Here is a 57,671-nt window from a genome sequence, read left to right as displayed (position 1 = left end):
GCTCAATCTCAAGCACAAAGTCACCATCGAAGAGCTGGAAGAATGGCAAACCCTGCTCTACGATTCGTGCACCATGTGTGGTCGTTGTAGCCTGATCTGCCCCATGGGAATCGACATCGCCACCCTCGTCGGCCAAGCCAGGCACGGCATGTTTGCGGCCGGACTGGTGCCCCATGAGCTATGGGCCGTAGCCGAACGTGCAGAACGCGAAGGCAGCCCGCTGGGCGCCACCGCCAAGGTGCTGAAGGAACGTATCGACTGGCTCGCAGATGAAAATGAGATAGAAATCCCTATGGATAAAAGTCAGGCCGATGTGCTCATCGCCCTCTCCTCCATCGAGATCATGAAATACCCGCAATCCATCGTCTCCACGGCCAAGGTGCTCAATCATCTGGGCCTCTCCTGGACGCTGCGCAGCGACGGTTATGAAGCCACTAATTTCGGGCTGCTCTCCGGCAACAGCGAATGGCAAAAAGACTTGAGCATGAAGCTGATCCAAGCCGCCATCGACTGCAGCGCCAAGCTGGTAATCATGCCCGAGTGTGGCCACGCGTACGGCGCATTACGCTGGCAGGGTGCCAACATGTATGGCAAGCCGCTGCCATTTCAGGTACTGCATATATCGGAGTTTCTTGCCGAAAAAGTGCAGAGCGGCGAAATAAAACTTAAAGCACTGGGCAAATCGATCACCTTTCACGACCCCTGCCAGATCTCTCGACGCGGCGGCGCTACTCAGGCACCGCGCGATGTCATCCATGCACTCGGAGCCGACCTGAAAGAAACCCAGGATACTGGCGACCTAAACTGGTGCTGTGGCGGCGGAGGCGGCGTCGTTACCATCCATCGCGCTGACCCTCTGCGTCATAAAGCGTTTGAGATTAAAATGCAGCAGATCGATGCCGCGGGCGCAGACATTGCGGTCACCAGTTGCTCCAATTGCCGCCAGACTTTTGACGATGGGCAGGCGCATTTTCAGTGGGACAAAACCATGCACAGTTTGCTGGAACTGGTAGCTGACAATCTGATTGAATAGGCCCGCAGTGTAAAATTCTTCTCATATTAAACTCTAAAGTTGAGCTTTATGCCAATGATGTTAATGGCACTGCATCCGAGCAAGTAAAAATGACGCGAGTGCGGCAACTGATAGGTGCATCAAATGGCTATGCCTATCGGGCAGAGGTGCCTGCAGCACTCCCGGCATCGGATTATACAGCGCGACTTATTCCGCATCACGACAGCGTCTCTGCGCCACTCGAAATCAATCGAAATCAATCGAAATCAATCGAATTCAATCGAATTCTGTAGCAGAAATGAGGGAATAATACATCCGATGTGTTTGCTCAAATGTGCGTATTGGTACGCCACCGCACAGAACTAGCTAGCGATGTCGCCTAATTTGGAGTACTGCCAGAAAAATATGAGGAGCAATGCATATGAATCATGTCTGAATGCAATCAGTGCCGAGCACACACCTTGGTATGTGGTTCCTGCTGATGACAAGAAAAACGCGCGCCTGATTATTTCCGAAATTATTCTGGATACATTCAAGTCATTCAACATGAGTTATCCGGAAGTAGGCTCTGCACGGCTGCAGGAATTGGCGTCAATAAGCCAGCAACTGCTGCTGGCAGCGCCATACCCCAAACCTTAAGCAACAACAACTCAAAGGAGAATTAAAATGAAAGATTTACTGCCACCACGTGATCCCATTGAAGGTATGGGTGAAGCTTATGAATTGCTACTGGAAAATGCGATAAAGAAAACCCATCAAGGTGGTGCCGTCGCGCGTGAAATATACAACGAGATTCGCAACGAGATTGTGGCTTTAAACAAATTTAGCGGCGATGAAGTCGACAAGCTGGAAGCCTATGTGAAACGCGACCTGATCGATGCTGCGCAACATATGAATGAGAATGGTAAAGATCTGTCGGCATGGATAGGGTTTGATATGGCATTGGTCAAGCGTGACTTTCTGGAACGCTTTACCAACGCAGCCGATCAGACCACAGTAGCGCTGGCGCGCCTGAAACTGAGAGCGGAAGCAGCTGGTTATCACACCGGTGAGCTGACTGGGCTGGGCACGCTGACATGTGATCAATGTGGTGAAAAACTGCATTTCCATAAGCCTGGGCATATCCCTCCTTGCCCAAAGTGTAATGGTACCCACTTCCATCGACACATAGCCGAATTGTAAAACTGTAGTCGAAGGGGTCGAAATGAACAATACCCATAGCCGCACGATCCCTGCCGACGCGCTGGTGATTTTTGGCGTCACTGGCGACCTTGCGCACAAGATGATCTTTCCCGCGCTGTATGAAATGGTCAAACGTGGCGTACTCACTGTGCCGGTGGTAGGTGTTGCCGCATCGCAACTGAGTCTGGCGCAATTGCATCAACGGGTAGAGGACAGTGTTGCTCAGGCCGGCAAGGTCGATGATCGCGATGCACTCAATCGCCTGCTGTCATTGCTCTGTTATGTGGGCGGCGATTACAACGATCCGGGCACGTTCATTGCGCTCAAACAGGCACTGGGTACGGCCTGTCGTCCGGCACATTATCTGGCTATACCGCCTGCGCTGTTCGCTACTGTGATCAAGGGGCTGGGCACTGCAGGTCTGGCCGAGCAGGCTCGCGTCATCGTCGAGAAACCATTCGGGCGCGACCTCGCTTCCGCCCAGGCGCTGAATCGCATCGCACTGTCGGTGTTTGCGGAAGATGCCATTTTCCGCATCGACCACTATCTCGGGAAGGAGGCGATCATGAATATTCTCTATTTCCGCTTCGCCAATTCCTTCCTCGAGCCGATCTGGAATCGCAACTATGTGTCCAGCGTGCAGATTACGCAGTCCGAAGATTTCGGCATCAAAGGGCGCGGCGCATTTTACGAAAGCGCTGGTTGCCTGCGCGATGTTATCCAGAACCATCTGTTCCAGATTGTCGCGTTGCTGGCCATGGAACCGCCGTCCTATCAAGGCTTCGGCGCCGTGCACAGTGAGAAAGCCAAGGTGTTTCAGGCCATGCGCCCACTGCAGCCAGACGACGTAGTGCGCGGCCAGTACAGCGGTTATCGTCAGGAAGCAGGTGTCGCGCCGGACTCGGATGTCGAGACCTTTTGCGCGTTGCGGGTATTTATCGATTCGTGGCGCTGGCAAGGCGTACCATGGTATTTGCGTTCCGGCAAATGCCTGGAAGCATCAGCAGCCGAAGTGCTGGTCGAGCTGAAACCGCCACCGCAAAAACTGTTTGACGATGCGGCAGCAGTGAACGAGCGTGCCAATTATTTACGCTTCCGGATTTCTCCTAACTCAGCCGTCGCGCTTGCTGCACGTGTCAAACGGGCAGGCAAAGAATTCACCGGCGACCAGCACGAGCTTTACCTGCTGGATGAACAAACTGGCGCTGAATCACCCTATGAACGTTTGCTGGAAGATGCCCTCGCCGGTGATGGTGCGTTATTCATTCGTGAAGATGCAGTCGAAGCTGCCTGGGCGGTGGTCGATCCGGTATTAAACTCCCGCCATCAGGCGCATCTCTATCAGCCCGGCAGCTGGGGACCGAAAGAGGCTGATGCGCTGATTGCTGCAGACAGTCGCTGGCACAACCCGGTGCCAGAAAAAGATATGAAATGAGGTCAGCGCTGTACTCATACCCGGTACGCACTTTCCATTAGTGTCATATAGCACGATACATAGAAAAAAAGCATTACTGGCAACTCAGAAGCACTATCTTTTGTTAACAGTCGATGAATGGGCACTTTGGATTGCGGATTCATACTTCTCGCAAACAGCTTTTTGTAAATAACGGAATATTATAAGAATCAATAGCAGTATTTGCATGTATCTAAGCAGCGACTTTCAAGTAGAATTATTGGCAAACTTAGGTGGATTAGTCCCTCATCCTATTCCACTATAAATCGAACAAACCGCAGCCAATAAACTACTTAACCAGGGTGATTTTCAATCAATGATTATCGGCACTGCAGGTCATATCGATCATGGCAAAACCTCCTTAGTTAAAGCCCTTACCGGTGTCGATGCTGATCGCCTGAAAGAAGAAAAAGCACGCGGCATTACCATTGATCTGGGCTATGCCTATACTCCCCTGCCCAACGGCGATGTGCTGGGTTTTGTAGATGTGCCGGGACATGAGAAGTTGGTGCACAACATGCTGGCCGGGGCGACGGGTATTGATTACGTGCTGTTGGTCATCGCCGCTGATGATGGCTCAATGCCGCAGACGCGCGAGCACTTGGCCATACTGGATTTGCTGGGATTGAATTGCGGCGCAGTCGCGCTTACTAAAATAGATCGGGTTGCGCCGGAACGCATTGCCGCGGTCATGCATGAAATCCACGGCCTGCTGGCAGGCACCGGTCTGGATAACAGTCCGATATTCCCGCTTTCCGCGATTACCGGTCAGGGCGTAGCAGAGTTACGTGCCCATCTGGATATAACTGCGCTTGAATTGCCAAAGCGTTCCCGCGCCGGGCATTTCCGGCTGGCAGTTGATCGTGCGTTTACGATTGCAGGCACGGGTACGGTCGTCACCGGCACGGTGTTTTCCGGCGCTGTCCACATCGGCGACAAACTGATCGTTTCCCCTACTGGCATTGAAGTGCGGGTACGTGGCATTCATGCACAGAACCAGGTGGCGGAATCTGGTCATGCGGGCCAACGTTGCGCACTTAATCTTGCCGGTATCCAATTCGAGAAAAATGATGTGCACCGCGGCGACTGGTTGCTGGAAGTCCCTGTTCACGCGCCATCACAACGCTTCGATGCACAGTTCCACTTGCTCGCTACGGAGCAAAAAGCGCTAAAACACTGGACGCCCGTGCATCTGCATATCGGTGCATCCGATGTCATGGCGCGGCTGGCGATACTGGAAGGCGACAGCATCGAGCCCGGCGGTACGGCGCTGGTTCAGCTTATCACCGATAAGCCGATATGCCCGCTCAATGGCGACCGCTTCATCCTGCGCGACCAGTCGGCTAACCGCACTCTGGGCGGCGGTAAAGTGCTGGACCCGTTTCCACCCGCCCGTAACCGGCGTACCCCGGCTCGCATCGCCGCGCTGCAAGCCATGCACGCCACACAACATGACGAGGCACTAGCGCTTGCCATGGCAGTGGCTACGACTGGACTGGATTTAACGCGCTTTGCACAGAGCAGGAATATCCGCAGTGAAGAAGCGCAACAATTGTGGCGCAGCCTGCCCATGCAGGTTGTAACTACGCCATCGGCTGAGTTCGGTTTTACACCCGCATACTGGTTAGTATTAAAACAAACTGTATTAGCTCGCTTAAGTCAGGAACATGCAGAAAACCCCGACTTTATCGGGCCGGACCGTACCCGCTTGCAGCGCATGGCGCTACCCGCCCTGCCCCGACCGGTGTTCGCTGCATTGCTGGATGAGTTACTGGGTAGCCGACAGATAACCCAGAGCGGCCCCTGGCTGCATCTGCCGGATCACAAAGTGACACTCTCGGCTGCTGAGGAGAAGCAATGGCAAATGATATTGCCGCTGTTGCAGGCTGAGCCTTATCAGCCGCCACGGGTTCGCGATATCGCCAACACATTGTCACTGGACGAAGACAACGTGCGCATGCTGTTACGTCGTGTCGCCAGGGTGGGTGATGTGTATCTGGTTGCCCACGATCATTACTTCACTAAGCAGGCAGTGGCGCAATTATCGAACATCATCAAAGAGATAGCTGTCACCCGCGACGGCATCAGCGCTGCTGAATTTCGCGACCAGATCAACACGGGCCGCAAACTGGCGATACAGATCCTGGAGTTTTTTAACCGGATAGTCTATACCCGCCGCACCGGCGACAAACATCGTCTGCGTCAGGAATCCGCTTCTATGGATACAGGGTTTTGAGTTAATGAGATGGCGGAAGGGAGTGGGAGTCGAACCCACCCAAGCACGCTGGCGTGCTTAACCGAATTTGAAGTCCGGCCGCCCCACCGGGGAGCGAATCCCTTCCATTTGAATGCTGTCTATTCTACCTGAATGTGCCCTATGGCATAGCCACTGAATCAGCAGTCGCCACAAGAAAACCACCCATCAAGATGCGCGGATACAAACCCGATTCAATGGTACGGGCAAAGCGATTGCCACCCGGCAGATAAATTGCCGAGCGCAGCTGCAGATTGCTGACCGGTAAATCAAGAAACAGCCGGCGCACTTCTGCGGGGGTATGCCAGTGGGCACCACGATAAGCCCCGCTGCCACCATGGCGGCCTTTCTGCCAGTACAGCAAACTGTTCCGGTTGAGAAAGCCGATGGCAATGCGCTTGCGCGTCACCCGCACCATCTCGGCAAGGGCTGATGTCTGCTCCTGGATAAAGCACAAGGAAGCCACAGCAATACAATAATCAAAACTTTGCGCCGGGAATGGCAATGCACGCGCATCGCCGCGCAGGTAGCGTTCATCTGCCATGCACTGTGATTGGGCGTAAGCGAGCATGTTCGCATCTGGATCGACACCGGTCACTTGCGCACCGTCAGCAGCGAAGCGGCGCGTGAAATAGCCGGTGCCGCAACCGACATCGACCATGCTTAGTCCTGTTGCGGGGCGCAGCATGGTACGCAGCAGTTGGTATTCCTGCTCACCTATCCAGCGGCCCCGCGGCGTTTGGTACCAGGCGTCGTATTCCTTGGCTTGCATGCACTCTCCCTGGTGAGCACTGGGGCAAATCAGAAACTGATGATTTGCCCGGCTGCAGTCATTAAACCGCTCAAGGCTTTCATCGAGCTGCGTTGTACATCTGCAGGCAGATGTTCTTGCTCCCAGCCCAATTTGCGCATGCTGGCACCGCAGACATAAACCTGCATACCCACTTCCAGCAGTTCATAAAACAGGCTGTGACACGGATTAGCCGCGTCCAGCGCCGGATCGGCAAGCTTGGCGCCTGCTTCTACCAGAAACAAGGCGACATCCTTGTTATCCGCCATCAGGGCACCGGCCAGCCGCAGTGCAGTCAATGCGCGATTGTCCGGTGCATCCGCTGCGGCATGCAAAACGATAAGTGCTTGTGTCATGCTGATGCTTTCCTTTATTTAGCCGGATTTAGTCGGGCGTGAGTTTCTTCGCTCCAGATCAGCACAATCAGACCGGAGACAAACATGGCGATAGTGACAAACCAGAAACCGCTGCTGATGCTGTCATTAAGCTTGGCTACCAGCCCTAATGCCAGTGCGCCAATACCATAACCAAGATCGCGCCAGAAGCGGTAGATGCCGATAGCAGAGCCGCGCCAGTTGGGATGAGCGATATCCGCTACTGCCGCACTCAGATTCGGATACAGCAAAGCCATGCCGAATCCGGTTACCGCTGCGGAAAACGACCACCACAGCGCGGTTTCGCCCAGCATCATCATGCCCACCCCTGCCCCGCATATCCACATACCGGCGACGATAGGCTTATGCCGCCCTATATGATCGGAAAGCTTGCCGGTAAATAGCTGGGTACCGCCCCAGACAAAACCATACACGCCAATCACCCAGCCGATTTGCGACAGATTCAAGCCATGTTGATAGAGGAAGACGGGATAAAATACCCAGATCAGCGCATCGACGAATTTCTCTACCAGGCCAGCCTGGCTGATCGCAGCCATGCGTTTATCGCGCCATGACATCAGGGTGAATACTTCCCATGTCGTCGGGCTACTGGATATGTTCTGCGGGAAACGGGCGATGGGGCCGGTGGATAGCCCTGCCGCATGCCGCACGCCTTCCTGCTTTGCCCACGGCAGCGTGTCTTTGACCCAAACAAAGGTCAGGACTATCGCTAATACGATGACAGTCAGACCGAAGATGAGCAAACCCTGACGCGCGCCGAATGCCGTTGCCATATAGCCGGTAGCAATACCGGCAATCGCTACGCCGACATAACCGGCAAACTCGTTCAAGCCTATGGTCAGGCCACGCTGATCAGGGCGGGTAATGTCCAGCTTGGCAGTTTGCGTCATGGACCAGGTCAGACCCTGGTTGATACCCAGCAATACCGTGGCAGCAACGATCCAGTTCCAGCTGGGTGCATACATGATCATGAATGGTATAGGCAGCGCCGAGAACCAGCCCCACAGCAAGACCTTTTTGCGCCCTACCCGCTCCGACAAACGCCCGGCCACAAAATTAAGCGAGCCTTTCACAAAGCCGAATGCCACCACAAATGCCATCAACAGCACGAATGAGCCTTTGGGCACACCGAACTCGGATTCCGCCAGGGCAGGCACCACCGTACGCATCATGCCCAGCGTGAGTCCAACCAGCAGCACCTGAAACAACTGGTGCAGAAACTGCGTCTGATTCAGGCGTATGCCATACAGATAAGCTGGTTTGTTCATAATGCGATATTCGCCGCGACCATGGCATCCATATCCGCCGGACGGGGTGGTATCTCGCTGGTGAGATAGGCAACGAATGCGTCCTTATCAGCAAAGCTCAGTCCGGTATTAAAGCGCCGCTCAAAACCGATCGTGGAAGACGGCTTGCCGGAGATACCCGCGCCACACGCACTGCCAGCCTGATGACCCGGGTAGATTTCAGTGGTGTCCGGCAGGCTCAGCAGCCTGTTATGCAGGCTATCAAACAGCATGGCGGCCATTTTCGCTTCCTGACCAGCAAGATCCGGCCGGCCAATACTGCCGACAAACAGCGTATCGCCGGTGATAACGAACCAGGGTTCAGCGCTGCGACGTTTATCGGTCACCGTCAGGCAAATACTGTCCATGGTATGCCCCGGGGTATGGATTACCTGAACCACGACGTTACCCACTTCGATTTCATCGTTATCATGCAAAGGATGAAACGGGAATTTGACCAGACCCTTGTCACTTTCATGCAAGCAATATTGCGCACCGGTCATTTCGGCCAGCTTGCGCCCACCCGAATAATGATCGGCATGGATATGTGTGTCGATTACGTGGGTGATGGTTACGCCGGCTTTTTGAGCCTCTTCGACAAACCAGGCTTCGTCACCAGCAACTACGTCAACGGCGATGGATTTTCCCAGAGTGCCACAGCCGAAAAAATAGGATAAGGATGCTGCTTTAGTCGCTAATTGTTTGAAAAACATGAATATCTCCTAATAACTTGTAAAATTTACTGCTGACTCAATCCTGCCGTTATTGGCAATCCGTTTAAGCGCCATTCGGCAATTCCCGCTTCCATTCGTGATGCATTAATGCCTTGCTGGCGAAGCATGTCCACTGCATCTTTCGCCATTAAACAAAATGGTCCTCGGCAGTAAGCAACAATTTTCTTGTTTGCCGGTAGCTCATTGAGCCGTTGTTTTAATTCTGATAAAGGAATAGAGCGGGCAAATGGCAGATGCGCTGCTGCGTATTCGGCTTCAGGCCTGACATCGATCACCACCAGTTCACCGAGCTGAGCTTGTGATAACAGCTCGGCACCGCCGATAGGTGATAACTCATCCGACCGAGTAATCAAATCCTGCATTGCACCTTGAAGCTCCAGTAGCCGTTCTTCAGCCAGTTCGCGCAACTTGACCCACAGGTCGGCAACACGCGTATCTGCCAGTCTGTAATAGATATTTTTGCCTTCACGACGACTCTCTACCAAACGTGCAGCCTTGAGTTCCTTCAAGTGCGCGCTGGTCAGCTTGACTGACAGATCAGTGTCAGTGGCCAACTGATCCACACATTTTTCGCCCTGGCACAACACCTCTATTAATTCCAGACGTTTCGGACTGGACGTGGCCTTGCTGATACGGGCAACTTGTTCATACAGCAGGTTTTTTATTTCACGGGTGTTATGCATAATGCAACATTCCAATAATCGTTAGATTGTACGATACATTTTATAGACAGTATTTGTCAAGCAGGAAATTCAATTATTCTTGAGGTTTAAACTTCAGCCAGCCGGGTGGCCTGTTCGATATCGACCGAAACGGTACGGGAGACGCCGGATTCCTGCATGGTGACACCTATCAGCTGATCGGCAGCTTCCATGGTGATGCGATTGTGGGTGATGTAGAGGAATTGCACCTGAGATGACATCTGCTTGACCAGTCGGGCGTAGCGTTCGGTATTGGTATCATCCAGCGGTGCATCAACTTCGTCCAGCAGGCAGAATGGTGCCGGGGTGAGCCTGAACAAGGCGAACACCAGTGACAATGCAGTCAGTGCTTTTTCACCACCGGAAAGCAAGTGAATCGAGCTGTTTTTCTTGCCAGGCGGTTGCGCAAAAACCTGGACGCCAGCATCGAGCAACTCATCGCCGGATAAAATCAACTCCGCCCTGCCACCGCCGAACAGCGTGGTGAACAATTCCGACATGGACTGATTGACCGTGTTGAAGGTGGTTTTCAGCAAATCACGGGTTTCGCCGTCGATAGTAGTAATCACTTCGGTGAGAGTTGCCATCGCCTGTTCCAGATCGTTAGCCTGGTCCAGCAGATAAGTCTCGCGTTCCACGGCGTGATCCAGCTCCTGCATCGCTGCCAGGTTGACTGCACCCAGCGCTTCGATGGCTACAGTTAACCGGTTGATATCATTAGTCAGGCCAGTTGATTTGACGCCACGTGCCACTTTCTCGGCCAGTTCGGTCTGATCAGCCTGCAACATCTGCAACTGCTCTTCGCACTGCTGTTCGGAGAGCTCCGCCTCCTGATGTTTAAGCCGCAAACTTTCCAGTTGCGTGCGTAATGGTGCGAGCGAGTGTTCCAGCTGCATACGCGTTTCTTCCTGCTGGCGTAACTGATCACCGATGAATTCGAGCTGTTCGCGAGCAAAGGCAAGATCCTGTTCGGCCTGTTGCCGCAGGCTGATCGCATCCTGTAATGCGCTGGTTTGCATGGACTCATCCAATGCCATGGCTTCACTGAGCACGTCTTCACGCTGCGCTATCAGCTGTTGTTTCTGATCATCATTTACTTTAATTGCACTGTTCAAGTCATTGATTTTAGAGTGTGCAGACTGCACTGAAAAGCGAATTTCCTGCAGTTGGCGTTCCAGTTGGCGTTGATGCTCGCGTTTCTGGCTGAACAGGCTTTCTGCATCCTGGCGTGCACGCCGGGCGTCTTCCAGATGTTCGCGTAATTGGTTGGCCAGCTCGCGATGCTGTTGCAACTGTGACTCGGTGTTGATCTGTTCGCCCTGCTCCATTTCAACCAAGGCCTCAATTTCAGCAAGCTCTGTGGTAATTTGGGCGCGGCGTTGCTGCATGCGCTCCTGCGCCTGTTGCAGTTTCACGCTATCCAGCTGACGCTGATGGAACTGCTGCTGAGTCTGGTGCAACTGACTGCGCAATGCACTCAAATCATGCTGATTGCTGCTGATTTCAGCTTCAACACTGCTCAGTTGCGCTGCCGCTATGGATTTCTGTTCGTGGATAATCTCGACGCTGGCGGATAGCCGTTCAATTTCCTTTTGTCTGGCCAGCACACCTTGATTATTGGAAGTTTTGGCGAAATAGCGCACGCTATGCCGGGTAAAGATGTGACCTGCAGCACTCACAATTTGCGCGCCTAACGGTAATTGCGCCTGCGATGCGACGGCCTGTTCTGCTGTATCCGCAACAAACACATGGCTCAACCAGTCCTGCAATGCACCCCCCGCTCCGGTTTTGATCGTGACTTTATCCAGTAAGCGAGGCAATGCCACAGACTCCAGGGCAACAGTCGGTGCCATATCATCAAACACGCTGACGCTAGCTGCCGGAATATCACTAAAATCCAGTGTACTGGTATCCGCAGCAATAGCCTGAATGCGCGTATCCAATACCGCCTCGAATGCGGTTTCCCAGCCATTGGCAACATCGATCTGCTGCCATAATCGTGGCAAATTATGCAGATGATGACGTGCCAGCCAGGCATCGGTACTCACATTTTCAGTCAGGTGCTGCTGCACCTTGGCCAGACCGGCAAGCTCGCCTTCAACCTGATGCAGGCTGCGGGTATGCTGCTCCAGTTGCGTACGCAGTGGCTGACGCTGACCTTCCAGGGTTGCCAGCGTGTGCTGGACCACCTCGAACTGCTCTGCCAGTTCGTCACGCAAGGCTGCCATATCATTCAGCTCCTGCTCTACCCTATCAATAGCAGCCTGATCAGCGCTCGGCAAGCCGCCTTGTTCCTGCTGCAACCGGGTTTGCCTGATGGTTAGTTGCTGCAGGGTTTTGGCCGCGTGTTGCAGGTGGGTTTCATTGACCTGTCGTGCCTGCTCAGCCTGAGCCAGTTCGCGTTGCAGCTCTGTAGCACGTTGCTGCGTGGTGTGCAGGATGGCTTCAATTTCCGGCAATACATCCGTTGCGGCTTCCAGCGCCAGCGCGGCTTCTTCTATATTTAATTCGGTGTCTTCCACTCGTTGCAGCCACTCGGCCAGGTTGGATTCCAGATCCTGCTGCTGACGTGCCAGGCTAAGCTGTTGCCCGCTCAACTGTTCAGCTTGCGCATGCAGACGGGTACGCGTATCGGCCAGATGACGTACGGCCTGCTCCAGCTTGGATACCTCGGCAACTGCAGCATAGAACGCACCTTGCGCATCATTGAGCGCGGTATTGGCTTGCTGGTGGGCATGACGACTGGCTTCAAGCTGATGTTCGATACCGCGTAATGTGTCAACCTGATCAGTCAGTTGCTGCTGAGTTTGCTGGATCTGGCTGTGAAAACGCAGGCGATTGGCCTCGGCATCGCGCTTCTTCACATACCAGAGCAGTTGCTGGGTGGTTTTCAGCTCGGCTTGCAGCGTCTGATATTCGCGTGCCACCTCGGCCTGTCCGCGCAGGCGCTCGATTTGCTCACCGAGCTCACGGCGTATATCTTCCAGTCGCACCAAATTCTCACGGGTATCATTAAGACGAGCTTCAGTTTCGCGACGGCGTTCCTTATATTTGGAAATACCGGCAGCTTCTTCGAGAAAACCACGCAATTCTTCCGGTTTGGCTTCAATGATGCGCGAGATCATGCCTTGCTCGATAATCGCGTAAGAGGTCTTGGTGCCTAAGCCGGTACCGAGGAAAATATCCACCAGATCACGGCGGCGCACGTGCATGTTATTGATGTAATAACTGGATTCGCCATTACGCGTCAGGATGCGCTTGACCGAAATTTCAGCATATTGCGCCCACTGTCCGGGTGCTTTACCGTCGGTATTGTCGAAGGTCAGCTCTACCGAAGCGCGCGATACCGGCTTGCGCGTCGTCGAGCCATTAAAAATCACATCTGCCATACTGGCGCCGCGCAATTGCTTGGCCTGGGATTCACCCAGAACCCAGCGCACAGCATCTATCACATTCGACTTGCCACAACCGTTAGGCCCTACTACGCCCACCATCTGACCGACGATAGGGATAGTGGTAGGATCAACAAACGATTTGAATCCGGCAAGTTTGATGGCAGTGAGACGCAATTGGGCAATATTCAAGGTAAACTGATGACACAATATTTTACCTGAAAACCTCTGCTTACCATGTATTACTTAGGCTTGGACTTTGGCACATCCGGTGCGCGCGGCGTGATTATCGACGATCACACAGCGGAAATCTGGTCGGCCCATATCAGCTACACGGCACCGCAGCATCAGGATGCCTCGATCTGGCGCGATGCGTTGTTTACGCTGCTGGCACAAATCCCGCTGGCGTTACGCGCAGCACTGCAGACCATAGCGATTGACGGCACTTCCGGCACGGTATTGCTGGTCGACGATGCGCTCAATCCGGTTACGCCAGTATTGATGTACAACCATACCCTTGCCAGCGATCCGGCAGCCAAGCTGGCATGGCTGCGGCAGCACCAGCAAAATCAATCAGCACGTTATCTGATGCACCAAGTGGATTACCTTAATGCACAATTAACCGGTGTCGCCGGCATCAGTGATTATCACAACGCGCTGAAAAGCGGTCTGGACATACAGACACTCGCCTGGCGGAATGGCGTCTACGCAACTGAAGACACAACACTGCTACCACGCATCATTGCACCGGGTACTCCCATCGGCAAACTGCAACGCCGGATTGCACGCCACTTCAATCTTAATCCCGGCTGCGTGGTACGAGCTGGCACCACGGACAGCATCGCTGCATTTATCGCGGCCGGCGTCCACTCCCCTGGCACCGCAGTTACTTCACTCGGCAGCACGCTGGTATTGAAACTGCTCTCCACCAGCTATGTGGCAGCACCAGCATACGGCGTATACAGCCACAAATTTGGCGATTTATGGCTGGTAAGTGGCGCTTCCAATAGCGGTGGTGCCGTGTTGCGGCAGTTCTTCAATGATGAAGAATTAGCACGTTACAGCGCACAGATACAGCCGGAAATCCCCAGCGCATTGGATTATTATCCGCTGCCCCGCCCTGGGGAGCGTTTTCCTGTTAACGATCCGACACTGACGCCACGGCTTACGCCTCGTCCTGATGACAAGGTGGCATTTTTGCATGGCCTGCTGGAAGGCATCGCCAGTATTGAGCAACAAGGCTATGCCAAATTTTCCGAACTTGGCGCAACTCCGCTGCAACACGTTATCAGCGCAGGTGGCGGCAGTCACAATCCACAGTGGCAATTGATACGACAGCGTCGATTAGGCGTGCCAGTGACTGTAGCCCAGCATGTTGATGCAGCATTTGGTAGCGCAATCCTGGCGAAAGGATTAGACTTGATATCAAAATAAAAACATATGCGTGTGGACTATAATTTCTTTATATATTAATAAACTAAACGAAGATAATCATGGGATATTTGACCTTTTTACGCTCATTTTTCAGTAAGCCGCCAAGCGTTGATACGTCAGCCGATTTAGAAGCGGATGTTAAACCTGCGGTACCCTCGCAACGACAAATTGAACGGCGCAACAGAAAAAGAATTGATGCGCGCAAGGGAACGCGAGCGCTGATCATCGACGATTCGCCAACGATCGTGTTTGCACTCAAAAAAATGCTGCAGTCCGCTAATTACGTGACGCTTGAAGCATTGGATGCAGAACAGGGTGTGGAACTGGCGCGTTCGGAACTGCCCGACATTATCTTTCTGGATATCGTGCTGCCGGGCATGAATGGATTTGCCGCGTTACGCCTGTTACGGCGCGACCCGGCCACACAGCAAATCCCCATCATCATGATCAGCAGTAATGAACAGGCTACTGAGCAGTTTTTCGGCAGCCGCATAGGCGCTGATGATTTCATGAAAAAACCATTTTCACGCATGGAGGTATTTGCCAGAATTGAGCGGCTGTTAGGCGCTGATGCTGTTCCGCACCGTATTGAGACCGCGGCTCCTGCATCCAAGCCACAAGACGATTGAAATGATACGCATCACACGCACTTTAAGTATTCCTGAATCAGAACTGAATGAGCTGTTTGTCCGGGCTTCCGGCCCCGGAGGCCAAAACGTCAATAAAGTAAGCACTGCCGTGCAATTGCGTTTTGACGTGGCGGCATCCCCTTCCCTGCCTGAAACTGTCCGGGCACGCCTGATCAAACTGGCTGGCAACCGCATTACGCAGGATGGCATCCTGATTATTGAGGCCCAGCGTTTTCGCACCCAGGGCCGTAATCGTGACGATGCCCGTGCCAGACTGGCTGAGTTAATCCGCGCGGCAACCATAGAACCCAAATCTCGCCATGCTACCAAACCGACTTTCGCCTCCAAACAGCGGCGTTTAGCGGGTAAACAGCAGCGTGGCGAAACCAAGCAGCAACGTTCAAAAGTCAAATCCGAATTGCAATAAATGGCGGTTCACGAACATATTCAAGCACTGTATATGGATGCCTTGCACAAGCATCTTGAAGGTGACCTGAGCTCAGCTGAAAGGCTTTATCGGGAGATCATCAGCCAAGCGCCAGATGCCGCGCAAGCCAAACACTATCTTGGTTTTTTATTGCAGCAAACTGACCGGTTGACTGAGTCTGTTGCGCTATTAACTGCGGCCATTGCACTGGAGAACAATCATGCCGAATGGCATTTTAATCTTGGCATAACCCTAGCTAGACAAGACCTGAAGCGCTCCGCTATAAATGCATACACCAAAGCGATTGCCATTGACCCTGACAAATATTTTTACTGGACCAATCTTGGTAGTGCATTCGAATCATGCGGAGAATTAGATCGTGCCGAGCAATGTTACAGCACAGCGACCAAAATCGACGCGAACTGCCCGGATGCATTTTATCTGTTATCCGCTTTATATCTTAAACAGGAACGCTACACAGAAGCCAGGCACAGCAATTACTGCGGCATCATTGCGGCACCGGCAACCATCACCTCCAGAATCATGCTTGCTCAGGCCTATTACGAGCTGGGCAGGATAGAAGACGCTGTTGCCGTGCTTGAAAACTGGTTGCTTGCGGAACCAGACAATCCTGTCGCCAGGCATTTAATAACCGCCTATCGTGGGCTCCCTGCGCCAGAAAAATGCGCTGTTCAATATGTCGAGCAGACTTTTGATGCTTTCGCTAACAGCTTCGACACCATTCTTGGCAGACTGAAATATTGCGGCCCGCAACTGGTGCACGAATATGTAGCGGGGTTAACGCCCGCTGCGGCTAATCTGGATGTGCTGGATCTGGGCTGTGGTACCGGCCTGGTGGGTGAGATGCTATCGCCCTATGCCGGCAAGCTGGTGGGTGTCGACCTTAGCCAGGCCATGCTGGATCAAGCCGCGATCAAACAGATTTACCATCAGCTGCATAAAGCCGACATCTGCGATTATTTATCCGCGTCGAATGGCAAGTATGACTTAATCACCTGCATGGACACTTTCATTTATCTAGGGCAACTGGATGAGTTGCTTGCGCAGATTTATCGGCAACTTAAGCCCGCGGGCATTTTGATTTTTAGTACTGAAACACTTATTGAAGCCAACGCTCTGGGTTATCAACTGAATATCAGTGGCCGATACAGCCATCATCCAGAATATCTGACTAAATTATTGTGTAATACCGGTTTCCTGATAAATAACATACACGACGTGCCAATCAGAACCGAATCCGGCTGTCCGACTCCAGGACAATTTGTTTGTGTTATCAAGCCAGACTGAGCATTAAGATTATCGTTTAAAATCATCATGAATCATGTCGGCATGAGGTTGAGAACATTTCTCCGTGACGCCTGATAAACCAGCGTGATTATGTCCTTGCTTCCACCAAATCAACGCGATAGTATCAACTTCAGCAGGATACAAACATTATTATAGCCACCAAATAACATGAGACCTTTGCACGATGTAGCGAGCGCAGTTCAGATGAGGCGGAAATCAGCGAAAAAGCGGAGTGTACAACTAGTACATGAGCATTTTGAGCTGATTTTCAACGAAATATGAACAAGCACAGCAATCGTGCAAAGGTCTCAACATACTGATATTTATAAAAATATATGAATGCACGCCTATCCTCCATCAGAACCTATCTCCTGCTATTGGTTCTGGCTATGACAATCCCGCTGCTGGCGATTGTTGGGTACGGCATTTATTCCGACATGCAACAGACCATCCATAACGCTAAACAATCGCTGCGCACCCTGATATATACGATGGTGAGAAACACGGGTGGGAATATTGAAAATGCCCGTCAGATTCTTGAAAGTCTTGCGGTTCGGCCACTGGTTACACAGCTTAATCCCGACAACTGCGATGAAGTGCTGCACAGCTTACATAATATGAACCCACGCTATGCGAATGTCACTTATGCAAATATCGATGGCCTGGTAGTTTGCTCAGCCGTTCCCCAACCCGGCGGGAAGATGGTCAATATTGGTAAAGCACCATGGTTCACAGCCCTACTAAATGAACGAAAATTCTCAATTGGACAACCGTTCCTCGGCCCTATCACCGGCAAGCAAGTTTCTGTCATGTCAGCCCCTATTCGGAATGCAAAAAAAGAAATGATCGGCGGGGTATTGCTCCCTGTGAGTCTCGATTTTTATGATCCTGACATTCCAACGCAATTCATATCGAAAAACAGCCGCTATGGCTTCATCAGTGATGATAATGTCTTGATCTGGCGAAACACTGATCCGGATGGGATGATAGGTAAGCGCGGGGATTCATCAGCAGCAAAACAGATAGTCAAAATTCGTGATGGTGAATTTGAAGCGATTGGGCAGGATGGTATAAAACGCTATTATTCTGTACTGCCGCTGCCCGGCACCAAATGGATTGCATTCGTAGGCGTTCCATCATCAGAGATATACGCAGCGGCTGAACGCAGGGCAATCAACTATGCAGCAGTTACACTGTTTGCAATTGTTACTTTACTCCTGCTGGTTCTGTTCATCGCCAAGCGCATTACGAAGCCCATTGTTGATTTGGAAAATGTGGCAAAATCGATCCATAACGGCAATACGTCGGTTCGCGCTTCGGAAAACGGCCCTTTAGAAATAGCATCGGTGGCCATGGCAATCAACACCATGATTGCAACTCAGCGTAATAATTTGGCAAGGCTGAACGAAGCTCAGAAAATATCGCATGTGGGTAGCTATGAATGGAATCCGGTAACGGGTGATTTGCAGTGGTCTGATGAGCATTTTCGATTATGGGGCCTGCAGCCTCGGGACGTCGTTCCCAGTTATGCGCTTTTCCGTGACGCTATCCATCCTGACGACATTGCATTTGTGGAAGATAAATTTCAACAATTTCTACGCGGTGAGCATGACTTCAATTGTGAGTTCAGGGTAATTTGGCCTGATGGCAGCGAGCACTATATCAACAGTCACGGTAATGTAACGTTTGATACCAGTGGCAAGCCTGTACGCATGTTAGGCACCGTGCAAGATTTAACGGAACGCAAGCAGGCTGAAATAGTACAAAGGGATAACGAACAACGCTTCCGGTATATGCTGGAAACGTGTCCCACGGCAGCTCGCATTGCCATGAAAGGCGGTCACCAAGTAATTTTTTTCAATTCACGATACTCAGCATTGATCAATGCTGCACCAGATCAAGTAGCTGGCGTGGATCCGTCCAGTTACTATACCAATCAGCAAGATTATGCTGACATTTTGAATAAAATTGAAAATGGCGAGCAAATTTTTGAACGACTGGTAGAGTTAAGAATCCCCGGAGCTGGCACTAAATGGGCGCTAGCTTCCTATCTCCAAATTCAATATCAGGGTGAATCGGCGGTATTGGGCTGGTTTCATGACATCACGGAAACCATCCGTGTAGAACGCATGAAAAGCGAGTTTGTCTCTACAGTCAGCCATGAGTTGCGAACACCACTTACCGCTATTTCCGGCTCACTGGGTCTGATTTCGGGTGGAGTTCTGGGTGAAATACCCGAACGGGCAAAGCTGATGATTGATATCGCATACAGAAATAGTCAACGGCTCACATACCTGATCAATGATCTCCTGGATATGGAAAAACTTGTGGCTGGTAAAATGCATTTCGATATGCAGCAACACCCATTGATGCCGTTGCTTTTGGAAGCCATAGAAAACCACCATGCATACAGCACCGATCGCCATATCAAGCTGGAACTTGATATGGCAATACCCGACATAACGGTAAACATCGATAAGCAACGGCTGTTGCAAGTGCTGTCCAATCTGTTATCTAACGCTATCAAATACTCACCCGATGATGGTGCCGTGCAGATTGCCGTTTATATGCATAATGAGCTAGTACGTATCATGGTAATTGACCATGGCCCCGGTATTCCAGATGAATTTCGCAACCGGATATTCCAGAAATTTTCCCAGGCTGACTCATCGGATACACGCCAGAAAGGCGGGACTGGATTAGGATTAGCCATTACCCGCGAACTGGTAGAGCGCATGGGGGGAAGAATCGGATTTGAGTCAGAGGAAGGTAAAGGAGCCCGCTTCCACGTCGATTTACCCGTTCCACCCCAAAAAATTTGATTTAGAACATAAAACAGGCCAGAATGCGCCATGAAAACAGGCTTTTCGCTGCGTTCAACATAACTTAATTCACATACATCGCACAGCATCAAAGGGACAGATGGGCCTGGATATACGCACAATCATGGTGATGATCGCCATGCTGGCCCTGCTACTGGCAGGGTTGCTGGAGCTCGCAAGACTGAATGCCGGTAATGACCGCGGCATACGCCAATGGGTTTATGCAAATTTGTGCATCGGCCTAGGACTAGGTCTCGCTTTTTTCTTCCATACTCCTACCCCCGGCTATGGCTGGGCAGTCGTCGCCGGCTCTACACTCATCTCGGCAGCAATCGGTTTGCAATATCACGGCTTACAGGAATTTAAAGGGGTGCGTAGCGATTGGCGGATAGCTGCACTCATTGTTAGCGCTGTGTTCGCCCTTAATTTCTGGCTTGCCGTATTGCAACCCGATGTCACCATCCGTTCCATAGCAAACTCATTGATCTATGCCGTGGGCTACGCAGCGTGTGCCCGCTTGCTGCTAGTACGGACTGAACCTTCCATGAAGAGTGCCTGCTGGTTTACCGGATTATCTTTCGCTTTGCTTGCACTGGTGCTGTTCGTGCGAGGACTGTTTATCTGGCATTCGCACGCAGGCATCTATCAAGGTGTCTATACACAGCTACCGGTCAACACCCTGTTGTTTTTTATCGCCACGGTAGTGCAATTATTTGTGACGTTTGGCTTTGTGCTGATGTTGAATAACCGGCTGGTTGCTGAAGTGCAAAAATTGGCATTACGCGACATGCTGACTGGCGCCTTCAATCGCCGCGACCTGGAAGCAGAGGCTGCCGTGCAGTGGGCTCGCCACCTTCGTACCGGGGATACGCTGGCAATCATGATGCTGGATATTGACTTGTTTAAATCAGTCAACGATCAATATGGACACCAGACAGGTGACGAAGTATTACGCCACCTGGCCAGGATTGCACAATCAGTCATCCGTGGCGATGATTACTTTGCCCGCTATGGCGGGGAAGAGTTTTGCATATTGATGCCTTCCACTACCGAGCAGGAGGCGCTGGTACTGGCAGAGCGACTGCGCACCACTTATGCAGCAGCGACCATAGAGTTTTCTGGAAAACCCATGAACAGCACCATCAGCGTTGGCATTGCCGACTCAATGCAAACTGATTCATCATTCTCATCACTAATCGCGGCGGCTGACCAGGCGCTATATCGTGCCAAACAAGAAGGCCGTAATCGGGTAATAGCATATGCAAATATGACAACCACATCCGAGGCCAACCTAATGCATCTGAAGATTGTTTAACATCAATCAGTTCCCAAGGAACGCAGTCTGTAAACCTTTTTAATTATCATCCACCAAATCTTTCCATGATCTTCAACATCGCTAAACTTAAACAATACAAGCTGGTATGTTTTTGTAGACCCCCTGGAATTCAAACCTTTGCATGGCTTAGCAGAAATCACATCGACCAGTAGGTTCTGTCAACCGCTTTAAAACACATAAATTGGAGATGCAAAAAGATGGATAATCTAAAAAAACCTTCAGTATTAGTGGTCGATGATGACTGCATGATGCGTGAACTGCTAAAAATAATTCTGCAAAGTGAGAAGTATGTGATTATCGGCGAAGCAACCAATGGTGAGCAGGCTGTCAAAATGTGCGCAAGATTAAAGCCCGACCTTGTGTTGCTAGATATTGCCATGCCCAAAATGGATGGTTTGCAAGCACTGGAAGAAATTCACTGGGCGAGTCCAACATCAAAAGTATTGATGGTAAGCGCGGATTCAACGATGGGTAAAGTCAGCGAAGCGTTGGAAAAGGGAGCCGCTGGTTTTATAGTTAAACCCCTTAATCCAGCAAGTGTATTGAACAGAGTAGAGCAATGTCTTAAAAAATAAAATCCGGAATGCTCACGCCATTCCGGACTGTATGCTCATTTTAATTCACCGTACAAGCTAATTGACTATAATACTGTCACTCACTTTACGTAATACAAGAAATTCTGATACGGTGCTTCTGCCACCTTAAACCATTGAATTTCGCTATCGCGGAATTTCTTCCACTCGGTGTAGATAGTTTTAAAGGCCGGATTCTTCGCGGCCTCCTCATCAAAAATCTCAAATGCGGCACGCCGCGCGGCGAGCATCACGTCCTTAGGGAAGGCGTGCAGCTTTACTCCTTGTTGTACCAGACGCATCATCGCTGGGGGATTCTTGGCATCATATTGCGCCAGCATCAGCATATTGGCTTCGGTAGTGGCAACTTCAAATGCCTGCCGATAAGCTTCCGGCAAGGCAGCCCATTTCTGCATGTTCACCATGAATGACAGCTGCGGACCACCTTCCCACCAGCCAGGATAATAATAATGCTTGGCAATTTTGTAGAAACCCAGCTTTTCATCATCATACGGCCCTACCCACTCCGCCGCATCCAGTGCACCACGCTCCAGCGCCGGGTAGATATCACCACCAGGCAGGGTTTGCGGCACAGCGCCAAGCTTGGCCATGATCTTACCGCCCAGCCCGGGAATACGCATTTTCAAACCTTTGAGATCAGCCAGCGATTTGATCTCATGACGGAACCAGCCACCCATTTGCGTGCCGGTATTGCCACCGGGAAATTGCACGATATTGTAGCTCTTGAAGAAATCGCGCATCAGTTGCATGCCACCACCAGCATACATCCATGAATTCTGCTGGCGTGCGGTCAAGCCAAATGGCACGGCGCAATCAAATGCAAACGCCATGTTTTTGCCGACATAATAATAGCTGGCTGTATGCCCGCATTCGACTGTGCCGTTCTGCACAGCATCCAGCACCTGCAAGCCCGGAACCAGCTCGCCACCGGCGAAAACGCGGATTTGAAATTTACCATTGGTGAGCGCAGCAACGCGCCTGGATAATGTCTCCGCAGCGCCATAAATCGTATCCAGGCTCTTGGGGAAGCTCGATGCCAGACGCCAGTTGATAACCGGTGCATCTGCCGCAATAGCTAATGATGGCGCGACTGCGGCTACACTCGCCAGGCCGGCACCTGCCGCACCTTTAATAAAATCTCGTCGTTGCATTTATATCCCCATTGCTTAATTAAGGTAAAATTATACGGCTAAAGATTACTCTCATACACAAAATGACTGACGCTACAGAAAAACCTGCTATTTCCAATTTTATCCGCAGCATTATTGATGACGATATTGCCAGCAATAAATGGGGTGGACGTATGGCAACGCGCTTCCCGCCGGAGCCTAACGGTTATCTGCACTATGGTCACGCCAAATCGATTTGCCTGAATTTCGGGCTGGCCCGTGATTATGGTGGTGTCTGCCATTTGCGCTTTGATGATACCAACCCGGAAAAAGAAGAACAGGAATACGTCGATTCGATTATCGATGCAGTGCGCTGGTTAGGTTTTGACTGGGGCAGCAATCAATATTTTGCTTCTGATTACTTTGACAAGCTGTATGCCTTTGCCGAATTCCTGATTGAGCGCGGCCTGGCTTATGTAGACAGCCAGAGCGCTGAAGAAATGCGTGAGCGTCGTGGCACGCATATCATCCCGGGCCAGAACAGCCCCTACCGCGACCGCAGCGCAGCAGAAAATCTGGATATGTTCCGGCGCATGAAAGCCGGTGAATTTGCCGATGGCGCCCATGTATTACGCGCTAAAATCGATATGGCCTCACCTAATTTCAACCTGCGCGACCCGGTGATTTACCGTATTCGCCACGCCGAGCATCACCGTACCGGCAACACATGGTGCATCTATCCACTGTATGACTACACGCATTGCATTTCCGATGCGCTGGAACGCATCAGTCATTCCATCTGCACGCTGGAATTCGAAGACCATCGCCCCTTGTACGACTGGGTGCTGGACCAACTGCAACCGCTACTCGGCTGGCATCCACAACAGATCGAATTTGCCCGGTTGAATCTGACCTACGTCGTGTTGTCCAAACGCAAGCTCATCACCCTGGTTGAAGGCGGCCATGTGGATGGCTGGGACGATCCACGCTTACCCACGCTGGTGGGCGCGCGGCGCCGCGGCTTTACTGCCGCCGGGTTCCGCATGTTTACCGACCGCATCGGTGTATCAAAAGCCGATTCATGGATCGATATGAGCGTGCTGGAAGACTGCATGCGCGAAGACCTGAATCTTGCTGCTGAACGGCGTATCGCGGTATTAAATCCGATCAAACTGATTATCGACAACTACCCCGAAGCGCAAAGCGAGGACTGCTTTGCACCCAATCATCCGCTCAAACCAGAGCTGGAAAAGCGCGTCGTACCCCTGTCTCGCGAATTATGGATAGAGCGCGAAGATTATATGGAAACGCCGAGCAAAGGTTATTTCCGCTTGTTCCCGGGCAATAAAGTACGACTGCGTTATGGTTATGTGATCGAATGCACCGGCGCAGATTACAACGAACAGGGTGAATTGCTGGCTGTGCATTGCAACTACCTGGCTGACACCAAATCCGGCACGCCGGGCTCGGATAGTGTTAAGGTCAAAGGCAATATTCACTGGCTATCCGCTGCGCATGCGCTGGAAACGGAAGTGCGATTGTACGATCGTCTGTTTGCTGTTGCGCACCCGGGTGCTGATGACAGGGATTATCTGCTGGACATCAATCCTAATGCAAAACAAGTGATTACTGCGTATGTTGAACCTGCTTTGGCAAGTGCGGTGGCCGAAGAAAGTTTCCAGTTTGAACGTCACGGCTATTTTGTTGCTGACCTCAAGGACAGCCTGCCTGGCAAACCAGTGTTTAATCGCACCGTCACCCTAAAGGACTCATGGGTTAAATAAGCGGCTGCGACACAAACAAAAACGGCTATCTTCGCAGATAGCCGTTTTTTTACATACAAACTGTGCGATTACAGTTTGTCAGCATTTTCCGCCAGGTATTTAGCCACACCTTCAGTGGAAGCACCCATACCTGCATCGCCTTTTTTCCAGCCGGCAGGGCAAACTTCACCATGCTCTTCAGTGAACTGCAATGCGTCGATAACGCGTAGCATTTCATCGATGTCACGACCTAACGGCAGGTCATTCACGACTTGATGGCGCACGATGCCATCACGGTCAATCAGGAATGAACCACGCAAGGCAACGCTACCATCTAGCTCCACATCGTAGGCTTTCGCGATTTCGTGCTTGATATCAGCGAGCATAGTGTATTTAACCTGGCCGATACCACCATTGTTGATCGGGGTGTTTTTCCAGGCGAGGTGGGTAAATTGCGAATCGATGGACACACTCAATACTTCCACGCCGCGCTTGGTAAATTCATCAAGACGATGATCGAAAGCAATTAATTCGGATGGGCATACAAACGTGAAATCAAGTGGATAGAAAAATATCACCACATACTTGCCTTTGGTAAATTCAGAAAAGGTGATGTCCTTGATTTCATTGTTGCCCATTACTGCGGTTGCGGTAAAGTCCGGGGCCGGTTTGCATACTAAAACTGCCATGTAAATCTCCTTAGTTAAAATTACGTTAAAAATACCGAAATCCGCTCACAAGCGATTTCATCTCTGTATAAATACCCAGCAAAATGCGTGATAAATTACGAAAAAAACGGATTCACAACTGTTAGAATCTATCTATTGCCGCAGTGCTTGTCAATTATTAGATGAAAATCATTTAAGAAAATTTATATATGCTAATAACATCAGATACACGCCCTACCGCTTCCGAAATTTCAGCCTGGATAATCGCTGCTGCTGTGCTGATTTTTGTGCTTCTGTTTCATTTGCTGCCGGCGCTACTGGCAGGGTTATTGGTATTTGAATTAGTCCATATTATTTCACCCTGGTTTGCTCGCCATTTGCCTGGTCAACGCTCCAAATTTATTGCTGTTGGGCTGTTATCATTTACCGTAATCACCTTGCTCACCTTGGCGAGTGTCGGCCTGATTGCATTTTTCCGTTCAGATGCAGGCAGCCTGACTTTGCTGTTTGATAAAATGGCAGAAATCCTGGAAAGCTCCCGTCAGATTTTCCCTGCCTGGTTGCTTACTTCCCTGCCCCCTGACGCAGAGGCATTCCGCTTAGCCATTACCACATGGCTGCGTGCCCATGCTGCAGAGTTGCAGTTGGCCGGCAAGGAGGCCGGGCGCCTGGCGGCTCATGTATTGATAGGCATGATCATTGGCGGCATGCTGGCATTGCGTGAGGTCGTCCCCATGGATCACTACAAGCCACTGGCCCGCGCCATGGCTGAACGGGCCCAGCGCATAGGTCTGGCATTTCGCCGGATTGTTTTCGCGCAAGTGCGTATTGCATCGATCAACGCCTTGTTTACTGCGATTTATCTGGTTGTTATTCTGCCTTTGGCCGGTGTGCACCTGCCGCTGACCAAAACCATGATCGCAATTACGTTCCTGGCAGGTCTGATTCCGGTGATTGGCAATCTGATGTCGAATAGTGTCATTGTGATCGTAAGCCTTAGCCAGTCGCTTAATATTGCGATCGGTTCGCTGGTTTTTTTAATTCTCATCCACAAACTGGAATATTTCCTGAATGCCCGCATTGTCGGTAGCCAGATCCATGCGCGGGCATGGGAATTACTGATAGCCATGTTGTTGATGGAATCGATATTCGGCCTTACCGGGGTAGTTGCCGCGCCGATTTATTACGCTTATATCAAGGATGAATTGGTTGGGCGCGGCTGGGTGTAAGCGTTTTATCTTTGTTATAATCCTTACTTTCGCGCACTGCTTAGCCACAGGTCACCTATTGCTTTGAACTCAAATCGCTCTGCTACCCCGCAAATTCTGCTCTGGTTAATGTTTGCACTGACGGCCATCCTCTGGTTTGCCACACTCGATCACAATGCGCTGGTTCGGCCGGATGAAGGTCGCTATGCGGAAATTCCACGTGAAATGGTTCAGTCCGGCGACTGGGTCACTCCACGGCTAAACGACCTCAAATATTTTGAAAAACCAGCTTTGCAATATTGGGCGACTGCTGTTGCCTACAGCATGTTTGGTGAGCACAACTGGACAGCCCGACTATGGGCAGCATTGACCGGCTTCATGGGCATATTGCTGGTCTATCTGACCGGATCACGCCTGTATAACCAGCGTGCGGGCATCATGGCTGCTTTGGTGCTGGCGAGCAGTTTCCTGTATTTTGCAATCGGCCACATCAATATCCTCGACATGGGTGTGAGCTTTTTCATGAGTCTGAGTCTGGCAGCGCTGGTACTGGCGCAACGCCCGACGGCTACCGAATCTGAAACCCGCTGGTGGATGTATGTCTGCTGGGCCGGTATGGGGCTATCCATGCTGAGCAAAGGCTTGATCGGCGTCGCCATCCCGGGCGCAGTATTGATACTGTATACGCTGATCCAGCGTGACTGGGGATTATGGAAGCGGCTGCATTTGACCATCGGCTTGCTGATATTTGCTGCAATCACCGTACCCTGGTTTGTTATGGTGTCGCATGCCAACCCGGAATTTCTATGGTTTTTCTTTATCCATGAGCATGTACTGCGCTACCTGACGCCGATCAGCGGGCGTGTTCATCCATGGTATACCTTTATTCCCGTGGTGCTGCTGGGCATCCTGCCCTGGTTAGCACCAATGTTGCACGCGCTATGGCGTGGCTGGGAGCGTCGGCCAACGACACTGGATAATTTCCAGGTTAATCGCATGCTGATGGTATGGATAGCGTTTATCTTTGTGTTTTTTTCCGTCTCGCATTCCAAGCTGGTGCCGTATATTTTGCCGATTTTCCCGGCATTGGCGTTGCTGATTGGTGAGCGGCTCAGCAAAATTTCCGGCAAGACCCTGGCCTGGCAAATCAGCATCATGGTGCCGATTGCGCTGGCTGCCTGGTGGTTTGCACCATTAGCCAGCAAAGGCGCCAGTGCAGAAGTCCCTGCTGCTTTATATGACAACTTCATCCCATGGATACAAGCCGCCGCACTGTGCTGGCTGGTTGGTGCGGTGATGGCGATGTGGCTGGCACGCCGCGAACAGATCATCGCTGCTGTTTCAGTCATGGCGGTGGCCGGCCTGCTGATGGGGCAATCTGTTTATATCGGCTACAACGCACTGTCGCCGGCAAGCTCTGCTTACCTCATTGCGCAACAAATCAAGCCTTACCTCAAACCGGGTGTGCCGTTCTACAGTGTTGCGATGTACGAGCAAACTCTGCCACCCTATCTGCAACGCACAATGACGTTGGTTGCGCACCCTGACGAGATGTATTTCGGTATTGAGCAAGAGCCGCACAAATGGATACCGGATGTCGCCACCTTCTTGCAATTATGGCGCCAGCAACCTTATGCTCTGGCTGTGATGTCGCCAGTTTATTATCAACAATTTGCAGAACAAGGACTCCCTATGCGTGTGATAGCCCGTGATACCCGTCGTGTCGTGGTGGAGACACCATGAGCGCAGTCAGTTGGATCCTGATTTTATCGGGCGTGATGCTGAATGCAGTGGCGCAACTGCTCCTCAAGGCCGGCACCAACAGCATAGGCACTTTCGCCTTTAATGCTAATAACATCGTGCCCATCGGCTTCAAGCTGGCTACTGAACCACATATTATTGGCGGCCTGGCCTGCTATGTGATCAGCGTAGTGGTCTGGATCATGGCGTTATCCCGCGTCGAAGTCAGCGTTGCTTATCCCATGCTGTCATTTGGCTACGTGGTCAATGCGCTGGCAGCGTGGTGGCTGTTTGGCGAAGCCGTCAGCATAGAGCGCATGATAGGCATAGGCGTGATTATTTTTGGCGTATTTTTAATAACGAGAAGTTAATGGAATTCTTACCGTTTACCCGTCCCACCATAGACGAAGCAACCATACAGGCGGTCAGCGATGTGCTGCGCTCCGGCTGGCTCACCAGCGGCCCCAAAGTACAGGCGTTTGAAGCGCAATTATCAGCATTGATGGGCGGTCGCGACGTTCGCAGCCTGAATTCCGGCACGGCCGCTCTGGAAATTGCACTGGATCTGATTGATATCCAGCCGGGCGACGAAGTCATCACCACGCCGCTATCCTGGGTCGCTACGGCCAATGTCATTGTACTGGCGGGCGCGAAGCCGGTATTTGTCGACATTGACCCTCATACCCGCAACATCGATCTGAATCTGATAGCAGCCGCGATCACCCCGCGCACACGTGCCATCATTGCCGTTGACTTGGCAGGGCTGCCAGTTGATCGTGATGTGCTCTATGGCATTGCCAATAAGCATCAATTACGTGTGATTGAAGACGCTGCGCAATCATTCGGTGCCAGCTGGGGTGGCCGTTCTATCGGCAGCTTTGGCGATCTGGTGGCATTCAGCTTCCATGCTAATAAAAACCTCACCACTGGCGAGGGTGGCTGTCTGGTACTGCCAGATTCTGCCATGGTGCCTATGTGTGAAAAACTGCGTTTGCAAGGCGTGGTGCGCGCAGCTGATGGGACGATGGAAGTAGATGTCGCCGGCGGCAAATTCAACCTTACCGATATTGCTGCCGCGATAGGTCTGGGACAATTACCGCATCTGACTGAGTTTACCCAGCGCCGCCGCGAATTGGCTCAGCATTATTTCACCAAATTCGACACTAGTCTGGGTTGTGAATTACCCATCGCCAATTTCACTGATAGTAACTGGCACATGTTCCAGATAGTGTTGCCACTGGCGCACATGAGCATCAGCCGCGGCGAATTTATCGCGCGCATGAAAGCCCGTGATATTGCAGTTGGCGTGCATTACCCGCCTATCCACCTATTCAAGCTGTACCGTGCTCTGGGCTATACCGAAGGGCAGTTTCCTCATGCCGAGCACGTCGGTGCGGGTATCGTCACCCTCCCCCTATTCCCAACCATGACGCAGAGCGATGTTGAACGCGTCTGCTCAGCATGTGCTGAAATACTCACCGAGGTCAAGTTATGAGCAGTCCGCAATTATCTGTTGTCATTCCGGTTTATAACGAAGAACAAGGCTTGCAGGTGCTGTTTAACCGGCTCTACCCAGCGCTGGATGCACTCAAACTGAGTTACGAAATCATTTTCATCAATGACGGTAGTCGTGACCGTTCTGCAGCGATGTTGCGTGAGCAATTCAATATCCGGCCGGATGTTACTCGCGTGGTGTTGCTGGCAGGTAACTTTGGCCAGCACATGGCTATCATGTCCGGTTTTGAACATTGCCGTGGTGAACGGATTGTCACGCTGGACGCCGATTTGCAAAATCCGCCAGAAGAAATCCAAAAACTGCTGGCGAAAATGGACGAAGGCTATGACTACGTTGGCGGTGTGCGCCAGCAGCGACAAGATTCATCCTGGCGACGTCATGCATCATGGGCCATGAATAAATTACGTGAACGCATCACCCATGTGGTAATGACCGATCAGGGTTGCATGTTGCGTGCCTATAGCCGTGAAATTATTTTCGCGATCAATCACAGCAAGGAAGTCAACACCTTCATCCCTGCACTGGCTTATACCTATGCCCGCCATCCTGGCGAAGTTCAAGTTGCGCATGAGGAACGCGCAGCAGGCGAATCGAAATATTCGCTGTATCAGTTGATCCGCCTGAATTTCGATCTGGTTACCGGCTTCTCGCTGGTGCCGTTGCAAATGTTCTCACTGGTGGGTGTCGGCTTATCAATCTTATCGGCTTTTTTTGTCGCCTATCTGGCCTATCGACGCATTTTTTACGGTCCGGAAGTTGATGGTGTATTCACCCTGTTCGGCATCATGTTCTTTTTGATGGGCGTGATCTTATTTGGTATTGGTTTGCTCGGAGAATACATCGGCCGTATCTACCAGCAAGTACGTCAACGTCCGCGCTATCTGATTGAAACTGTATTAGAGCAAGAAAAACCATGACCCGCGCGGTTGTCTTTGCCTACCATGATGTCGGCGTACGCTGTTTATCGGTATTGATCGATGCTGGCGTCGAGATTGCGCTTGTCGTCACACATCAGGATGCGCCTGGCGATCTGATCTGGTTTGATAGTGTTGCCGAGCTCGCCGCACGCTACGCCATCCCGACCATCACACCGGATGATCCCAACACACCGGAAATCGTTGCGCAGATTACAGCGCTGGCTCCCGACTTCATCTTCTCGTTCTACTACAAGCTGATGATCAAGACACCGCTATTGGCAATACCGAAACAAGGCGCATTGAATCTGCATGGATCGTTATTGCCAGCTTATCGCGGACGCGTGCCGGTAAACTGGGCCATCATCCACGGTGAAACCGAAACCGGTGCCACCCTGCATTACATGACAGAAAAACCCGATGCCGGCGCCATTGTCGAACAGACCGCTGTACCCATATTAGGCGACGACACTGCTGGCGATGTATTCCGCAAAGTCACCTGTGCGGCCGAGATCACGCTGCATCGGGCCTTGCCTGCACTGATCGCTGGAACCGCAGCAGCAAAACCGCAAGATTTGACGCAAGGCGGTTACTTTGGCGGTCGCCGTCCCGAGCATGGCAAAATCGACTGGTCACTGTCCGCCAATGCAATTCACAATCTCATTCGTGCCGTAGCGCCCCCTTATCCCGGCGCTTATACTACTTTGTCAGGCAAGCCATTACGTGTATTGCGCAGCCGCATGATTGATCAAAAAGCAAACAACGATGCCAAGTCGGTGTTTTTTTGCGATAATCATGGCTGTTACGTTCATTGCAGCGGTGGTGGCACCTTACAACTGCTTGCGCTGGAGTGGGATGGGAAGCATATCAACCCCGCTGAATACCTTGCGGTATTTGGTAATGAAGCATTATATTTAGCTTAACTTCAACAACTTAATCAAGAGACTTTCATGAAAAAAATCCTCATTTTGGGTGTTAACGGTTTTATCGGTCACCACTTGTCCAAGCGTATTCTGGAAACCACAGACTGGGAAGTCTACGGCATGGACATGATGCAGGATAAAGTTGCTGAATTTGCCGGTAATCCCCGCTTCCATTTCTTTGAAGGTGATATCACCATCAATAAGGAATGGATTGAATATCATGTTAAAAAATGCGATGTGATACTGCCACTGGTAGCGATTGCTACACCAGCAACCTACGTGAACGATCCATTACGTGTATTTGAACTGGATTTCGAAGCTAACCTGCCTATCGTGCGTCAATGTGTTAAATACCACAAACGCCTGTTGTTCCCATCGACCTCAGAAGTATATGGCATGTGCCATGATGAGCAGTTTGATCCGGAGAACTCGGAACTGGTACTTGGTCCTATCAACAAGCCGCGCTGGATTTACTCCTGCTCCAAGCAGTTAATGGACCGCGTGATCTGGGCATACGGCATGAAAGGCGAACTGGACTTTACCTTGTTCCGTCCATTCAACTGGATTGGCCCGGGTCTGGACAGTATTCACACGCCGAAAGAAGGCAGCTCACGTGTCATCAGCCAGTTCCTTGGCCATATTGTGCGTGGCGAAGATATCAAGCTGGTTGACGGCGGCAGTCAGAAACGTGCCTTCACCGATATCAATGACGGCATTTCTGCATTGATGAAGATTATCGAAAACAAGGATGGCGTTGCTTCCGGCCAGATTTACAACATTGGCAACCCGGTCAACAATCACTCTATCCGTACTTTAGCAACCATGATGCTGGATCTGGCGAAGAAATACCCGGAATACAGCACCACTGCGGCTAAAGTGAACATTGTGGAAACCACATCCGCAGCTTATTACGGCAAAGGTTATCAGGACGTACAGAACCGCGTTCCGAAGATCGACAATACCATGCAAGATCTGGACTGGAAGCCTGAATACACCATGGAACAGGCGCTTGCACACGTATTTGATGCCTACCGCGATCAAGTTGGCGCAGCGCGCGCATTAATGGATTAATTCCACCCTTACAGTACGGACAAACCGTGTCCGTACTGTGTTCTCCGCCCTGCCCCTTAATAAAAAATCATGCGCCTCCTCGCACTCAAAATCGACGTAGACACTTATCGCGGCACCCGCGAAGGCGTACCGCAATTAGTGGAAATGCTGACACGTCATGGTGCAGGAGCGACATTTCTCTTCAGCCTTGGCCCGGACCATACCGGACGCGCCGTGCGCCGTGCATTGCGGCCTGGCTTCATGAAAAAGGTATCGCGCACTTCGGTACTGGAACATTACGGCCTGAAAACCCTGCTCTACGGCACACTGCTACCCGGACCCGATATTGGCCGTAAATGCGCGCCGATATTACGTGATGTTGCGGCTGCCGGTTTTGAAACCGGCATCCACACCTTTGACCATGTCAAATGGCAGGATAACGTTGCCAGGCAAAGTCCAGCCTGGACCCAGCGTGAAATGAATAAAGCCTATCAGCGTTATCAGGAGGTGTTCGGAGTCCAACCGACTACGCACTGTGCTGCCGGCTGGCAGATGAACGATGCCGCGTATTTGCAAGAACAGCAGTGGGGCATGGCTTACGCATCAGATTCACGCGGCACGCATCCCTTTATTCCGGTGCTGACCAATGGTGCAACCAGTTGTCCACAGCTCCCTACCACCCTGCCCACGCTTGATGAAGTGATCGGCACCGATGGTATCGATACCGATAACGTAGCAGATGCCATTTTGCGCATGACTGCTGAAGAAACACCTTATGGCCATGTGTATACGCTGCATGCTGAACTCGAAGGCCAGAAACTCTCGCCGATATTCGAGCAACTGCTCAGCGGCTGGAAACGACAAGGCTATGAATTAGTCAGCCTTGCCGACTATTATGCCGCCCTGGACATCAGCAAGCTACCCAAAGAACATGTGATCCAGGGCGAAATACCGGGTCGCTCCGGCACTCTGGCACTGCAGTCCAGCTAAATTATGCGCGCTCAAATTTCGCTGTGGTTTGTGGTCACACTGGCACTGGCTTATCTATTGCCAGGTCTGATCGGCCACGAGCCTTGGAAACAGGATGAAACTTACATCTTCGGCATGGTTTATCACATACTGCAGAGTGGCGACTGGGTGGTACCGCAAGTTGCCGGTGAACCCTTCCTGGAAAAACCGCCTTTGTACTACTGGGTGGCGGCCATTCTGGCGCAAGCGACTCAACACTGGTTACCGTTACACGACGGCGCTCGCCTCGCCAGTGGATTATTTAGTGCATTAACCCTGATTTTCACTGGCCTCACTGCCAGGTTATGGTGGGGCAACGGTAACGGCCGTTACGCGATCATCGCACTGATTGCCAGCTTCGGTTTGCTGTTCGAGAGCCACATCATGATTACCGATGTGCCGATGCTGACAGGCTTCGCCATCGCCAGTTACGGCTTCGCCCTGAGTCTGCAACGTCCGCTATGGGCCGGTATATGGCTAGGTATCGGCGCGGGTATCGGTTTTCTTTCCAAGGGCTTGCTGGTGCCGGGCGCGCTGGGGGTAACTGCGCTACTACTGCCTGCCATGTTCGCCATCTGGCGCCGCCGTGAGTTCGCCCAGACACTGGCAATTGCAACTATCGTCGCGCTACCCTGGCTACTGATCTGGCCAATTGCACTTTACCTGCGCTCGCCGGAACTGTTTCATGTCTGGTTCTGGCTGAATAACGTCGGTCGATTTTTGGGATTTTCGGTACCGCAACTGGGAGCAGATAATTCAACCTGGTTCTGGCCAAAAACACTGCCCTGGTTTGCCTTCCCGGTGTTACCCCTTGCCATTATCAGTCTGTGGCAGCAACGCCACCGATTGCGCCACAGCGCACCATTGCAGTATGGGCTGATTGCATTCGCTGTATACCTGCTGGTGATGCAGGCCTCAGCCTCCGCACGTACTGCATATGGTCTGCCGATGCTGATCAGCCTTACCTTGTTGGCCATCCCGGCAATCACTGCGTTGCCTGAACGGCTGAATCGTTATACAGACTACTTTGCCAGACTGTTATTTACGCCATTAGCCGTCATTAGCTGGTATGTCTGGGGAATGATGGTGTTCGTCGGTAAGCCGCCCGACTGGCATATACTCGCACGTGGTTTGCCGATGGATTTTGTCATGCCACTCCAGGCACTGCCAATCACGCTGGCAGTGCTGGCCACACTCGGCTATCTCGCAGCATGGTTCTGGCTGCCTAAGCTCACCAGTCGCGCTGTTGTCAGTCTGTCCATGGGCACCACCCTGTTCTGGATATTGTTTGCCACACTCTGGCTACCGTGGGTCGATAATGCCAAAAGTTATCGTGGCGTTTATATGTCCATGCAACCACATCTGCCCACACAATACCGCTGTATCGCCAGCCAGGGTTTGGGGGAGTCTACCCGCCCTATGCTCGAATATTATCTGGGCATACTTACCCAGCGTCGCGAATTACACCCGGATGCTGACTGTGACGTACTGCTGATTGATGGCTGGGCCAAACAGCCACCCCTTGATCTTGCTGCAAGCTGGCAGTTGGTGTGGGATGGTGCGCGTCCGGGTGATGATGAAGAAAGATTCTGGTTATACGTGCAGCGTTGAAGTAAGGCGCTGTAACTGCTGATCATGGATACGCGGCAACAAGGTCAGCGCCAGAATGCTACCGATCAGCGCCATCAACATATCTTTTTGTGTATCCCAGACATCTCCTTGTGTCGCTAGAAATGCCACAGCATCGCTACCACTTAAGTCTGCAACCATCCATTCGACAAGCTCATAACTGGCACTGATCGCCAGACACACGCACACCACCAGGAAAAACAGCATTTTCCCTCGCGCTAAAGCAGTAGTACGCAACAGGATTTCACGCGTAATGATTGCCGGGACAAAACCCTGAGCCAGATGTCCCAGACGGTCATAATAATTACGCGACAATTCGAACGTATCGCGTAGCCAGTTGAACAATGGCACTTCTGCATAAGTGTAATGACCACCCACCATTAAAATGGTGGCATGAATGGCAATCAGCGTATAAGTGAGCGGTGTTAATGGGAAACGTTCGCGCGTGAACAGTAATACCGGCACGGCAATAAATACCGGCATTACTTCCAGCATCCAGGTGAAATAATCGTGCGGGTGTATGCCAGACCATACACCAATCAGCAACACCAGACCTAACAAGCTAATACGATAATTGAGCATATTCAAGATAGCATGCCAGGTAATGGGTTAAATTTACCGAGTTGCCTTATTCCGCATCAGGCATACCGTAACTTCTTCACGATCATGATACAACTGTTTGATTTCTATAGTATAGCCAATGTCTTCACGTTCAAGACGAGCTTCAATGATCGCCTCGCAACGCCTTACTTCTTCAAGACGTTTCTTCATCGGCAATTTGAGGTTAAATATTGCATGGCGGGCGTGGCCTCGCGCAATCCATTCTGCGACTAACTGAGCAATACGCGAGGGGCTTTCCACCATGTCGCATATCAGCCAGTTCACTGGATGATGCGGGCGATAGCTGAAACCGTCACTGCGCACATGTTCAATCATTTCCGTGGCCATCGCTGTCGCGGCCATCGGGCCATTATCGACTGCAGTCACCCGAATGCCACGCTGTGCCAGCACCCATGACCAACCGCCCGGTGCTGCCCCCAGATCCACTGCGCGCATGCCGGCTTTAAGTTCATTAGCGCGATCCTCTGGCAGCATCACCATCAACGCTTCGGCCAACTTACCTGCAGAACGACTCGGCGCATCTTTACCTACACGCACCCGTGGAATACCCATGAACCACGGTGATGAAACTTCCGGTTCGATTACACCAACAAATGCAGCATCATCGGCAATGAAGCAGACATGCAAACGAGGCGAATGGCTCTCAGGAACAAGCTGATGTTTTTTCTGCAACGCGGCGGTGAGCGGTTTGGTGAAACGGCGGCAAAATCCGAGTCGGGTTTTGGATGCATCCGTGTCCGGTGTTTCTACCCATACTTCACTATAACGCTGTCCGAATTCAGCAATCAGATCGCGCACTGCTGATAATCTGTCGCCTTCGGGTAGATTTTCCAAGAGCGGCGCAACCCGTATCCACTGCCGCGCGAAAATCTGTTTGTAAAACAGCAAATGCGAAGTAATCAATTCGATTTCTTCAGCAGTCTGTCCCTGAAACAGCACCCAGGCTGCACCTTCAGTCGCTTTTACATAACCATTTACACCTAGTTCTGCCGCATTTGCCATAATCTCGGCCGCGCACTCTTTCTCGAAGCCTGCGCGACAATATAATAACAATGCATTCATCTGACTCATTACGGCATACCTATTTGCTAAAAGCCGACAGTATAACGGCTATTCAGCCTTACCCGCTTGTATCTTCTGCAAATATACCCGTGCATGGTTAACCAGAGAGCTAGGCAAACCATTCTTTTCGGCGATTATCAGCCCGAGCGATTTACCTGGCTGACCGAATTCTAGTTGATAGGTAGGTGACAGCGTGGCGTAATCAAAGCGCATGGATGCGTTACTCAGATACGGATGCTGATCGGCGAAACCCTTCAACGGAGTCAGATGCGTGGTCACGATGCCATGCACTTTACGAATCGCCAGCTCATCCAGAACAGCCATCGCCAGCGAAGCCCCTTCTTCCGGATCTGTACCTGTACCCAGTTCATCCATTAATACCAGTGTGCGCTCATCGGCTTCTGCCAATAATCTTTTCAGCACTTCAACATGCCCGGCAAAAGTAGACAAATGGTTATGCAGGCTTTGTTTATCGCCCACATCCACAATCACCCGATTGAAGTTACCGATAATGCAATTGCCTTCAGCAGGTACATGCAAACCACAGTGCGCCATAGTCACCAGCAGCCCTACGGTTTTCAGCACAACAGTCTTGCCGCCGGTATTCGGCCCGGTAATGACCATCATCGACTGCTTGCCGCCGAGATCAATATCCAGCGCAACTAGGCGTGAAATACTTTTTTCCTGAAATTGCAGTAACAGTTGAGGATGATAGGCCTGCTGCAACACAACACGCGGCTCATCAATTAATTGCGGCGGCACTGCATTGAGTGCTGCGGAAAATTGGCCGGCTGCCAGTGCCAGATCGATCCAGGTAATGGCATCGACCAGTTGATTCAGATCCAGCAGATGTTCGCGTACCGTATCGGTCACTGCGCGCAGCACAATCTGATTTTGACCTTCGATCTGGCCATTCAATGCTTCCAGACGATTGTTATGGGCGACAGCTTCAATGGGCTCTATCAAAATGTCACGCCCACCACCACTGGAACCGCGCCGCACGCCTTTAAGTTTATCCGCATGAATCGCGCGAACCGCGAGCACAGCGCGCATACCATGCCACTGCACGCGACTATGCTCATCAAAGAAACCCGCGTATTCAGGCGACAGCATCAAGGCTTTCAGTTGCGCTTCCAATGCTGTTTGCACTTGATGAAACTGCTTGTGCAGGCCATCCAGTTCGGGAGTTGCATCCTCACGCAAGCGTCCCGCGGCATTAATCGTTTTATCCAGCGCTTCGGTCAAACTGGCCGGCGCCTTTAACATATTAATCCGGGAATATAAATCAGGGTAATTGCCGACCAGATCACGCAACGTCAAACCGATCTGCATGATCATGCGCAGATTATGCAGTGCGCTGGCAGGCAGTGCAGCACCGGCCTGGTTAGCCTGGCGCAGCGCAGCACGAATATCAGGCACATTCTGCAGACGGGGCATCACAAAAGCATCCACCACTTGCCGCGCGGCAGTGACGGCTGCCTGCATTTGTCTGACTATCGATAAATCCGGTGCAGGTTCAAGATTTCTGGCTGCATCAGCACCATAAGGCGAAAAAGTCAGCCGTTCCAAAATCCGCCGTATGCCATCAAACTCCAGTGCCTTCAGATCGCTTTGCATAAACCGCCTGCTCAAAAATTTTAAATCGTAACAAACCTGCCCAGCGATTACAAATGAAACGTCTGGCGGCAAGCGTCATTGAAGTTCTTATCAACATCGGGATGAAACATGGAAGATTGCAATGACTGACGAAAAAACAGACTAGTGAATTGATTATAAGAGAGTATTTCACGATGCAGCGAGCGCAGCAATCGTGCAAAGGTCTCTATAAAAACAATCAACTCAGTTACTTGGTGGTCATGGATATTTCCCGGGAAGCTTCCGGCAACGAAGATAGAATCACCACTTCTACCCGGCGGTTTCTGGCTCTACCTTCAACCGTATCATTGGGCATGATCGGTTTATTCGAGCCGTAGCCGACCACCATCAGCCGATTTTCTGCGACGCCACTTGCAACGAATTCACGCGCCACGCTACCGGCACGCACTGCTGACAACTCCCAATTGGAGGGAAACAAGGGATTGCTAATTGGCACATCGTCGGTATAGCCATCAATTTCCAGATCGTTGCGTTGATTTTTCAATACGGCAGCAATAGCTTGCAATGCTTTCCTGGATTCTTCCGTCAACTTTGCGTCACCGGGTGCAAACAAAAGGCTGGCGTTGATTTCCACATTCACACCGCGAGCAGTCTGGGTAACCCGAACCTTGCCTTCCTTAACCAGCGACCCCAGTGCCTGTAAAATATTATTGGCAATATCTGTCATCTGGCTGCTTTCCTGATGCACTACCTCACTCACATGCGCTTTACTTAGCGGGGTGCCGGATTTGGATTTCCTGGCATCTTTGTTCTGTTCGCCGGCAAAGCCGAACGCGCTACCCAGCGCATCGGAGAGGACTTTGTATTTACCCTCATTGACAGCGGAGATCGCGTACATCACCACAAAAAATGCAAACAGCAAGGTCATGAAGTCGGCATAAGACACCAGCCAACGGTCCGGATTATCATGCTCTTCTTCTAATTGCCTGCGCGCCATGATTTGGAATGCCCGTGTTATCTCAGGAACGAAGCCAGTCGCTCTTCGATAATTCTGGGGTTTTCGCCGGTTGCTATCGACAATAACGCCTCAGTCACCATTTCACGCTGATGGATCGCCTGATTGACAATAGAACGCAAACGGTTGGAAACCGGCAGAAAGATCAGGTTGGCAAAACCTACGCCATAGATAGTGGCAACAAAGGCAACCGCGATGCCGCCCCCTAGTTTGGTTGGGTCCGACAAATTCTCCATCACATGAATCAAGCCCAGCACCGCACCCAGTATGCCGATAGTAGGCGAATACCCACCCGCCGCTTCCCAGATTTTAATCGCCTGACGCTGTTCCGCTTCAAACGCATAAATGTCCGCTTCCAGAATTTCCCTGAGTTTGACCGGATCAATGCCGTCGATAATCAGTCGCAACCCCTTCGCGACAAACATATCGCGACTATTACGCATGTACGGTTCGAGGCTTAACAAGCCTTCACGCCGAGCGATATGACTCCAGGTATTAATTTCTCTGGCAAGGGCTTGCCTGTTATCCGCAGGTGGCTGAAAGACCAGCCGTATCATTTTGACGCCGCGAATAAAAACAGGAAGCCGTGTTTGTATCAACACGGCACCCACAGTACCCACAAACACGATGGCGAAGGCTGCTGGCTGCAATAACGAGCCAATATGCCCGCCATCCAGCAAATGTGCTACCAATACGCCGGCTAATGCCAGCGCTACACCAATCAGGCTGCCCCAGTCCACAACTGTCCTCTCAGGCTTGCCCGTATACGTGCAACGGCTTGGCTATGTAATTGACATACGCGGGATTCAGAAACGCCCATCACCGCACCAATTTCTTTGAGGTTGAGTTCCTGTTCGTAATACAGCCCCATCAGTATTTTCTCGCGCTCGGGCAAGCTATCGATTGCATCAATCAGCGCATCCCTGAAATCATCTTGCAGCAAACCCAGTAACGGGTCACTGGAATTATCCGAACAAAACCGGTCAAGGAAATTGTCACTGTCTTCATCATTATGATAATCCTCATAATAAATCAACTGGTGACCGCTACCTTCAGTCAGCATATCCTGATAGTCGGCCAGCGTCATTTTCAGGTTTTTAGCCACTTCCATTTCAGTAGGCATACGCCCGAGCTTTTGCTGCAAGGTCGTCATCGCAACTTCAATCTTGCGCATATTCTGACGCAGGCTGCGTGGTAGCCAGTCGGTACTCCGCAGTTCATCCAGCATCGCCCCGCGAATGCGCTGTACAGCATAAGTCTCAAACTGTGCGCCATGGGATTCTTCATAACGGTTAACCGCGTCAAGCAAGCCCATCATGCCCGCTTGTATCAAATCATCCACTTCCACGCTAGGCGGCAACTTCGCTTTAAGCTGATAAGCCAGGCGTTTTACCAGCGGTGCGTGTTCCGTGAGCAGATGATTTTTATCAGTTTTTCCGTTAACGGTGTACATATATCAAGATAAGCCTAATTGTCCCGCAATTCGTCTGAAGGCCACGGAGGCTAGAGCCATCGGAAACGCATCAATAACTGAACGCCCCAATCGACTAGCACGGCTCACATGATCATCAGCAGGAATTGATCCCATAAAGTGTAACGGCACTGCCAGATAACGACTCGCCGTTTTTGCAAGGTTAGCATAAACCAGCTGCGCTTGGGCTTCATCTGCATTAGTCACTAGCACTCCAAACGAACGCCGTCCCAGGTTGGCATTCAAGCGTTTGATCAAACAATACCCAGCTTTGATGGATTCTGCACTGCTGGTTATGTGCACCACAATCTCTCCATCCGCCATGGCAGCAACCGGCAGGCGATCTTCAGTATCCAGCTCTGCATCGACTACCACAGTGCCGTATTGCTGAGCTAACACATTAAAAATATTTGATAGCCTATTGTTATCAAGCGCATTATCGTGAATTGATTTCACATTCCCACCCACCATGGATGTGAAGCTGAATCCCTGCTGCATGGATTGAACCACTTCATTCAATGCACATTGTTGCTGCGCAACTTCAAGCAACCCATGCTTACGGGCATGACCAAGATGCATGCCGACGCCATTACTGCGGCGCGCATTTACCAATATCGCATCCGTACCTAAATGTGCTAATGAAGCAGTCAAGTTGGTCAACATGGCATTTTTCTCTGCTGTACCCAGCACAGACAATAATGTCACAATGCGTGGCTTGGGGCCAGCCAGCATACGGCGCAGCCCTTCTGCCTGATCAATACTGAAATTAGCCAAGATTCACCTCACGCAAAGTTTTATCCTGATTCGCACGTCCCGCATTAGCGACAACCAGAGATAATTCGTCATCATTAAAATGGAATGGTGTGGTTTCACGTTTTAATTTAAATGCACGCTCAATCAGCGCTTCACGACCCACCACATGCAGATCTTCAGGCACACGCTGGCCATTGGCGGCGTAATATAAATTCAGCTTCTGGCGAATGATGACATCGATCACGTTGCCCATGGTTGCTGCTTCGTCAGCCTTGGTAATTATGCACCCCGCCAGCCCGGAACCCTGATAAGCCCGTACCACTTCGCTCAAGGTTTCTCCGGTAGAAGTCGCGTTCAGGCAGAGCAGACGTTTGACGGGTGTACCCGCACCAGACAGCATCGCAACCTGCTCCGCCACCATCTGATCACGCTGGTTCATCCCCACCGTGTCTATCAGTACGGTATGTTTGCCCTTGAGTTCATCCAGCGCAATGCGCAAATCGCTTTCGTCTTTCACCGAATGCACCATCACGCCCAGGATTTTCCCGTATATACGCAGCTGTTCATGTCCGCCGATACGATAGCCATCCGTGGTGATCAAGGCCAGTTTATTCGCACCATGACGCATGACGCAACGCGCTGCCAGCTTTGCTGTGGTGGTGGTTTTGCCGACACCGGTAGGTCCAACCAGAGCAAATACCCCGCCCTTTTCCAGCACTTCATTTTCATTGCTCATCACCATCAGGTTGCGGGCCAGTACCGACTTTACCCACATCATGCCCTCTTCCGCAGATTTCACATCCGGCAAATTTTCGGTCAGGTGGCGTGACAGACTGGCACTGAATCCGGTGCTCAATAACTCACGCATGATATCAGCGCGGAATGGCTCACGAGTCTGCATCGCGCTCCAGGCAATTTCGCTTAGCTGAGCTTCCAGCATGCCGCGCATGGATCGAATTTCTTCCATAACCTTATCCAGTTCCTGATTGGCAACGGGTTTGCCAGCTTTGACAACAGCAGCAGGTGCACGCGCTGAATTCAATGCCTCAGCCAGGTTATCAGCCTGATTGCGGCGTGGCGCTGGTTTCTCTTTTTCTTGCGCCGGCGGATCAAATGACATGAACGTTGGCTTGGGCTCCGCTTCTTTCTCAACAGAAGGAGAAACCAGCGAAGCGATGTCATCACCAGCCAGTGCCATGATCTCAACGCCGCCGGGTACGCTGCGGTTGGATAAAATCACCGCATCAGCCCCAAGAATGTCACGCACCTGACGTAATGCATCACGGGAATTACTGCCTATAAATTTTTGAACGTTCATGCTTGGCCTCCAACTAGACTGGTAACTCTAATCGTTTTAGAGTCTGGAATTTCTGAATGCGACAATACTTTTAATTGTGGAATCGCACGGTGTAAGAAACGTGACAACAAGGCACGTAAGGAATTGGGTACTAATAACACTGGGGGCAAACCCATTTTTTCCTGTTGACGGGTAGCCATATCTGCCTGAGTCGCTAACGTGTCAGCCAGGCCTGGCTCTATCCCTGCGCCTTCAGGGCCGCTGGCTTGTATAGCCTGCATCAACAAGCGCTCCAGACGGTTATCCAGCGCCATCACGGATAATTCCTGCACACCCGGATAGATTTGCTGAACGATGGCACGGCCCAGCGCAATACGCACCATAGCGGTCAGTTCGTTCGGATCCTGAATGCGTGCAGCATGCTCAGCCAGCGTCTCGATAATGGTACGCATATCGCGAATGTGAACACCTTCGCTGAGTAAATTTTGTAGCACTTTTTGCAAAGTGGATAAAGACATCAGCTTCGGTACCAGATCTTCAATCAGTTTCGGTGACTCGGTAGCCAGATGATCAAGCAATTGCTGCACTTCCTGACGACCGAGCAATTCATCGGCATGCTGAGTGATCAGATGATTAAGATGGGTTGCAATCACGGTACCGGCATCCACCACGGTATAACCCATCGCTTGTGCCTGATCGCGCAAATTGCCATCAATCCAGATTGCAGGTAAACCAAATGCAGGATCCGTCGTAGTTACGCCTGGCAATGTACCGCTGACCACACCCGGATTAATGGCAAGAAATTGGCCGTTATGCGATTCGCCACTACCCACTTCCACATCTTTTAAAGTGATGCGATAACCCGAAGGCTTCAGTTCCAGATTGTCGCGAATATGCACCGAGGGAGGTAAAAAGCCGATTTCCTGTGCAAACTTTTTGCGCAGGCCTTTGATGCGCCGCAGCAGTTCGCCACCTTGGGTTTTATCCACCAGCGGAATCAGACGATAGCCAACTTCCAGTCCCAATGCATCCACCGGAATAATATCTTTCCAGGTAGCCTCTTCCATCTCCATTGGCGCAGCTTGCATCTCTTCTTCAGGTGCTTTCGCAGCCAGCTTGGCTTTTTGCGTCAACGTAAACGCACCGCCAGCCAAAACTGCTGCCAGCATAATGAACGCCAAATGTGGCATACCCGGAATCACCCCCATGCCGCCAATAATGCCGGCAGCGATAAACAACACGACTGGTTTGGCGAAGAGCTGACCCAACAACTGGCCACCGATATCCTGGTCACTGGAAACCCGTGACACCACGATACCGGCTGCGGTAGAAATGATCAGCGATGGGATTTGTGCAACCAGACCATCACCAATGGCAAGCAGAGTGTAATTCTTGATCGCAGTATCAAAACTTAAATCATGTTGCACCATGCCGACGATCAGGCCGCCGATGATGTTGATAATGGTCACCATGATGCCGGCAACCGCATCGCCACGCACATATTTACTCGCACCATCCATCGCGCCGTAAAACTCAGCTTCCTGCGCAACTTCCGTCCGGCGTTGCCGCGCTTCCTGTTCACCAATGAGTCCGGCATTCAAATCGGCATCAATCGCCATTTGCTTGCCTGGCATCGCATCCAGAGTGAAGCGTGCGCCAACCTCGGCAATACGACCGGCACCCTTGGTCACGACCATGAAATTGATGATGGTCAGAATAATAAAGACCACGATACCGACCGTGTAGTTACCACCGATCAGAAAGTGGCCGAATGCCTCAATCACCTTACCGGCAGCATCAGGGCCAGTGTGGCCTTCCGTCAGCACCACGCGAGTAGAAGCCACGTTGAGCGACAGACGCAACATCGTGCTCACCAGCAGTACCGTTGGGAATACGATGAAATCAAGCGGTTTAACAGTATACAGACTGGTAAGCAGAACGATAATCGACAGTGCAATATTGAAGCTGAAGAAGATATCCAGAATGAAAGGAGGCAAAGGCAACACCATCATCGCCAGCATGGTAATGATGATAATTGGTGCAATCAGCACCGCACCGCCAGGTGCAGTCACCCAGGCCGGGAGTTTAAAGTCATTCATCAGATTTCTCCATCAGCAAGTAGCGCAGGTACCGGAGCGTTCAACGGATCAAGCTCTGGCGGTACTGCAATATCACTTGGGACCACCGGCGCAACACCGCCACCCTTGCGGTATGCGCGTAATTGGAATACATAAGCCAGAATTTCAGCCACTGCGGTATAGAGTGCTTCAGGAATTTCCGTACCCAGCTCAGCATGACGGTACAGCGCACGCGCTAAAGGCGGCGCTTCCAGAGTAGGGATATTATGTTCGGCGGCTAATTCACGAATTTTTGCAGCAACTTCGTCAGCGCCTTTTGCAACGACTATCGGTGCCCGCATCGCACCGTCAGCATATTTAAGGGCTACCGCGTAGTGGGTAGGGTTGGTAACCACCACGTCAGCAGTCGGCACTTCAGCCATCATCCGGCGGCGTGACATTTCACGCTGTTGCGCGCGAATCTTGGCCTTGATCTGCGGATCGCCATCGGCCTCCCTTGCCTCCTGCTTCACTTCTTCCCGCGTCATTTTCAGCTTATCAGCGTAGTGCCACATCTGGTATGGCGCATCAATCAATACAATCAGTCCCAATCCGGCCGTCATGGAAATAAAAGCAAACCAGATCATGCTGCTCATATGGGCAGTACTCTGATGGATAGACTCAACGCTCAAGCTCATTACAGCATCCTGCTCATGGGCGATTACCATCCACGCAATCACACCCACTAAGGTCGCCTTGGCAACAGCTTTAATCAATTCCACCAGTGCACGCGAAGACACCATGTTGGTCATGCCCTTGATCGGATTCATGCGACCGAAATTAGGCACCAGCGCCTTGGTACTGAACAACCAGCCGCCGATTAAAGCCGGCGACAGCAGTGCAACCAGAATCAGCACCCCGGCCAATGGCGCAAACGCCAGCATCAAGTCAACGATATTGCGGGCTAACTGCGAATAAAGCATGGAAAAATCATAAGCTTGGGCACGCGTAAAGCTCATACCGGAAATCAGCGTGGTTTCCAGCTGACGTACCAGCTGATCGCCCGACAACCAGATTCCGCCACCCGCAGCCAACAGACCGGTGAAAGTAGCTAACTCGCGCGAACGCGGCACATCGCCCTCTTCCCGCGCTTTTTCAAGTCGCTGGGGTGAGGCCTGTTCCGTTTTCTCAAGATCGCTATCTTCAGCCATCGCTCATTGCTCCTGAACACCCGTCTTACAGCAAGACGGATTACACAGTTTCAATTATTGACGAGAAAGCCAGACAGGCATCTAGGGAATAAAGCAGTAAAACCCCTGCTTTTCCGAATACAAGGGGTATTACACAGGGATATTTTCAGCACAACACGGTCATTTACTGATCCCGCTCGCTGAAAACGCCGAATCATGTTCATTCAGACTGATATGTGCAGAAACCACACGCCATCCTTCAGGAAATCTGACCCAGGTCTGGCTTTGTCTGCCTGACATTCCATCCTCCCTGACGAACTCGGTAGTCGTGGTGGCACAGTCTGCACCAAAAGTCGTGATCTGTGCATGACGCAACACGCGCTGTAGTGTACCGGTATTGCGCGCTTGCCGAAAAGCACGAATAGCCTCGATGCCATACAGATTCTCTGTGGTGCCATAACGCACGGTGAGCTGATTTTGCCAAAACAGCTTATCCAGAGTTGCCAGATCGTTTTGCATCAGTGCTGCTTCATAGCTTGCAAACAGCGTAGCGAGTTCCGCCACCACATTATCCAGATTAATTTGCTCAAGTTGAATCATGATGCGTATCCAATGTTACGACTATAAGCCAAACCCTGTTCCTGTAGCGCCCAGGCGGCGCGCAGACAGATATCCTCGCGCCATGGGGCGGCGATTAACTGCACACCAATAGGCAGCCCGCCTTCAGGCCACAGCGGCGCCACCACGACCGGCATGCCGACAAAAGAAATCGGTTGCGTCAGTAACCCCAGATTGGGCCGGGTCGGCAACTGCCGTGCACCGATGTCAATATTTTGTTGCCCGAGCAAAGGTGCAGTAACCGGTGTGGCTGGCGCAATCAGCAAATCGTAGTGTTCAAATAGCGCTAACACACGTTCAAGATATAAGCGGCGGTAACGTTGTGCATGCTGATACCAGCTTGCGGGTACCAGCGTGCCGGCAGTCAGCCGGTCCACCGAGAGCGGTTCGAATTCCTGCGGCCGCTCGCGCAGATTATTCAGATGCAGCGCCCCGCCCTCGGATGCAGTAATGACAAAGGCGGCCGCTCTGGCTTTATCCGTTCCCACCAGTTCAACTTCATCACGCGCCCCCAGTGCGGCAGCAGCTGTAGTCGCTGCCCAGCGTGCTTCCAGCCCTGCATTATCGTCAAAATATCCGCTCAAGCGCGCTACACGCAAACCCTCTATGCCGTTTCGGAGCGTATTCTGCACCTTGGCTACAGGCCGCTGCGCGCAAGCAGAATCACCAGGATCATGTCCCTGCATCGCATCGTAGGCCAGCGACAAGTCTTCTGCATTACCGGCCAGCGGACCCAAATGATCAAAACTAGCGACAAAGGGAAACGTCCCCGTACGCGGCAATCGCCCATAGGTAGGCTTGAGGCCGAATACGCCGCACAATGATGAGGGTACCCGAATCGAACCGTTGGTATCACTGCCCAGACCGATCGGCACCAATCCAGCAGCAACAGCGGCACCGGTACCGCCTGAGGAGCCTCCCGCACTGCGTAGCGGATCATGCGGATTACGGGTAACTCCGTAGTGAGTGTTTTCCGTGGTAAAACCGTATGCCAGCGCATCCATATTCAGCGTCCCCAGCAACAATCCACCTGCGGCATGCATGCGCTCGACCAGCACGGCATCACGAGCAGCTACCGGGTTGCGACTCAGGACCCGAGCCCCCGCCAGCGTGGTTACGCCTGCAACATCAAACAAATTTTTCACTGCATAAGGTACGGCTGCCAGCATAGGAAGAGCCTCTCCGTGTTGGCGCTTCCTGTCCAGCACATCTGCTTCTGCCAATGCACGGTTACTGGTAATTTCGACAAAGGCATGCAGCAGCGGATTATGTGCAGCAATGCGTTCAAGTGCAGCAGCAGCCAATTCCTGTGCCGACACCTGACCTGATGAAAATGCCTGTACGCAGGCATGAGCGGTTACCGGATAACTATTCATAATCGATATATGGGAGCTGACTCCAGCTCAACGGGTAATGGCTCGTCAAGAAAATGACTGGCCATGGAGTTCAATAAAACAAATTGCTGGGTAATGGATGTCAAACGTGCTTTCTTCACTTCCATTCCCTGTAATAACAGCGTGATCCGCACATACTCTTCCAGTGAAATTTCAGTTTTCATGAGCATATCCCGGTATGGCCAATAACAAGGCTGACAAAGGCGCAGTCCAGCCCACAATCCCGCCCTGCGCGCGAATCATGTTAATGGTAGCCTGCTTGAATTCAGGAAAATAACTGTCAGTGGCATCCTCTATCAGCAGGCATTCAAAACCACGATCATTGGCTTCGCGCATCGTAGTCTGCACGCATACCTCGGTGGTGACGCCGCCGAACAGCAGGTGGGTAATATTGGCCTTGCTGAGAACATCGCCTAGATCGGTCGCGTGAAAAGCGCCCTTGCCGGGTTTGACGATGACGACCTCACTGGGCAATGGCGCAAGCTCATCGACAAAATCGCTGCCCTCCTCACCCTCTATCAAAATGCGCCCCATCGGACTGGGATCGCCGATGCGCACAATGGGATTGCCACGTTTGCGTTTGGACAATGGACAATCGGACAAATCACCGGCATGGGCTTCCTTGGTGTGTACGACCAGCATGCCGCGCGCCCGGCCCCAGTCCAGCAATTGACGGGCAACGGGCACGGTAGTAGCAAGCCGGCTGACATCGTTGCCAAGGCTGGCACCGAAGCCGCCGGGCAGGATGAAATCGCGCTGCATGTCGATCATGATGATTGCAGTTTGCCCAGTCGGAAACACGAACCCATAAGGCTCGGCAGCCACTTCATAAAAATCCGGATAAGGGATGGATGACATCATGACATAACCTCGGTTTCCTCATGTCCACCGGCCATGTAGTGACCGAGTTCGCGTACGTTTGCCGTTTCGGCAGAAGTTTCAAATACGATGCGGCCGTCGCTCATCACCGCGATACGGTCAGCCAATTCAAGTAACTCATCCAGATCTTCGCTGACCAGCAATACCGCCGCACCTGCATTGCGCGCTGCCAGCAACCGCGCATGAGTTTCAGCAACGGCATTGAAATCCAGCCCGAATACCGGGTTAGCAACGATCAGCAGCTCCACCGGGTGCGACAGCTCCCTGGCCAGTACGGCGCGCTGCACATTGCCGCCCGATAACGTCTGAATGCGGGCATCGATGCCCGGCGTTTTGACACGGAAAGTTTCGACATATGCGTTGGCCTGCTTGCGCATTGCGCGCTGGCTAATCCAGCCCCAACGCGCCAGCGGCGGCCTGTCGTAATTTCGCAGCGACATGTTGTGGGCGACCGACAGGCCAGCGACACAGGCATTGCGCAGCGGCTCTTCCGGCAGGCTGTATACCTTATTCCGGCTCTGTTCGTTACGTCTGCCACTATACGGCGAACCATTGACCTGCACCGTACCGTCCGTTTTGTCACGCTGGCCGGTCAGCACTTCCACCAGTGCTTTCTGGCCATTGCCGGACACCCCGGCAATACCGAGAATCTCACCGGACCGCACGTTCAAGTCGACGCCCCTGAGCACTGGCAAACCGTTGTCTCCCTGGGCGTGCAGCTTGTCGATAACCAATCGCGGCGGCAGATCTGCTACAGCCGAACGCTGCGGGCGCGGGGCAACATCCTGTGCTACCGGGCTGCCTACCATCATTTCCGCCATGTGCTCGATGGTCAGCTCCGGCAGCACGCCACTGCCTGCAAAACGTCCGCGCCGCAGCACGGTAACTGCATCGGCATAAGCCGTTACTTCACGAAATTTGTGAGTGATGATCAGCACGGTCAGCAACTTCTGCCGCGCCAGATCGCCGACCAGCCCCAGCACTTCGTCAGCCTCATCCGGCGTCAATACCGAAGTAGGTTCGTCCAGTATCAGCAGACGGCGCTGCAAATAGAGCTGCTTGATGATCTCGACTTTCTGTTTCTCGCCAGCGGCCAGCGAACCGGCAGGTTTGTCGAGCGCAATTTTGAAAGGCAGCGTAGCCATGAAGTCGGACAGCCTGGCCCGCTCCTCATGCCAGTTGATAAACGCCGATAGCGCACCCCGCGCCACTACCAGATTTTCCGCCACGGTCATGCTCGGCACCAGCGTAAAATGCTGATAAACCATGCCTATACCGAGTTGCGACGCATCCTTGGGATTGGCGATCTGCACCTCGCGATCATCGACCAGCACGGTACCCTTATCTGCCGTGTAGAACCCCACCAGACATTTCACCAGCGTCGATTTGCCGGCCCCGTTTTCACCCAGCAGCGCATGAAAACCACCGGCGGGAATATGCAGATTGACGTCATCAAGCGCGGCGACATCGCCGAAGCGCTTGCTCATGCCCATGATTTCCAGTTCGAGCGCACCGGTGGCTGGCTCTACCATTTCAACGGGTTTCATTCCGGCAATCCTTCCACAATTGCGGCGCTGGTTGCTACCGCACCGAACACGCCGCCCTGCATCTTCACCATGCTGAGCGCAGCCAGATGATTGGCGTAATCAGTGGCGGCACAACCGTCTTCGACCAGCAGGCATTCGAAACCGCGATCGTTGGCTTCACGCATCGTGGTGTGCACGCAAACGTCGGTGGTAATTCCGGTCAGGATAATGTTACGAATACCACGGGTATGCAGGATTAATTCCAGATCGGTAGCATAGAATGAACCTTTGCCTGGTTTGTCAATGATGACTTCATCGGCCATCGGGCTCAGTTCCGGAATAATCTCCCAGCCCGCCTCACCACGCACCAGCACCCGACCGCACGGTCCGCTGTCGCCGATACCGGAGCCGATGCGGCGCGAACGCCACAGCTTGTTCTCCGGCAGGTCGGACAGGTCAATACGATGTCCTTCACGGGTATGAATGATCATGTAACCCTGAGTACGCATCGTATCCAGCAATTGAGAGATGGCCGGGATCGGTGCACGCGTCAGCGTAATGTCATAGCCCATCCTGTCCACATAACCGCCGTGCCCGCAGAAATCCGTCTGCATATCAATCACCATCAGCGCTGTATTTGACGGGCAGAGCTTGCCATCGAACGGCCACTCGTAGGGATCGGCCTGAATGTAATTGGCGCTCATATCAGCAGCCCCCCAATTGAATTGTATGGTTCGCGCTCAACCTATTTACTCCTAATTCCGCACCAGGCTCAGCTCGCCGGGCGCCCCGGCCAGCGTACGACTGGGCGAGCCCGTTGCAATTAAAATACCCAAAGTCAGTACGTAAGGTGCGGCATTGAACAGATAGTAACCACTGGTAATCCCCATCGCCTGCAAGGCCGGCCCAAGCGCACCGGCACCACCGAACAGCAGGGAAGCCCACAGGCAGCGCAGCGGCTCCCAGCGCGCAAAAATGACCAGCGCCACGGCAATAATCCCCTGCCCGGACGACAGACCTTCATTCCAGCTGCCCGGATAATAAAGCGACAGGAAAGCACCGCCGACACCCGCAAGAAAACCACCGATCACGGTCGCCAGTATGCGTGTAGGCAGCACGCGTAAGCCAAGTGCCAGCGCCGCGTCCGCGCTATCGCCCACGATGCGCAGTTGCATGCCCCAGCGCGTGTAACGGAATGCGAAGTGCAGCAATACCGCAAGCGCGATACCAATCAGAAACAACGGATTGATTTGCAGCGCCGACTGGATCTGCGGCGAACTGCTCCAGAACCCGAACGGGATAGCACTCAGCATCGGCGCCTGCGGCTGCACCAGCGGCTTGCCGAGGAAAAATGCCAGCCCGGTACCGAATAGCATGATACTGATACCGATAGCGATATCGTTGACCCGGCGCAAGCTGCACAACAGACCGTGCAACAGTCCCAGCACCGCGCCCACCAGACCTGCGGCCAGCACGCCCGTCCACGCCGAACCGGTGGCCAGCGAAGTGCCGTAACCGGCCATCGCCCCCATGATCAGCACGCCTTCCAGCCCGAGGTTGATGCGACCGGATTTCTCCGTAATACACTCGCCCAGGCTCACCAGCAAATAAGGGGTACTGACGCGTATAGCCCCGGCAAATATTGCCAGCGGTACGCCCCACCATCCCAATCCATCAGTAGCAATCATAAGTGCATGCCCGTTCAGGTTTTAGAAGAAATCGTCGCACTCACTGGCGACAGCGATTTGAATTTGATTAAACCCAACCGCCCATTCAAGGTCTCACTGGCAATAATCACCACGAAAATGATGCCCTGCAGCACCAGCACGCTGGCATCCGGCATATCAAGGCGGCGCTGCAGCATACCGCCCGCTGCATTGATGCCGCCGATCAACACAGCGACCGGAATCACCGCAAACGGATTTTGCCGGGCGATAAATGCGACCAGTATCCCCGCATAACCGTAGCCCGCCACCACTGAAGCATTGGCTGCTCCCTGCACCGCAGCGACCTCGATTGCCCCGGCCAGACCGGCGGCGGCACCCCCTGCGAACGCTGCGCCGACGATCCAGTAACCCACGCGCAACCCGGCCATTTGCGCTGCGCGCGGATTACCACCGACTGTTTTCAAGGCAAAACCTAGGGTGGTAAATTTCAGTATCACCCAGGTAACAAGTGCGAATATAACGCCGAACAGCAAGCCGTAATGCACATCCATACCCGGCAAATTGCCTATCATGTTGGCGTCGCCTATGGGTGCCGTGGAAGGTTTGTTCAAGCTGGCCGGATCCTTCAGCGGTCCCTCAACGAAAAAATTGAGCAAGGCAATACCGATATACGATAGCAGCAGGCTGCCGATCGTCTCGTTCACGCCGCGATACTGACGCAGCCAGCCGGATAACCCTATCCACAGCCCGCCGCATAACGCCCCGGCGGCCAGCATGCCGGTCTGCACCCAGTGCGGCGGCGCGCCTTGCAATGCGCTGGCAGCAACGGCTGCCGTTAGCGCTCCCAACGCCAGCGCACCCTCGCCGCCAATAATTACCATGCCAGCCTGAGCCGGAATAGCCACCGCCAGACCAGTCAAAATCAGGGGCGCAGCACGCAGCAACGTGTTCTGCCAGGAAAAAGCTGAACCGAAAGCGCCTTTGTAGAGCAAAGCAAAGACTTCCAGTGGCGATTGTCCGACTGCCGCGACGAAGCCGGCAAACAGCAGCATCGCGACCAGCAGAGCCATGACCGGTATACCAACCGCTTCGACCAATGGCAAAAATCGCCGCGTCAGTTCCATAAATACCCCCTTAATCTGGCATGATCAGCGCCGGTCCAAACGGGCCAGCACTGCTACACTGAACATCAAGCCTTGCCGACGACACCCGCAACCAGATAATTCATCTGTTCCAGCACGACATCCTGCTGACCCAGGCTAACCCCTGCCTTGATAACCGTATTGCCGGCATTGTCCTTGATCGGCCCCTTGAAAATAACGAATTCGCCCTTGAGCATCTTGGCTTTGACACCATCCGCCTTGGCTTTGGCCTTGGCGGTAACGGCCTTGCCGTAGGGGCTCATCTTGACGAAACCTTCCTTCAAACCGCCACGCAGGAAGTTGATCATAGGTTTGCCTGTCTCTGCGGTGCCAACCAGCATTTTGTATGGGGTCGTCCAGTCCCACTCGGCACCGGTCAGATAACCATTGGGTGCCAATGCTGCCTGGCTGGCATGATAGCCGCAGGAATACACGCCGCGTTTTTCGGCTGTCTCGACGATCACTTTGGGGCCATCTACGTGACAGGTCAGCACATCGCAACCCTGATCGATCAGTCCATTGGCCGCTTCGGCTTCCTTGACCGGCATCGACCAGTCGCCGGTAAAAATAACGTGGGTAGTAATCGCTGGATCAACTGACTGCGCACCCAGCGTGAACGAATTAATATTGCGCAGCACCTGCGGGATAGGTTTGGCCGCGATAAAGCCCAATTTTTTGCTCTTGGTCGCATGTGCTGCCACAATACCGCTCAGGTATTCGCATTCATCGATATAGCCGAAGAAACTGCCCACATTTTTGGGTTTACCTTCAGACCATAACCCACCACAGTGGGCAAAACGCACATCAGGATACTTTGCTGCCATTTTAAGAACGTGCGGATCAAAGTAACCGAACGAAGTCGCAAAAATCAGCTTGGCGCCGTCCTGCTCTATCATCGACTCCATGACCTTCTGCACGGCTACGGTTTCAGGCACTTTTTCTTCTTCAACAACCTTGATACCCGGCATTTTCTTGATGTTCGCTGCAGCCTGGGCGTGCGACTGGTTGTAGCCAAAATCGCCACGTGGACCGACATATATCACGCCCACGGTAAGTTTATCGGCTGCCAGTGCCGTGCGGCTAGCCAGTGGCCCCAATGCGGTAATTGCTGTAGCAGCGCCGATTGTTTTCAGGAATGTTCGACGCGGGGTAGAAAAATCAAACTTGCTCATAACGGGTACTCCTCTCACTATAAAAATCAGCTCAGAAATGGGCTTCCAGAGCCAGCATGGGTGCACTGGTGTTGCCGTAATTATTTGGATTACCACCAAATTTGTTATTCCAGTATTCGTAGCCGACACCAGCATAGAACGTGCCGGGTTTGCCGGCCAGGTGACCAACGTCGTACATCAGATAGGCGCGTGCCAGGGTTTCGGCCTTGGTATCGAAGCCGAAGCCATCTTTACCTTTCGGCCCGATGTAGTCGAGGAAACCATCAAATTTGGAATTGATGCCAGGCAGGGGTATACCCCAGGCCAGACTGACACCGTAAGTAGCATCGAAATTGACGTTGGTGCCGACGATGCCGTTGTGATTCTGCTCAGTCCGGTATAACAGGCTGACATCGAAGAATCCTGGCACATCGAATTTGAAAGTCGGGCCGATCACGAATTTGCGCACGCGCGGAGCAAATGCATCGTCCTTGGCGTTCAGGTCAAAACCAGCGGTAATTGCCATATTCTTCACCGGACCAAATGCGAAGGAGTTGCCAGTCACCTTATCCAGCAACAATTGGTGCCGATACACAGCATAGACTTCCTGCGCACCGCCCCCTCCATTCGCAGCAGGGTCATTATTGTCGGACATCAGAAAATCGGCTGTGAAGAAATTGATACCGTATTTATAGCCACTAACGTGAGTAAACGAAAAAATGTCCTTGTGTATATCGGTTGTACCGCAGCAAGGTTCACGAAAGTTATTCCCAACCCGGTACCCGACTGATGTATCCGACCAGTCAGACGCCCGTACCAATGTGCTCGCCGCCATACCACCAAGCAATGCAGTGGTTACACACAGTTTTACTACACTCGACACCGTTTTGATTCGGATGTTTTTTCGATGATTAGCAAGCATTTGCATTATCCTTCCCTAAGATGTTTGAAATGGCCTACAACGGATAAGTTTGACTAACCGATCTGTTGTATACAACAATGTATGCAAACTCTATGCCAAGTATTAAAATCAGTTACATTGGGTATTCGACCCTGAATTTACGGGAGTAAGCCAGGCTACGGTCAGTATATGTAGACACTCATGCATGCGTTTTTGTGGTGCATTATTTAAAAATCATGCTTCACAACAGTGCTTAAAAATTATGCATACACGCTTAACTAAAGCAGTAAAATAAAAGCGTAATTCCTGAATCGGAAGAAAAAATAATGGAAAAAAAGACAGCAGCACCATTGGCTAAACACGATAAAAAACCCGCTGCAAAACTGGACATATACAGCGTTCTACGTGAAATGATACTGACTTTCGAACTGTATCCGGGGAGCCGCGTTACTGAAACCGAACTGGCGAATTACTTTGAAGTCAGCCGTACGCCAATCAGAGAAGCGCTACTAAAACTGGAAAATGAAGGTCACCTCACCATACGCTCAAAGCAGGGCTGCTTTATCAGGCAAATCGATGTAGCCGAATTGTCAGAGTATTATCGGGTAAGAACAGCGCTGGAAATCGCAGCCGTTGAAGACGCCTGCAACCATATGCCTACCAATGAAGTAGAAAGACTGCTGGCGTTATGGACGCCAGACAAAAAACCGGAAACAGTGACGGCAAACCAAATGGAAGAATGGGATGAGTCGTTCCACATAGCCATCGCGCTGGGAGGAAAAAATGAAGTGCTGGTGAAATATTTGCAGGACATCAACGACCATATACGTGTTATCCGCCGCGTCGACTTCGACAATACCGATCGTATCAAGCATACCTTCGAAGACCACCATAAAATCCTGCAGGCTATCCTGCAACGCGACGTTACTTCAGCACGTAATCTGATCAAACGCCACATCCAGCGTAGCGAGGAATTCGCCAAGACGTTGACGCTGACCCAGCTGGCGCGAAAGAAAGCAACTGCCAACCGCTTTGGCAGGATCCCTCCCTGACGATTATGGAAGGGCATACGATACACATTCAAGCTCATCCAGTTTAAATAGTCTTGATTTGTCTTGCGCATCTTACTTCACGTCTAAGCGAATTGTGGCACACCAATATTGACAGAGTTAATCCTACAAAGTTATTATCCATCCATAACAAAAGTAGCTTCGATAAACTCACAACCATACCAAATTGGGTTCACATGACTGATTTCTTTTTCGATTTCACTCCGCAATCAGAATTATCCGAACTGACAATCCACCTCAATAGCAAACCGCTTCTACCTGCACGCTTATTAGCCTTTACCCAGACAAATCCGGAGGATGCGGCATGAGTTTATGGGAGGATTTTCTGGATGATGTGTTCGGCCACCCGAACAAACCTGGCAAAGTCATGATCTGCTTTGTAAACCGTTATCTGGAAGGCATGGACGACATCAAGTACAAGATCAAATACGATGGACATGAGAAAAGCGGTGTGACCACGGCACAAAATTATTGCATCGAACTCTCCCCCAGCAGTTTCAACCCCATTCAGACCTTCGTCTGGTCGCGCCAGGCAAAAGCCTGGAAGAAACTGGACGATGTCGTCGCCGAGCCGGGCCACAAAAAACTGGTGCGCAAAATGATGAAAACATTCAAGGTACCCGGCAAAACCGATTCATTGCCTGATACGCTCCCAAACAAACGACCGGACCAGCCTGCCCCTGCACCGATCCCCGGATCATCACCGACCGACCCGCAGGGAATTACACCGGACCAAACCAAAAATGAGAACGATCAGCCGCAGGTCAAACCCAGGCGTCCTGTACCTGGGGAGATTACGGTTGCGCAGTTGAAGAAAATTTTTCCACAGGCGAAAGCAAGCGACTTACAAAATGTCGCTGACGAACTGAATACTGATTTACCAAAATACAAGCTTGACACTGCTATTCGACGGGTAATCCCCCCAGCAAATAATTGCATTTAAAAGTAGAATTTTCTTAATTAGGATTTAAGGATTTTTTACATG

At 51.9% G+C, this 57,671-nt stretch carries 52 protein-coding genes and 1 tRNA gene (1 of these 53 running past the window's edge); 24 read left to right on the top strand and 29 right to left on the bottom strand.

The window, feature by feature from the left end:
- From EJE49_RS12030 to selB, 5 genes are all read left to right on the top strand, one after another.
- Positions 1-1,033, top strand: partial view of a (Fe-S)-binding protein gene (locus EJE49_RS12030; protein WP_124951156.1) — the 3' portion only. 320 nt of this gene lie to the left of the window's left edge; only the last 1,033 of its 1,353 coding nucleotides appear in the window; the start codon falls outside the window, past its left edge; it ends in the stop codon at positions 1,031-1,033.
- 384 nt (positions 1,034-1,417) lie between these two features.
- Positions 1,418-1,651: a polyphosphate kinase 2 family protein gene (locus EJE49_RS12025; RefSeq protein ID WP_223246945.1), complete on the top strand. Its 234-nt coding sequence runs from the start codon at positions 1,418-1,420 to the stop codon at positions 1,649-1,651.
- Positions 1,652-1,678: 27 nt separating this feature from the next.
- Complete coding sequence (locus EJE49_RS12020) at positions 1,679-2,194, top strand: zinc ribbon-containing protein (RefSeq protein ID WP_124951152.1); 516 nt, start codon at positions 1,679-1,681, stop codon at positions 2,192-2,194.
- A gap of 22 nt (positions 2,195-2,216) precedes the next feature.
- A complete protein-coding gene (zwf, locus tag EJE49_RS12015; RefSeq protein ID WP_124951150.1) occupies positions 2,217-3,629 on the top strand; it encodes a glucose-6-phosphate dehydrogenase in 1,413 nt (470 codons plus the stop codon).
- Positions 3,630-3,963: 334 nt separating this feature from the next.
- Positions 3,964-5,883 (top strand): selenocysteine-specific translation elongation factor, encoded by a 1,920-nt coding sequence (gene selB, locus EJE49_RS12010; RefSeq protein ID WP_124951148.1) that lies wholly within the window; start codon positions 3,964-3,966, stop codon positions 5,881-5,883.
- A 10-nt stretch (positions 5,884-5,893) separates the two neighbouring features.
- Here selB and EJE49_RS12005 read toward each other — a convergent pair.
- The 7 genes from EJE49_RS12005 to smc form a co-directional block, all read right to left on the bottom strand.
- Positions 5,894-5,989: transfer RNA gene (locus tag EJE49_RS12005), tRNA-Sec, on the bottom strand.
- Between the two features lie 33 nt (positions 5,990-6,022).
- Entirely contained in the window at positions 6,023-6,673 is a 651-nt protein-coding gene (locus tag EJE49_RS12000) for a class I SAM-dependent methyltransferase (RefSeq protein WP_124951146.1), read from the bottom strand.
- A gap of 29 nt (positions 6,674-6,702) precedes the next feature.
- Positions 6,703-7,047: a DsrE family protein gene (locus EJE49_RS11995; RefSeq protein ID WP_124951144.1), complete on the bottom strand. Its 345-nt coding sequence runs from the start codon at positions 7,045-7,047 to the stop codon at positions 6,703-6,705.
- Positions 7,048-7,061: 14 nt separating this feature from the next.
- Entirely contained in the window at positions 7,062-8,354 is a 1,293-nt protein-coding gene (locus tag EJE49_RS11990) for an MFS transporter (protein ID WP_124951142.1), read from the bottom strand.
- Entirely contained in the window at positions 8,351-9,085 is a 735-nt protein-coding gene (locus tag EJE49_RS11985; RefSeq protein ID WP_124951140.1) for an MBL fold metallo-hydrolase, read from the bottom strand. Before EJE49_RS11985 ends, EJE49_RS11990 begins: the two co-directional genes overlap by 4 nt.
- Positions 9,086-9,111: 26 nt before the next feature.
- Positions 9,112-9,789 (bottom strand): ArsR/SmtB family transcription factor, encoded by a 678-nt coding sequence (locus EJE49_RS11980; protein WP_124951138.1) that lies wholly within the window; start codon positions 9,787-9,789, stop codon positions 9,112-9,114.
- 86 nt (positions 9,790-9,875) lie between these two features.
- Positions 9,876-13,376 (bottom strand): chromosome segregation protein SMC, encoded by a 3,501-nt coding sequence (gene smc / locus EJE49_RS11975; RefSeq protein WP_124951879.1) that lies wholly within the window; start codon positions 13,374-13,376, stop codon positions 9,876-9,878.
- 60 nt (positions 13,377-13,436) lie between these two features.
- Here smc and EJE49_RS11970 point away from each other — a divergent pair, with 60 nt between their 5' ends.
- From EJE49_RS11970 to EJE49_RS11940, 7 genes are all read left to right on the top strand, one after another.
- On the top strand, positions 13,437-14,633 hold the full coding sequence (locus EJE49_RS11970; protein WP_124951136.1) for an FGGY-family carbohydrate kinase: 1,197 nt from the start codon (positions 13,437-13,439) through the stop codon (positions 14,631-14,633).
- A 59-nt stretch (positions 14,634-14,692) separates the two neighbouring features.
- Complete coding sequence (locus tag EJE49_RS11965; RefSeq protein WP_124951134.1) at positions 14,693-15,262, top strand: response regulator; 570 nt, start codon at positions 14,693-14,695, stop codon at positions 15,260-15,262.
- A 1-nt stretch (position 15,263) separates the two neighbouring features.
- Complete coding sequence (gene arfB, locus EJE49_RS11960; protein WP_124951132.1) at positions 15,264-15,689, top strand: alternative ribosome rescue aminoacyl-tRNA hydrolase ArfB; 426 nt, start codon at positions 15,264-15,266, stop codon at positions 15,687-15,689.
- Positions 15,690-16,997 (top strand): tetratricopeptide repeat protein, encoded by a 1,308-nt coding sequence (locus EJE49_RS11955; RefSeq protein WP_124951130.1) that lies wholly within the window; start codon positions 15,690-15,692, stop codon positions 16,995-16,997.
- Positions 16,998-17,386: 389 nt separating this feature from the next.
- Positions 17,387-19,819, top strand: coding sequence for an ATP-binding protein (locus EJE49_RS11950; protein ID WP_189941886.1), 2,433 nt, complete (start codon positions 17,387-17,389; stop codon positions 19,817-19,819).
- Positions 19,820-19,919: 100 nt separating this feature from the next.
- A complete protein-coding gene (locus tag EJE49_RS11945) occupies positions 19,920-21,134 on the top strand; it encodes a GGDEF domain-containing protein (protein ID WP_124951126.1) in 1,215 nt (404 codons plus the stop codon).
- Between the two features lie 218 nt (positions 21,135-21,352).
- Positions 21,353-21,730, top strand: coding sequence for a response regulator (locus tag EJE49_RS11940; RefSeq protein WP_124951124.1), 378 nt, complete (start codon positions 21,353-21,355; stop codon positions 21,728-21,730).
- Positions 21,731-21,810: 80 nt separating this feature from the next.
- On the opposite strand, the gene EJE49_RS11935 is transcribed toward EJE49_RS11940, so the two are convergent.
- Positions 21,811-22,899 carry a TRAP transporter substrate-binding protein gene (locus EJE49_RS11935; protein WP_124951122.1) on the bottom strand — a complete coding sequence of 363 codons (1,089 nt, stop codon included), beginning with the start codon at positions 22,897-22,899 and terminating at the stop codon, positions 21,811-21,813.
- 62 nt (positions 22,900-22,961) lie between these two features.
- On the opposite strand from EJE49_RS11935, the gene EJE49_RS11930 reads away from it, so the two are divergent.
- Positions 22,962-24,641 carry a glutamine--tRNA ligase/YqeY domain fusion protein gene (locus tag EJE49_RS11930; RefSeq protein WP_124951120.1) on the top strand — a complete coding sequence of 560 codons (1,680 nt, stop codon included), beginning with the start codon at positions 22,962-22,964 and terminating at the stop codon, positions 24,639-24,641.
- A gap of 68 nt (positions 24,642-24,709) precedes the next feature.
- Here the strand turns inward: EJE49_RS11930 and EJE49_RS11925 are convergent, their stop codons facing one another.
- Positions 24,710-25,309: a peroxiredoxin gene (locus EJE49_RS11925; protein ID WP_124951118.1), complete on the bottom strand. Its 600-nt coding sequence runs from the start codon at positions 25,307-25,309 to the stop codon at positions 24,710-24,712.
- Between the two features lie 188 nt (positions 25,310-25,497).
- Between EJE49_RS11925 and EJE49_RS11920 the strand changes: the two genes are divergently transcribed.
- From EJE49_RS11920 to EJE49_RS11880, 9 genes are all read left to right on the top strand, one after another.
- On the top strand, positions 25,498-26,517 hold the full coding sequence (locus tag EJE49_RS11920; RefSeq protein ID WP_124951116.1) for an AI-2E family transporter: 1,020 nt from the start codon (positions 25,498-25,500) through the stop codon (positions 26,515-26,517).
- Positions 26,518-26,580: 63 nt separating this feature from the next.
- Positions 26,581-28,239, top strand: coding sequence for an ArnT family glycosyltransferase (locus EJE49_RS11915; RefSeq protein ID WP_223246943.1), 1,659 nt, complete (start codon positions 26,581-26,583; stop codon positions 28,237-28,239).
- Positions 28,236-28,607, top strand: coding sequence for an SMR family transporter (locus EJE49_RS11910; RefSeq protein WP_124951114.1), 372 nt, complete (start codon positions 28,236-28,238; stop codon positions 28,605-28,607). The genes EJE49_RS11915 and EJE49_RS11910 overlap by 4 nt, the downstream gene beginning before the upstream one ends.
- Positions 28,607-29,731, top strand: a complete 1,125-nt coding sequence (locus tag EJE49_RS11905; RefSeq protein WP_124951112.1) for a DegT/DnrJ/EryC1/StrS family aminotransferase — start codon at positions 28,607-28,609, stop codon at positions 29,729-29,731. The genes EJE49_RS11910 and EJE49_RS11905 overlap by 1 nt, the downstream gene beginning before the upstream one ends.
- Positions 29,728-30,669, top strand: coding sequence for a glycosyltransferase (locus EJE49_RS11900; RefSeq protein WP_124951110.1), 942 nt, complete (start codon positions 29,728-29,730; stop codon positions 30,667-30,669). Before EJE49_RS11905 ends, EJE49_RS11900 begins: the two co-directional genes overlap by 4 nt.
- Positions 30,666-31,589 (top strand): formyltransferase, encoded by a 924-nt coding sequence (locus EJE49_RS11895; protein WP_124951108.1) that lies wholly within the window; start codon positions 30,666-30,668, stop codon positions 31,587-31,589. Before EJE49_RS11900 ends, EJE49_RS11895 begins: the two co-directional genes overlap by 4 nt.
- A 27-nt stretch (positions 31,590-31,616) precedes the next feature.
- Positions 31,617-32,660 carry a bifunctional UDP-4-keto-pentose/UDP-xylose synthase gene (locus EJE49_RS11890; protein ID WP_124951107.1) on the top strand — a complete coding sequence of 348 codons (1,044 nt, stop codon included), beginning with the start codon at positions 31,617-31,619 and terminating at the stop codon, positions 32,658-32,660.
- A 69-nt stretch (positions 32,661-32,729) separates the two neighbouring features.
- Entirely contained in the window at positions 32,730-33,629 is a 900-nt protein-coding gene (locus EJE49_RS11885; RefSeq protein WP_124951105.1) for a polysaccharide deacetylase family protein, read from the top strand.
- 3 nt (positions 33,630-33,632) lie between these two features.
- The gene (locus EJE49_RS11880; protein WP_124951103.1) at positions 33,633-35,258 is read left to right on the top strand and encodes an ArnT family glycosyltransferase; all 1,626 of its coding nucleotides are present in this window, start codon (positions 33,633-33,635) and stop codon (positions 35,256-35,258) included.
- Here the strand turns inward: EJE49_RS11880 and EJE49_RS11875 are convergent.
- The 20 genes from EJE49_RS11875 to EJE49_RS11780 all read right to left on the bottom strand — a co-directional run bounded on the left by EJE49_RS11875 (position 35,241) and on the right by EJE49_RS11780 (position 55,637).
- The gene (locus EJE49_RS11875; protein ID WP_124951875.1) at positions 35,241-35,858 is read right to left on the bottom strand and encodes a DUF2238 domain-containing protein; all 618 of its coding nucleotides are present in this window, start codon (positions 35,856-35,858) and stop codon (positions 35,241-35,243) included. The two genes, EJE49_RS11880 and EJE49_RS11875, sit on opposite strands and share 18 nt — an antisense overlap.
- 33 nt (positions 35,859-35,891) lie before the next feature.
- Positions 35,892-36,968: a 23S rRNA (cytidine(2498)-2'-O)-methyltransferase RlmM gene (gene rlmM, locus EJE49_RS11870; RefSeq protein WP_223246942.1), complete on the bottom strand. Its 1,077-nt coding sequence runs from the start codon at positions 36,966-36,968 to the stop codon at positions 35,892-35,894.
- A gap of 39 nt (positions 36,969-37,007) precedes the next feature.
- Entirely contained in the window at positions 37,008-38,576 is a 1,569-nt protein-coding gene (locus EJE49_RS11865) for an endonuclease MutS2 (RefSeq protein ID WP_124951101.1), read from the bottom strand.
- Positions 38,577-38,802: 226 nt separating this feature from the next.
- Positions 38,803-39,552 (bottom strand): flagellar motor protein MotD, encoded by a 750-nt coding sequence (gene motD / locus EJE49_RS11860; protein ID WP_124951099.1) that lies wholly within the window; start codon positions 39,550-39,552, stop codon positions 38,803-38,805.
- A gap of 17 nt (positions 39,553-39,569) precedes the next feature.
- Positions 39,570-40,310 carry a flagellar motor protein gene (locus tag EJE49_RS11855; protein ID WP_124951097.1) on the bottom strand — a complete coding sequence of 247 codons (741 nt, stop codon included), beginning with the start codon at positions 40,308-40,310 and terminating at the stop codon, positions 39,570-39,572.
- Positions 40,292-41,023 (bottom strand): RNA polymerase sigma factor FliA, encoded by a 732-nt coding sequence (locus EJE49_RS11850; protein ID WP_124951095.1) that lies wholly within the window; start codon positions 41,021-41,023, stop codon positions 40,292-40,294. Before EJE49_RS11850 ends, EJE49_RS11855 begins: the two co-directional genes overlap by 19 nt.
- A gap of 3 nt (positions 41,024-41,026) precedes the next feature.
- Positions 41,027-41,815 carry a MinD/ParA family ATP-binding protein gene (locus EJE49_RS11845; protein WP_124951093.1) on the bottom strand — a complete coding sequence of 263 codons (789 nt, stop codon included), beginning with the start codon at positions 41,813-41,815 and terminating at the stop codon, positions 41,027-41,029.
- Entirely contained in the window at positions 41,808-43,112 is a 1,305-nt protein-coding gene (gene flhF / locus EJE49_RS11840; RefSeq protein WP_124951091.1) for a flagellar biosynthesis GTPase FlhF, read from the bottom strand. The genes EJE49_RS11845 and flhF overlap by 8 nt, the downstream gene beginning before the upstream one ends.
- Complete coding sequence (gene flhA / locus EJE49_RS11835; protein ID WP_124951089.1) at positions 43,109-45,190, bottom strand: flagellar biosynthesis protein FlhA; 2,082 nt, start codon at positions 45,188-45,190, stop codon at positions 43,109-43,111. The genes flhF and flhA overlap by 4 nt, the downstream gene beginning before the upstream one ends.
- Positions 45,190-46,359, bottom strand: a complete 1,170-nt coding sequence (gene flhB, locus EJE49_RS11830; RefSeq protein WP_124951087.1) for a flagellar biosynthesis protein FlhB — start codon at positions 46,357-46,359, stop codon at positions 45,190-45,192. The genes flhA and flhB overlap by 1 nt, the downstream gene beginning before the upstream one ends.
- Positions 46,360-46,518: 159 nt before the next feature.
- Complete coding sequence (gene hpxZ, locus EJE49_RS11825) at positions 46,519-46,938, bottom strand: oxalurate catabolism protein HpxZ (RefSeq protein ID WP_124951085.1); 420 nt, start codon at positions 46,936-46,938, stop codon at positions 46,519-46,521.
- On the bottom strand, positions 46,935-48,332 hold the full coding sequence (locus tag EJE49_RS11820) for an AtzE family amidohydrolase (RefSeq protein ID WP_124951083.1): 1,398 nt from the start codon (positions 48,330-48,332) through the stop codon (positions 46,935-46,937). Before EJE49_RS11820 ends, hpxZ begins: the two co-directional genes overlap by 4 nt.
- Positions 48,329-48,514 carry a DUF4089 domain-containing protein gene (locus EJE49_RS11815; RefSeq protein WP_189941884.1) on the bottom strand — a complete coding sequence of 62 codons (186 nt, stop codon included), beginning with the start codon at positions 48,512-48,514 and terminating at the stop codon, positions 48,329-48,331. Before EJE49_RS11815 ends, EJE49_RS11820 begins: the two co-directional genes overlap by 4 nt.
- Entirely contained in the window at positions 48,504-49,211 is a 708-nt protein-coding gene (locus EJE49_RS11810; RefSeq protein ID WP_223246941.1) for a cysteine hydrolase family protein, read from the bottom strand. The genes EJE49_RS11815 and EJE49_RS11810 overlap by 11 nt, the downstream gene beginning before the upstream one ends.
- Positions 49,208-50,776 carry an ABC transporter ATP-binding protein gene (locus EJE49_RS11805; protein ID WP_223246940.1) on the bottom strand — a complete coding sequence of 523 codons (1,569 nt, stop codon included), beginning with the start codon at positions 50,774-50,776 and terminating at the stop codon, positions 49,208-49,210. Before EJE49_RS11805 ends, EJE49_RS11810 begins: the two co-directional genes overlap by 4 nt.
- Complete coding sequence (biuH, locus tag EJE49_RS11800; protein WP_124951079.1) at positions 50,773-51,459, bottom strand: biuret amidohydrolase; 687 nt, start codon at positions 51,457-51,459, stop codon at positions 50,773-50,775. Before biuH ends, EJE49_RS11805 begins: the two co-directional genes overlap by 4 nt.
- A 51-nt stretch (positions 51,460-51,510) precedes the next feature.
- Complete coding sequence (locus EJE49_RS11795) at positions 51,511-52,443, bottom strand: ABC transporter permease (protein WP_124951077.1); 933 nt, start codon at positions 52,441-52,443, stop codon at positions 51,511-51,513.
- Positions 52,444-52,457: 14 nt separating this feature from the next.
- Positions 52,458-53,546, bottom strand: a complete 1,089-nt coding sequence (locus EJE49_RS11790) for an ABC transporter permease (RefSeq protein WP_124951075.1) — start codon at positions 53,544-53,546, stop codon at positions 52,458-52,460.
- Positions 53,547-53,611: 65 nt separating this feature from the next.
- The gene (locus tag EJE49_RS11785; RefSeq protein WP_124951073.1) at positions 53,612-54,736 is read right to left on the bottom strand and encodes a BMP family ABC transporter substrate-binding protein; all 1,125 of its coding nucleotides are present in this window, start codon (positions 54,734-54,736) and stop codon (positions 53,612-53,614) included.
- A 31-nt stretch (positions 54,737-54,767) separates the two neighbouring features.
- On the bottom strand, positions 54,768-55,637 hold the full coding sequence (locus EJE49_RS11780; RefSeq protein WP_223246939.1) for a hypothetical protein: 870 nt from the start codon (positions 55,635-55,637) through the stop codon (positions 54,768-54,770).
- Between the two features lie 305 nt (positions 55,638-55,942).
- Here EJE49_RS11780 and EJE49_RS11775 point away from each other — a divergent pair, with 305 nt between their 5' ends.
- Together EJE49_RS11775 and EJE49_RS11770 are read left to right on the top strand one after the other, a co-directional pair.
- Complete coding sequence (locus tag EJE49_RS11775; RefSeq protein ID WP_124951071.1) at positions 55,943-56,668, top strand: GntR family transcriptional regulator; 726 nt, start codon at positions 55,943-55,945, stop codon at positions 56,666-56,668.
- 322 nt (positions 56,669-56,990) lie between these two features.
- Positions 56,991-57,629 (top strand): hypothetical protein, encoded by a 639-nt coding sequence (locus EJE49_RS11770; RefSeq protein ID WP_124951069.1) that lies wholly within the window; start codon positions 56,991-56,993, stop codon positions 57,627-57,629.
- Positions 57,630-57,671 lie beyond the last annotated feature (42 nt).

This window comes from Sulfuriferula thiophila (assembly GCF_003864975.1).
Lineage (GTDB): Bacteria > Pseudomonadota > Gammaproteobacteria > Burkholderiales > Sulfuriferulaceae > Sulfuriferula > Sulfuriferula thiophila.
The sequence above is the reverse complement of the archived record's forward strand: the minus strand, read 5'-3'. Positions and strand labels throughout refer to the sequence as shown.

Coding starts and splice junctions, on each gene's coding strand:
- EJE49_RS12025 (WP_223246945.1), top strand. CDS start 1,418: ATGAGGAGCAATGCATATGAATCATGTCTGAATGCAATCAGTGCCGAG.
- EJE49_RS12020 (WP_124951152.1), top strand. CDS start 1,679: ATGAAAGATTTACTGCCACCACGTGATCCCATTGAAGGTATGGGTGAA.
- zwf (WP_124951150.1), top strand. CDS start 2,217: ATGAACAATACCCATAGCCGCACGATCCCTGCCGACGCGCTGGTGATT.
- selB (WP_124951148.1), top strand. CDS start 3,964: ATGATTATCGGCACTGCAGGTCATATCGATCATGGCAAAACCTCCTTA.
- EJE49_RS12000 (WP_124951146.1), bottom strand. CDS start 6,673: ATGCAAGCCAAGGAATACGACGCCTGGTACCAAACGCCGCGGGGCCGC.
- EJE49_RS11995 (WP_124951144.1), bottom strand. CDS start 7,047: ATGACACAAGCACTTATCGTTTTGCATGCCGCAGCGGATGCACCGGAC.
- EJE49_RS11990 (WP_124951142.1), bottom strand. CDS start 8,354: ATGAACAAACCAGCTTATCTGTATGGCATACGCCTGAATCAGACGCAG.
- EJE49_RS11985 (WP_124951140.1), bottom strand. CDS start 9,085: ATGTTTTTCAAACAATTAGCGACTAAAGCAGCATCCTTATCCTATTTT.
- EJE49_RS11980 (WP_124951138.1), bottom strand. CDS start 9,789: ATGCATAACACCCGTGAAATAAAAAACCTGCTGTATGAACAAGTTGCC.
- EJE49_RS11970 (WP_124951136.1), top strand. CDS start 13,437: ATGTATTACTTAGGCTTGGACTTTGGCACATCCGGTGCGCGCGGCGTG.
- EJE49_RS11965 (WP_124951134.1), top strand. CDS start 14,693: ATGGGATATTTGACCTTTTTACGCTCATTTTTCAGTAAGCCGCCAAGC.
- arfB (WP_124951132.1), top strand. CDS start 15,264: ATGATACGCATCACACGCACTTTAAGTATTCCTGAATCAGAACTGAAT.
- EJE49_RS11955 (WP_124951130.1), top strand. CDS start 15,690: ATGGCGGTTCACGAACATATTCAAGCACTGTATATGGATGCCTTGCAC.
- EJE49_RS11950 (WP_189941886.1), top strand. CDS start 17,387: ATGACAATCCCGCTGCTGGCGATTGTTGGGTACGGCATTTATTCCGAC.
- EJE49_RS11945 (WP_124951126.1), top strand. CDS start 19,920: ATGGGCCTGGATATACGCACAATCATGGTGATGATCGCCATGCTGGCC.
- EJE49_RS11940 (WP_124951124.1), top strand. CDS start 21,353: ATGGATAATCTAAAAAAACCTTCAGTATTAGTGGTCGATGATGACTGC.
- EJE49_RS11935 (WP_124951122.1), bottom strand. CDS start 22,899: ATGCAACGACGAGATTTTATTAAAGGTGCGGCAGGTGCCGGCCTGGCG.
- EJE49_RS11930 (WP_124951120.1), top strand. CDS start 22,962: ATGACTGACGCTACAGAAAAACCTGCTATTTCCAATTTTATCCGCAGC.
- EJE49_RS11925 (WP_124951118.1), bottom strand. CDS start 25,309: ATGGCAGTTTTAGTATGCAAACCGGCCCCGGACTTTACCGCAACCGCA.
- EJE49_RS11920 (WP_124951116.1), top strand. CDS start 25,498: ATGCTAATAACATCAGATACACGCCCTACCGCTTCCGAAATTTCAGCC.
- EJE49_RS11910 (WP_124951114.1), top strand. CDS start 28,236: ATGAGCGCAGTCAGTTGGATCCTGATTTTATCGGGCGTGATGCTGAAT.
- EJE49_RS11905 (WP_124951112.1), top strand. CDS start 28,607: ATGGAATTCTTACCGTTTACCCGTCCCACCATAGACGAAGCAACCATA.
- EJE49_RS11900 (WP_124951110.1), top strand. CDS start 29,728: ATGAGCAGTCCGCAATTATCTGTTGTCATTCCGGTTTATAACGAAGAA.
- EJE49_RS11895 (WP_124951108.1), top strand. CDS start 30,666: ATGACCCGCGCGGTTGTCTTTGCCTACCATGATGTCGGCGTACGCTGT.
- EJE49_RS11890 (WP_124951107.1), top strand. CDS start 31,617: ATGAAAAAAATCCTCATTTTGGGTGTTAACGGTTTTATCGGTCACCAC.
- EJE49_RS11885 (WP_124951105.1), top strand. CDS start 32,730: ATGCGCCTCCTCGCACTCAAAATCGACGTAGACACTTATCGCGGCACC.
- EJE49_RS11880 (WP_124951103.1), top strand. CDS start 33,633: ATGCGCGCTCAAATTTCGCTGTGGTTTGTGGTCACACTGGCACTGGCT.
- EJE49_RS11875 (WP_124951875.1), bottom strand. CDS start 35,858: ATGCTCAATTATCGTATTAGCTTGTTAGGTCTGGTGTTGCTGATTGGT.
- rlmM (WP_223246942.1), bottom strand. CDS start 36,968: ATGAGTCAGATGAATGCATTGTTATTATATTGTCGCGCAGGCTTCGAG.
- EJE49_RS11865 (WP_124951101.1), bottom strand. CDS start 38,576: ATGCAAAGCGATCTGAAGGCACTGGAGTTTGATGGCATACGGCGGATT.
- motD (WP_124951099.1), bottom strand. CDS start 39,552: ATGGCGCGCAGGCAATTAGAAGAAGAGCATGATAATCCGGACCGTTGG.
- EJE49_RS11850 (WP_124951095.1), bottom strand. CDS start 41,023: ATGTACACCGTTAACGGAAAAACTGATAAAAATCATCTGCTCACGGAA.
- flhF (WP_124951091.1), bottom strand. CDS start 43,112: ATGAACGTTCAAAAATTTATAGGCAGTAATTCCCGTGATGCATTACGT.
- flhA (WP_124951089.1), bottom strand. CDS start 45,190: ATGAATGACTTTAAACTCCCGGCCTGGGTGACTGCACCTGGCGGTGCG.
- flhB (WP_124951087.1), bottom strand. CDS start 46,359: ATGGCTGAAGATAGCGATCTTGAGAAAACGGAACAGGCCTCACCCCAG.
- hpxZ (WP_124951085.1), bottom strand. CDS start 46,938: ATGATTCAACTTGAGCAAATTAATCTGGATAATGTGGTGGCGGAACTC.
- EJE49_RS11820 (WP_124951083.1), bottom strand. CDS start 48,332: ATGAATAGTTATCCGGTAACCGCTCATGCCTGCGTACAGGCATTTTCA.
- EJE49_RS11815 (WP_189941884.1), bottom strand. CDS start 48,514: ATGAAAACTGAAATTTCACTGGAAGAGTATGTGCGGATCACGCTGTTA.
- EJE49_RS11810 (WP_223246941.1), bottom strand. CDS start 49,211: ATGATGTCATCCATCCCTTATCCGGATTTTTATGAAGTGGCTGCCGAG.
- EJE49_RS11805 (WP_223246940.1), bottom strand. CDS start 50,776: ATGAAACCCGTTGAAATGGTAGAGCCAGCCACCGGTGCGCTCGAACTG.
- biuH (WP_124951079.1), bottom strand. CDS start 51,459: ATGAGCGCCAATTACATTCAGGCCGATCCCTACGAGTGGCCGTTCGAT.
- EJE49_RS11795 (WP_124951077.1), bottom strand. CDS start 52,443: ATGATTGCTACTGATGGATTGGGATGGTGGGGCGTACCGCTGGCAATA.
- EJE49_RS11790 (WP_124951075.1), bottom strand. CDS start 53,546: ATGGAACTGACGCGGCGATTTTTGCCATTGGTCGAAGCGGTTGGTATA.
- EJE49_RS11785 (WP_124951073.1), bottom strand. CDS start 54,736: ATGAGCAAGTTTGATTTTTCTACCCCGCGTCGAACATTCCTGAAAACA.
- EJE49_RS11780 (WP_223246939.1), bottom strand. CDS start 55,637: ATGCTTGCTAATCATCGAAAAAACATCCGAATCAAAACGGTGTCGAGT.
- EJE49_RS11775 (WP_124951071.1), top strand. CDS start 55,943: ATGGAAAAAAAGACAGCAGCACCATTGGCTAAACACGATAAAAAACCC.
- EJE49_RS11770 (WP_124951069.1), top strand. CDS start 56,991: ATGAGTTTATGGGAGGATTTTCTGGATGATGTGTTCGGCCACCCGAAC.